This is a genomic window from Microbulbifer thermotolerans (assembly GCF_900112305.1).
GTDB classification, from domain to species: Bacteria; Pseudomonadota; Gammaproteobacteria; order Pseudomonadales; family Cellvibrionaceae; genus Microbulbifer; species Microbulbifer thermotolerans.
The window spans coordinates 1-57671 of record NZ_FOKT01000002.1 but is presented as its reverse complement, the minus strand read 5'-3'; the positions used below and the strand labels follow the sequence as shown (position 1 = coordinate 57671).

Genomic DNA, 57671 nt, shown 5'->3' with positions numbered 1-57671 from the left:
GCTGGCGCTCATCATCAATCAGGTTTTGGAGTTGAGCTGACGGGCCAAACAGTTTCAGTTCAGCCTGGGGGAATTTTTTGAGAAATCTGATACAGGCCGGAACGACAGAGCGGGGACCTAAGTCCCCGCCCATCGCATCCACGGCCAATCGCAATTGGCTGGACAAAGCTTACTCTTCTTCAGAGGCGCCGACTTCGATCACCTTGCGACCGCGATAGAAACCATCTTTAGTCACGTGGTGACGACGATGCTTCTCGCCAGTAGTCGGATCAACAGACAGCGCCGCACCGGCACCCAGAGCGTCGTGAGAACGACGCATACCGCGACGGGAACGAGTCTTTTTGTTTTGCTGAACAGCCATGGCTTGCTCCTAAATCAACAATTTAAGCTGGAACCGGGGCGCCCACCGGCGAGCCCAAACTCACCCAACTTCCTTTATGGCTTGTTGGATGAACCCTTCAACTGTTCCAGCACTTTAAAGGGGTTTTCCCGTTGCCCATCCGCCTCACCAGCCTCCTCGCCACTATGAAAGTGCTCTCGTGCGACACACTCCGCAACGTGGTAGGCCACCATGGGCAGATTGAGCAAAATCTCATCTTCCAAAGCTTGGTGCAGACCCAGCTCATCGCCATCCTGCACCACAGGGTCCAATTCGCGGGGCAATGCCTTACCCTGCTCCTCAGACCAAACTATCCCCCAGAGAAACTCCGCCTCGACCTGTTCCGGCATCGGCTGCAGGCAACGCTGACAAAGAAGCTGCACATCGCAGCTCAGCTTGCCACTTACCGTCAAATGCCCTTGCAGATCCCGCCCGAACAGAAGCTCAACGCGGACATCCCCATCCATCGCCTCCACGGCCGCACCCACGCGCTCAAGTGACTCTCGAGGCAATACACCAGCCAACTGCTGCTCGCGCTGGGCCAATTTACGCGCATCAACGGTTTGGGGAAGCGCGGCATTAAAGGGGGAGATCGACATAAGCGCGCAATTCTATGGACAAGCCCCACCCTTGTCAAAACAAATCAAGCGCCGCAGTATCGCGCTCCGGCAGACAGCTTTATTGATAGCAAAAGGATTGATCCGAAATGGCCCGCCCACTGATTTTAGCCTCCAGCTCCACATACAGGAGAGGGTTACTGGAAAAACTGCAACTCCCATTTACCTGTCATACCCCCCATATAAATGAAGAAGCATTACCTGGGGAGGCAGCGCAGGCGCTCGCTCAAAGACTGGCCGAAGAGAAGGCGCACGCGATTGCAAACAGCCACCCCGAGGCGCTAATCATCGGCTCCGACCAAGCGGCGGAATGTCGCGGTCGCATACTGGGCAAGCCCGGTACCCGCGAGCGCGCCCAGGAGCAGCTGCAATTCTGCAGTGGCCACCCAGTACACTTTTACACAGGCATTTGTCTGCTGGATGCGCACAGCGGAAAACAACGCTCTGCTGTCGAAATTTTTACCGTTTATTTTCGCCAACTGGACGAATCCCAAATTCGGCGCTACGTCGAACTGGAAAAACCTCTCAATTGCGCAGGCTCGTTCAAAGCGGAAGGTTTGGGGATAGCTTTATTCGAAAAAATGGAAGGATCTGATATAAATTCGCTGATTGGGCTTCCATTAATTCGACTAATTGATTTTCTGCGTGAATTTGGGGTAGACCCCCTGGCCGATTAGGGCACCAGGGGAGGCCAATCCAGCAACTCGGAAAAGCGGTCGATAATAGCGCTGGGGCGAAGAGCGGCGAGCCGCTCCGGCTCGTGCACCCCGTAACTGACGCCGATTGACGCGACCCCTGCCGAGGCCGCCATTTCCAGGTCATAAATGGTGTCGCCCACCATTACCGCATCCGCCGCTGCGACTCCAGTTTCGTCAAGCAACTCCCGCAACATCAGCGGATTCGGCTTCGAAGCTGTCTCATCGGCACAGCGACTGGCGGTAAACAGACTGCCGATACCATGCTCCTCAAACTCCCGGTTGAGCCCTCTCCGACTCTTGCCCGTAGCCACCGCCAAGCGGTGACCAGCACCCAATAGCTGATCCAGGGTTTCCATCACACCATCAAACAGCGGCAGCGGCTCCTTACGCGCAGCCATCCACTCCTCGGAGTAGTAATTGCGCAAACTGAGTTGCTGCGCCAAAGGCGCATCGGGAAACAGAGTGGCAACCGCCTCCGGCAACCCCAAACCAATAATATTGCCAATTGCATCCGGAGATCGCTCTGGCAATCCCGCCCGCTCCGCAGCGCGCTGCATACAGGAAACAATGCGCGCCTCCGAGTTGCAAACAGTCCCGTCCCAGTCGAGGATGACTAACATAAGACCCCCTTTAATTCCGACACCGCAACGCGGCCAGCACCGATTGCAGCTCCGCAGGGAGCGGCGCCGACACTTCAACCTTCTCGCCGCTGGGCAAGCTGCAGCGCACTGAAGCAGAATGCAGAAACAGGCGCTTTAGTCCCAACTCACGAAATACCCGGTTCGTTCCATCAGCGGTATATTTGGCGTCACCAGCCAGGGGGCAACCAGCGAACTGCGCATGGACGCGGATTTGATGAGTCCGGCCGGTCACTGGCTCCGCCGACAGCAAGGTCGCACCCGCAAAGCGCTCCAAAACCCGAAATTGAGTCTCAGACGGCTTGCCTTCTGGGTCCACCGATACCATTCGTTCACCGCTCTTGAGAGTATTTTTGCGCAGCGGCGCCTCCACCACGCGCCGGCCACGCGGCCACTTACCCGCGGCCAGCGCCAAATAAGACTTACCCACTCTGCCCGAGCGCAATTCCGCCTGCACATGCTGCAGTACTGATCGCTTACGCGCCACCATAATGGCGCCACTGGTATCCCGATCTAGACGGTGCACCAGCTCAATAAAGGGGCTCTGTGGATACATCTGCCGCAACGCTTCAATCAACCCCAAGCGCACGCCACTGCCACCATGTACGGCCAAGCCGGCCGGCTTGTCGATAACCAGCAAACCATGCGCATCATAGAGCACGGAAGCCTCCAACAAGCGGCGCAACTGATCGCCCGCCACCGGGACCTCCCCTTGCTCACCTGCCCGGACCGGCGGCACCCTAACCACATCACCCGCAGCCAGCCGGTACTCAGCCTTCACTCTTCCTTTATTTACCCGCACTTCGCCCTTGCGCAAAATGCGGTAAATACGCGCCCGGGGCACTCCCTTCATACGCGCCAACAGGAAGTTGTCGATACGCTGCCCTGCCAGCTCACCGGGCACCGTCAAAAACTGCACACCGCCAGAGGGGTTCCAGGTATCGGTTGGGGGGGCCTCGGAGGGCCTTTCAATAGGAGGGTTACTTCGCATGGGGCGCATAATAGCGCCCCCACCCATACAATTGAAGCGCCCATAGAGGCGTGCTATATTCGACCGGCCTGAATTGGGCTGGTTTTCGCCACTGGCGGCTTCTCCTGTAACGGACCCAGAAGTGACAGCCGTGGTTTCTGAGAAAATACCGCCAATCGGCCGGTGCGCGCCTCACTATCGACATTAGGCCGCGTCATTGAAAAAAACTCCGCCGGCAAGGTCCGCCATTAAGTACCTCGCCGGTTACACAGCCCGCCCTAAACGCGGGCAGCAATTATCGCGAAGGTAAGACGGGCTGAAGCCCGCAGCGCTTGAAAGGACAACTCATATTTCTGCGTCCCGCTCTGTAGCAGCAGCCAGCGACCGCACTGGCATCCCCGGCTGGCAATGGCCAGCCCGGCGAGACAACACACAGAATCAAAGGAGGACGGCCACAAGCCGGTCCAACAGAGCCGAATGTCAGGACGCATAACCTCACCGCCCGCAACGACCACAGACTGAGGGCGGTGCCCAGCCTGAACGCGCCTCGAAGCAAATGCACCAGGCGCTCAGCCGAAACTGGGTAGTACTCGACAAACAACGGTGCTAAAGGTACCAACGGATGCAAGTCAATTTACACGCATCCGGAGTTACAGCAGTGTGACACCAGGGTAGTAACTCGCATCGCCCATCCGAACAGGTTTCCGGGCAGCGCTCCCCCAAGTCCCTGCCCGTCCCGCGGCCCCGCCGCGCGGCAGCCTCACAACAAGCCTGCGAACTTCGGTGTCCTACCTTTGCGCAAAGCAAGGATATGAGACACATATGAAGAGAATGCTGATCAACGCAACTCAACCAGAAGAGTTGCGCGTCGCCTTGGTCGATGGCCAATGGCTCTACGATCTGGACATCGAAAACCGCACACGGCAACAGAAAAAAGCCAACATCTACAAGGGTAAAATCACCCGGGTGGAGCCCTCCCTCGAAGCTGCTTTTGTAGACTATGGTGAAGAACGCCACGGCTTCCTGCCTCTGAAAGAAATTTCCCGCGAGTACTTCCTCAAACAGCCCAAGGAGATTGAAGGCCGCATCAAAATCAAAGATGTGGTTAAAGAGGGTATGGAAGTCATTGTCCAGGTGGATAAAGAAGAGCGAGGCAACAAAGGCGCGGCCCTGACCACCTTTATCAGCCTGGCGGGCCGCTACTTGGTATTGATGCCCAACAACCCCCGCGCGGGGGGCATTTCGCGCCGCATCGAGGGTGAGGAACGCGCGGAGCTGCGCGACGCTCTCGCCAATGTCGAAGTTCCTTCCGGTATGGGCATCATCGTGCGCACAGCCGGCGTCGGCCGCAGCGGCGAAGAGCTGCAATGGGATCTGAACTACCTGCTGCAGCTTTGGAGCGCCATCAAAACAGAAGCGGATTCCTCCAAGGCGCCACACTTCCTGTTCCAAGAGAGCAACGTCATCATTCGCGCTATCCGCGACTACATGCGCGACGATATCGGTGAAGTCATTGTCGATGACAAGGGGGCCTACCAGCTGGCCGCGGAATTTGCCCGGCAGGTCATGCCTCAGTATGCCAACAAGGTAAAGTACTACGAAGACGCCATTCCGCTCTTCAACCGTTACCAGATCGAAAGCCAGATAGAAACCGCCTTTGAGCGCGAGGTTAAACTGCCTTCCGGTGGATCCATTGTGATCGACGTCACCGAGGCCCTGATTTCCATCGATATCAACTCCTCTCGAGCCACTAAAGGTGGCGATATCGAGGAAACAGCGCGAAATATCAACCTGGAGGCCGCGGACGAAATTGCCCGCCAGCTCCGCCTGCGCGATATGGGTGGCTTGGTGGTCATCGACTTTATCGACATGCAGAGCAAGTCCAACCAGCGCGAGGTGGAAAAGCGCATGGAGAAGGCGCTCAGCATGGATCGCGCACGTGTGCAGATCGGGCGCATCTCCCGCTTCGGCCTGCTGGAAATGTCTCGCCAGCGCCTGCGCCCATCCCTGGGGGAAACCACCTTCCGAGTCTGCCCCCGCTGCAGTGGACAGGGCACGATTCGCGGCACCAAGTCTCTGGCACTCTCCATATTGCGGCTGGTGGAAGAGGAAGCGAAGAAAGAGCGCAGCGCTGAAATCCGCGCCATCACTCCAGTTAACGTCGCTACCTATCTGCTGAATGAAAAGCGCAAGACCATCTCCCAGATAGAGGCACGCAACGGTACCCGCGTCGTCGTTGTACCCAGCGCGGACCTTGAGACGCCGCACTTCGAAGTGCAACGCTTGCGCGACGACGACACCGGCACCCTGGAGACCTCTTATAAGATTTCCGGCAGCGTGGAGGACACCAGCACCAGGGAAGAAGAGCCTGTGCGCCAGCCGGTACAACCCGCGGTGCAGCAGATTGCGCATACCGCCCCTGCCCCCACCCCGGAAAAGAAACCACAGCCCGGGTTGTTAAGCCGTTTGATCAGTGCGCTTGCGGACCTGTTCTCCACCAAAGAAAAAACCAAGAAACACAAGAAAACCAAAGGGCGCGGCAAGGACTATCAGAAACAGCGCCGCCGCGGCCAACGCGGAAACCGCAACGGCCGGAATCGCCGCAGAGACGAACAAGGCAAAAAAGACGTCAAACGCGAAGAACGTCGCGAGGAACAGCGGGAAGACAAGCGCCCGCTGAAACCCGAGGAGTCCCGTGACGCCACCGAGCGCAGCGAGGGCCAGCGTCGCCGCCGCCGCCGTCGCAGCAACGAAAATCGCCGCCGCCGGGAGGAAAACCAACACCCGGGACTGGAGTCGGAAACAACAACCGAAACTGCTGTAGAGGCCTCAGAGCCCGAACAGGCCAGTGCGGAGGAAGCCGGCGGACAACGCCCGGCCCGCCGTCCCAACAACGTGCGCGGCCGTCCCCAGCCCCGCCGTCGCGGCCGCCGCGATAACGCCGCCGCGGCCGCCGTGGCCCAGCGCCAGGAGGAGCTGGAGCAAGAAGTCAACGAAGCCATTGATGAGGCAGAGGGTGAAGCATCGGTTTCAGCAACCCGGGCCATCGAGTCCCGAGAAGAAGCCCAGGCTGCGCAGATCGAAAAAGTAACGCCCGCGGAATTGGTAGCCCCGACGCCAGAAGAGGAGGCCTACGAGGAGGCTGCTACTGAGGGACAGGTGCCGGAGCAGACATCCGATGTCGGTGGCGAAGAGGCTGCCTCGAAACCATCGGCCGAATCGGAGCCAGCGGCCGAAGAAGCGGCCGCGGAGCCAAAGCAAGCCGAGTCCATCACCGAAGAAGCGGAAGCCAGCGCGGAAGAATCACTGGAAGAAACGCCGGTTTCTGCCGATGCCACCACTGCGCCCGCACCAACGGTCGAGGAAGCAGAGCCGGCAACCGAAGCAATTGAAGCTGTAACCCCGGAGGAAAAGGCACCGCTGCACAAGGAGCCAATTGTGGAACCCGAGGAAGCCACGGCCGCAGATAACGAAGCGTCAGCGGAACCGTCGAGTACCACAGTCCCGGTAGAACCGAGCGCTCCGGTTAAAGCAGCTCCCACCCGCGCTGTGAACGATCCGCGGGTCAACCCGCAGCCGCTGAGAGAATTGGCCATTGTCACCGAGCGCCGTGATATCGGTTCACAGCGCCCACTGGACACAACGCAGCCTGCGGGTGTCGAGCACAAACCACGCCCCCTGCCACGCCCGGCCAATGACCCCCGCGTCGCCCGCCAGGCAAAAAGGGTGGGCGAAAGTGCACGCGATGACTCTGCGGAAGCCAGCTAAGGGGGCAAGTGCACTGGGTTAGCTGGTTAATAAATCAGCTAACCCTTTGAACTACTTAAAAAAATTGATCAGCACCCTTGTGCCTGAGAACACGCCCGGTATAATGCGCCGGACAATTTGGAGGGGTGGCTGAGTGGTCGAAAGCGGCGGTCTTGAAAACCGTTGACTGTAACAGGTCCCAGGGTTCGAATCCCTGCCCCTCCGCCATAAAAAGCCTTGCAACTCAATGAGTTGCTAAGCACAGAAAGGCGCGATCAACTGGTTTGATCGCGCCTTTTTTCGTTCTGGGGCCACCAAAGTATCCACGCAAACGCGGGAACTGGACCTCACTCAAAAAATTTAACCCAAGGGTGAAGTTCCAGCTTCCCAGCCCTCTACCCTGTCAGCTCGCGCGTCAATTGAACAAATCCGCAGTAACTGACTTCGCTGCACATCTAAGCTTGAACAAGCTTTATGACTCACTCGGCTCCCGGTTGCGCGGCATCCATAAAGCCCGGTATGGCTTTTCCATACTGCCATCTGCCTTGCCGGCGTTCCCTTTTCGGCCGGACATGTGCACTTCATCAATAACCGCATATACGCCCAATAAAATCGCTGATCGAGCCGTTCCTGGGTAAATCTGGTAATTCGACACCTTGGGCCAGAAGTGCGATCCGCCCTATTGCAAAGCGGTAACGCTAAAGCCGCTAACGGCACTGGGTATCGGACACTGGAATCATCCCCAAACTTAAATCATGCGCCAGGCGCCCCCTTCGCCATGCCCCCAGGCGTCATAACACACCGCGTTCGATTGACTAGGCTATAAGTTGGCGACTCACAAACTGCGGTGCTACCGAGTAAAACGATGACGGTGAAGTATTTTCCTGTCCTGATTATTGTGGTCTGCGCGTTGGTGGTCGCCGTTGTGATCAGCCTGATGCTCTATTTCGATCTAGACGATCGCATCATCGCCATATTGCAATGGCTGGATGATCAGGGCTGGCAAGCCAGTTTGCTGTTTATCCTTATCGTGGCGGTGGCAATTGTGCTCATGGTCCCCGGGGTCATCTTCACCATGGGGGCCGGATTTGTATTCGGTGTTGTTAAAGGGACATTGTTCGTTGTCACCGGCACAGTACTCGGGGCCACTATGGCCTTCCTGATTTCACGCTACCTGTTCGGTCCCCGTCCATCCCGCTGGCTGATATCTCATATTCAACCGCCGGAACTGGTGTCGACCATCCGCGACGAGGGCTGGCGTCTAATTATGCTGACCCGCTTAGTCCCCCTGTTTCCATTCAAGCTCTCCAACTATTTTTTTGGCCTGACCCCCATACGCCTTGGGGACTTTATGCTGGGTAACGCTATCGGTGTTATTCCCATCACCCTGCACAACGTCTATCTGGGCTCCATCGCAGCCGACCTGACCACGTTAGGGCAGGTAGAAGAGCGAACGCCGCTGCAATGGTTTTTTTACGGCACGGGCTTTCTGCTGGCGGTGGCCGCACTGATTGGGCTGATGCGCATGGCACGCCGCGCACTGGCACAAAAATTAGATAGGAAGGACCTCTGATGCCTTGGATGAAATGGCTCCCCTGGCGCTATCTGGTGCGACGCTTTGCCACCTCACATGGCTTTCTCGATCCATTAGCGGTAATGGCTCGCCTGCAGCGTTTCGCAGAGCCCTCGGAGGTCAACGAACCCATCGAACTCCTGCGCGCAGGTGCGGTATTCCATGCGCGCGCGCTGATCAACAGCAAGGTGATTCAACACAATCTGGACTGGATCTGGCCGCACTGGATTGAACGCCAGTTCAATCCCCGCGATGAGTCCTTTATTCCCCGCGCTTTCTCTATTACTCACTGCAACCTCAGTCACCGCAACTGGACTGCGGTGGGTGTACCCGACTGCGAGGAGATGCCCATCGTCGACCCTCGCGGCCTGGTCACACCGCACTACGACGGCTGGTCCATAGATGCTTGGGTGCTGGGGAAGAACGGCCGCCAGCTGCTCCCTTCCAAGCTGAAACAGTGCAGCCAACGCCTGGAAATGGATGAGAACATTTCCGTAGTCACCGAAAGCAGCCTGGATGACCTTCAGCTCCAAAGCCGGGTCAAAGTAGAGAGAGACAGCAGTGACAGCCACTGCCTGCTAGAGCTGATCGCCGAAAGTGGCGACGGGGGCTGGTTGGTAATAACCCTGCGGCCTTGCAATCCGGAGGGAATAAGCTTTCTACACCAGGTCCGCCTAGACAAAAATCGCCGCTGCTGGCTAATCGAAGACAAAACGGCAGTGATATTTGAACGACCGGTGGAAAAACACCTGGCATCCAACTACCGCCAAGGGGATATCTACCTGCACCTACGCGACGAGACCGAATGTCTGCACGGCGAGTGCGAGGTCGGTATGGCCTCGGCAGCAGCGATGTTCAGTCTGGCGGCGGGTACACCTCTGCGCATCGGCGTCAGGATCCCTCTACACAGCAGTGGCCGCGACGCCTCACACCGCGATCATCCATCCGGAGGCTGGCAGCACAACCTTAAACACCACTGTACCCTGTCGGTACCGGACAGGAAATTTCAGTTTCTATACGATGCCGCCATCCGCACTCTGATACTGCACTCCCCAAAAGAGGTTTACCCAGGCCCCTATACCTACAAACGTTTCTGGTTCCGCGATGCCGTGTTCATCATCCAGTCACTGCTTCAGGCCGGCCTGACAGCCCGGGCGGAGCGGGCCCTGGACCAGTTCCCGAAACGGCAAAAGCACGACGGCTTCTTCCTCTCTCAGGACGGCGAATGGGACTCTAACGGCGAAGCCCTTTGGATCTTCGATCTCTTCTGCCAGATGACCAACCGGCCTCTGAAAAAAGAGTGGCGCGAACCGGTACTGCGCGGTGCCCGCTGGATTGTGAACAAGCGGCTGCATAAAAATGGTGGCCGTTGCGGCGGCCTGCTGCCCGCGGGCTTCAGCGCCGAACATCTGGGTCCCAACGATTGCTACTACTGGGACGACTTCTGGGGTGTGGCCGGCCTGCGTGCGGCAGCCAGAATCTGCAAGCGAGAGGAACTTTTCCGGGAAGCCCGCGCGTTTAGCGCCGAGGCCGACGATTTCCAAAAAACCATTGAAGACAGCCTGGCCGCGGCTGCGAGGCGGCTGGGCCGTGCGGCCATGCCGGCCTCTCCCAACCGGCGCCTGGACGCAGGTGCCATAGGTTCCATCGTCGCCGGTTATCCGCTGCAACTCTACCCGGCGCAAGACCCGCGCCTGACCGATCTGACGGAATTTCTACTGGAAAGGTGTTTCGTCAGCGGCGGCTTTTTCCAGGACATGGTCCACTCAGGCATCAATGCCTATCTGACGCTACATATTGCCCAGGTACTGCTACGCTCCGGCGATTCCCGCTGCTTCGAGCTGATGCGCAATGTCGCGGCACTCGCCTCCCCCACAGGCCAGTGGCCGGAAGCGATACACCCGCACTCCATGGGCGGCTGCATGGGGGATGGCCAACACGCCTGGGCCGCCGCCGAGTGGGTGAGCATGATGCGAAACTGCTTTGTACGCGAAGAGGGCGAGTCGCTGATACTTATCTCCGGGTTGCCGTCAGAATGGCTGACAGGCGAGTCCGCCCAAAAACCCATTCACTTCGGCCCTGCACCAACCCGCTTCGGCACCATTGATCTGGAAGTAATTCCCGGGACCGAACCGCAAGTTTCCTGGACAACCCACTGGCATAGTGATACACCGCGAATAGAGATACGCCCTTTCGGCTTCCGGCCTATAGGCGCATCTCCGGGGGAAAATCGAGTAACCTTGTCTCCTCTGTGAGTTGCCAATGAACATCGTCATGCTCACAAACACCTACCTGCCGCATGTAGGGGGTGTTGCACGTTCGGTGGCTGCTTTCTCTGAAGAATACCGGAAGCGAGGCCATCGGGTTTTGGTAGTAGCACCGGAATTTCCGGAAAAAATCAAAGGCGAGCAGGATGTAATACGCATCCACGCACTACAGAACTTCAACGGCAGTGATTTTTCGGTGGCTCTGCCCTTCTCCGGCCACTTGCGTGAGCGGTTGGAAGCTTTCCGGCCGGACATTGTCCACGCCCACCACCCCTTCCTACTCGGCATGACCGCCCTACGAATCTCCCGCGCCTGGGAGCTGCCACTGGTATTTACCCACCACACACTCTACGAGCGCTACACCCACTATGTGCCCGCGGACTCCCAGGCGCTCAAGCGCTTTGTGATAGAGCTGGCCACCCGCTATGCCAACCTGGCGAGCCTTGTATTTGCACCCAGCGCCAGTATCGCTGCCCTGCTGCGCAGACGCGGTGTCAAAACAGCGATTGCCGAAGTTCCCACCGGTGTGCAAAGACAACACTTTATCGCCGGCAACGGCAATAAAGCGCGGGAAAAATATCAGATTCCGCAATCCGCCTTTGTACTCGGACACCTGGGGCGACTGGCACCGGAAAAAAATCTAACCTTTCTCTCCGCGGTAGTGGCGGAGTTTATGCAAAACAATCCCCATGTACATTTTCTGCTGGTAGGCGACGGCCCTATGGCAAAGGAGATAAAGGATTTATTTGCCAGCAGGGGGCTATCGGCGCGCTTGCACATGCCCGGAACCCTTCAGGGCGCTCTCCAGAGCGACGCCTATGCAGCGATGGATGGTTTCATTTTTACGTCCACCAGTGAGACTCAGGGCATGGTACTCAGCGAGGCCATGGCCTCCGGAGTCCCGGTCATCGCCTTGGATGCAAACGGGACCCGTGAAGTGGTACGCGACGGTATCAACGGCCGTCTTCTGCCTCGAGAGAATCGCGGTGATTTTATCGCCGCGCTGCAATGGCTTTGTGAACAAACGCCACAACAGCGCCATAAACTGAAGCAAGAGGCACTGCGCACCGCGGAAAATTTTTCCATGGAAAACTGCGCAACCCGCGCTCTGGCGCTCTATGAACCCCTGCTGAAACACAATTGGCCACTGGACGACTCCCTCTACGCCCAATGGCACCGACTGCGTAACCTGATAGGTGCCCAGTGGGAAATCCTAGAAGGCGTAACGGGGGCAGCGGGGGCCGCATTTCAACACACACCGCCAAGGTGGCCCTGAAGATGCTCACGCGTATAGAGACGGCGCTGCGCCGCTGGCGCCGGCGATTCAGCCGCAGTGAATGGATGGTGCGCCTCCTCAAGCTCCCCACCAGCAAGTGCCCCCCCAGCGCTCACGGCCTAGTACTCATCCAAATAGATGGTCTCGCTTATCCGCAATTGCAAAAAGCCCTGGCGAAGAATCGCATGCCTTTCCTGCAACGCCTGATCCGCAAGGAGCATTACCATCTGGAGCATATGTTTCCCGGTGTTCCCTCCACCACCCCGGCTGTGCAGGCGGAACTCTTTTACGGCGTGCGAGCCGCCGTACCCGCTTTTGCCTTTATGATGCGCGATACGCAGCAACTGGTACGTATGTATGATCCAGACGCAGCAACACGGGTTGAAGCCCGCTTGCAAAACATCGCTTCCGATCCGCTACTCAAAGGTGGCTCTTCTTATTTAAGCCTGTTTCGCGCCGGCACGGATGAGGGTGAGGCCCATTTTTGTCCAGCCTCCCTTGGCTGGGGACCGGCACTCCGCAACGCCAGCCCGTGGAAGCTATTGGCCCTTCTGGCGAGCAATCTTTGGGGGCTCTTGCGCACAGCCGGCCTGCTGATTGTGGAGACCGTACTGGCACTGGTGGATCTGGTGCGCGGTGTTATCCAAGGGCAGAACTTCCTGCGCGAACTCATGTTCGTACCCACCCGGGTTGCGGTTACTATCCTGATGCGCGAATTGTGCACCTTCGGCGTCAAGATGGATATTGCCCGCGGCATGCCGGTGATCTATATCAACCTGCTCGGTTACGACGAACAATCTCACCGCCGCGGCCCCGACTCCGCCTTCGCCCACTGGACACTCAAAGGCATAGACGACGCCATAGGGCGCATCTGGCGCGCCGCGCACCGGTCCGAGCGGCGACACTATGACGTCTGGATATTCTCCGATCACGGCCAGGAGCATACGGAACCCTACGAAACCCGCTACGGTCGCACTCTGGGAGAAGCCCTGACCGAAGCCCTATCCGAACTGCCCGGCCTTCCCAGGGAGTACCGGTCCGCCGGCCGCCGCGCCGTACAGCTGGAGCCAGCGCGCCTCTTTGGCGCCGAATGGATCGAAAAATTTATTCCGGGCGAAGGCCCGGAACATCCACACAGCCAATCCCCTCTGGCGCTGACAGGGCTGGGGCCCATGGCCATGCTCTACAACCTGCACCTGGGCGGGGTACCGCCAGCTCAGGTGGCGCAGCGGATCGTCGAGCGGGCTGGTGTCCCTCTGGTCCTCTACCGCTCCGGCCCGGAAGATGGGGCGCCGGTGCACGGCTGGTGTAAAGACGGGCCGGTAAAACTGCCTGAGGACGGCCTCCGCCTGATGGGGGAAGATCACCCTTTTGCTGCGGAAACCACCGCAGATCTGGTCCAACTGTGCCGCCACCCGGACGCCGGGGACTTTATTATGTGCGGCTGGTGTGCCGGTGAACGTCCCATGACCTTTGCGGTGGAAAACGGCAGCCACGGCGGGCCCGGCCCCAACGAAACCCACGCCTTCGCCCTACTGCCCGCGGACTTCCTTCCGCCGGAACAAGGCTACTGGCGCGCGGAAGACCTGCGCCGCTGCGCGCAAACATTCCTGCGCGAGATAGAGACACCACCGGCGCCGCGCCCACAGACAGCAAAGACTCTGCGGGTAATGACCTACAACGTGCACAGCTGCCTGGGGTTGGACGGCAAATATTCCCCGCGGCGTGTCGCCCGCATTATCGCCCGCTATCGGCCAGATGTAGTGGCGCTGCAGGAACTGGATGTCACCCGCTCCCGCAGCGGCGGTGTGAATCAGGCCGAGCAGATCGCCAAGTACCTGGCGATGGATTACCACTTCCACCCGGCGATTCACATGGAAAATGAGCGCTACGGCGATGCAATTCTCAGCCGCTTGCCAATGCGCCTGGTCAAAAAAGGCATACTGCCCGGCCCGCCGCCGCGCAGCGGCGTGCGCCTGGTACCCAAGGTGATCGAACCCCGCGGCGCCATATGGATAGAAGTGCAACTGGAAGGAGAAAAGCTACAGATACTCAATACCCATTTGGGACTGGATAAGCTCGAACGGCTGCGGCAGATAGATACGCTGCTAGGCCCCGAATGGCTGGCACACATCGACTGCCAGGGCCCCACAATACTGATGGGAGATTTCAACGCCCTGCCCAACTCGGTGGAATACAAGCGCCTTTGCGGCCGCCTCCACGACGTACAATTGCTCGCGCCGCGCCACAAACCCAAAGGTACCTTCCCCAGCCGCATGAAGCAGGTCCGTATCGATTACATTTTTGTGGAAAGGCACCTCAGGGTGAAGAAAACCCTGGTGCCGCGCAACGAACTGACCAAGTTAGCCTCGGACCATCTGCCTCTGATCGCAGACATTCAACTGCCGTAAAGCAGCTGGTACACAGAACCAAGGGCGAAAGGCAGCGACTCTATTCCTATTTTTTGTGGCCAAATCACTGCGACGCTGGCAGCTGGTCAAGGAAATCGTCAACGAACGGCCTGTTGACTTGATGGTCCAATCTAGCGGCTATATGATTCAATACAATTGTTCACTAGCAGGAGTCGCTAATGCAGCCGCAAATATACACACAGTCCGGAGCGCTGGACCGCCAGGATACGGCCAAGGTTCTGCGCAACACCTACGCCCTATTGGCGATGACCGTACTCTTCAGTGCCGTGACCGCCGGTATCGCGCTGGCGCTGGACATGGGTCGCGGTATGGGCCTTATCTGCTCCATCGCTGCCCTGGTACTCATCTGGTTCGTGCTGCCGCGCACCGCCAACTCCGCCTCGGGTATCGGAGTGGTATTCGCCTTTACCGGTCTGCTGGGCGCTTCTCTCGGCCCGATGCTCAAGCATTATCTCGGCCTCGCCGGGGGCGGCCAGATCGTCATGCAGGCACTGGGAACCACGGCGCTGATTTTCTTCGCCCTGTCCGCCTATGTTCTAACCACCCGCAAGGATTTCAGCTTTATGGGCGGCTTCCTTTTCGTGGGGCTGATCGGTGTGCTGGTGTGCAGCCTGGGCATGGTGATCGCCGGTTTCTTTGGTGTATATATGCCCCTGGCCAGCGTAGTATTAAGTGGTGTAATCGCCCTGCTGTTTTCCGGCTTTATCCTCTTCGATACCAGCCGGATTATCCACGGCGGTGAAACCAACTACCTGATGGCCACCACTGCGCTGTACCTGGATATCCTGAACCTGTTTACCAGCCTGCTGCACATCTTCGGCTTCGCTTCCGACGATTAATCCGCAGCCCTGTTTTCAGGTCCACCCAATGCCCCGCTTGTGCGGGGCATTTTAATTGCCAAGCCTATGAAATTTGCCCTAGCCGTCCACTCAGCCCCGCACACATCCCAGTCCGCGGCCAGCGCACTGCGGTTCGCCCGCGCTCTGCTCGCCCAGGGCCACGAACTCTACCGGGTGTTCTTTTACTGCGACGGTGTGCACAACGGCAGTGTCCTGGCCGCACCGCCACAGGATGAGGCAGACTTGGTCGGCGAATGGCAGGCGCTGCAACAAGCCCACGGTCTGGACCTGGTGGTCTGCATCGCCGCGGCCCAGCGCCGGGGCGTATTAAGCGAATCCGAAGCCGGACGCTTGGAAAAATCAGCAGCAAACCTGGCACCCGGTTTCGAGCTGGCCGGCCTCGGCCAGTTGGCTGACGCAATCGCCAATGCCGACCGGCTGGTAACCTTTGGAGGCTGACACGGTGGAGGGAAAAAGCACACTGGCACTTTGCCGCCAGCCGCCCTACGGCAATGCCCTGGCCCGCGAAGGACTGGAAGCCGTGCTTGCCGCCGCGGCAATGGACTTGGTACCAGACCTGTTATTTCTATCAGACGGTGTTTTTCAGCTGCTCGACAACCAGTCCCCCGCTGAAATACACCAAAAAAGCCTGCAGCGAAACCTACAGGCACTCCCAATGTTTGGCATCGAACAAATCTTCGTCTGTGGGCGCAGCCTCATTGAGCGCGGCATCAGTGCGGATCAAATTACGATCCCTGGCGTGGAAGTGCGCCAAGTACAGGATACCGGTAAGCTAATCGCCGCTTACGATACGGTTTTGAGTTTCTGAAAATGACTCTGCATATCGTCAGTAAATCTCCCTACGGCTGTAACGCCCTGACCGAGTGCCTCGCCACCTTTGCCGAGGGCGATGTACTGCTGTTGATTGAAGATGGTGTCTACGCTCTGACCGACCACAAGTGGGAAGCGGCCCCCGCGGGGTCTGTCTACTGCCTGAGAGCAGATGCGGAAGCCCGCGGAATCGCGATACCGGAAAAGGTCGAGGGCATTGATGACACCCGCTGGGTAGAGCTCTGTACCCGGCACAATCCCATTGTCAGTTGGTACAAGTGATGAACAAGCTCCTGGTGCAAGGGCGCGAAATTGCGCTGGACAAAGAGGGCTACCTGCGCAATCTGGAAGACTGGAGCCCTGCGGTAGCCGAACAACTCGCGGGTGCCGAAAAAATTGAGCTCACAGAAGCACACTGGGAAGTCATCCGGCTGTTGCAAGCCTTCTACAAAGAGTTCGAGCTGTCCCCGGCAATGCGCCCGCTGGTGAAGTACATCGGCCAGCACCTGGGGGCTGAAAAAGGGAAAAGCATCTACCTGATGCAGCTGTTTCCCCCCAGCCCAGCAAAGGTGGCAAGCAAAATCGCCGGACTGCCGAAGCCGACAAACTGCCTGTAGCCCCCCCTCGCCCGTCAGATATGCACAATCACGCGCCGCCTGCCGCGGCAGTGCCTGTGCTCCCACAAATAGATGCCCTGCCAGGTGCCCAACAGCAGGCGCCCGCCTTTCACTGGAATAGAGAGGCTCGTTGCCGTCAACGCCGCTTTGATATGCGCCGGCATATCGTCGGGCCCCTCAAGCGTGTGTGTATAGAGCCTGTCACCTTCGGGTACCAGCCGGTTCAGCCAGTTTTCCAGGTCTGTGCGCGCCGAAGGGTCAGCGTTCTCCTGGATCAGCAAGCTGGCGGAGGTATGCTGGATAAACAAGGTGCACAGCCCTTCATCGACATTCTGCTTCGCCAGCCATTCAGCCACCTGCGCGGTGAATTCGTGCAAACCCTGCCCCCGTACCGGGATGCTAAGCTCCCCTATCGCCATAGAGATTCCTCAATGCTTTTCTTACAATGCGCGCCCGCTTACTGATCCAGCACGGCATTTTAATATGGCTATACATCGCGTTAACACCGGAGACTATGAAAACCAGCTGCGGCAAAAGGCCGAACGGCTGCGCGAGGCCTACAGCGGCTATACGGACCTGGAACCGGAAGTTTTCCCGTCACCGCCGATCCACTACCGCCTGCGGGCCGAGTTCAAGATCTGGCAGGAAGGCGGCCGCGCCCACTACGCCATGTACCGTCAGGGTGAGTACAAAAAGCCATTTGTTATCGAGGAATTCACCGTCGGCTCCGAGCTGATCAATCACCTGATGCCAAGGCTACTAGCCGCAGTCAACGACAGTGAAGTATTGCGTAAAAGGCTGTTCTCAGCGGAATTCCTGACCACCTTGAGCGGTGACGCACTGATCACCCTGATCTACCACAAGAAACTGGATGATGCCTGGGTGGCGGAAGCCCGTGCATTGCAAGAAAAACTCGGCTACCCGGTTCTCGGCCGCTCACGCAGGCAAAAGCTCGTACTGGAGCGGGACTATGTCACCGAAGCGCTGCAAATAGGTAATAAAACCTATCACTACAAGCAGGTAGAAGGCAGTTTTACCCAGCCCAACGGCGAAATCTGCCGCGCCATGATCCAGTGGGCCAAAGATGCCTGCGGCGATAGCGGGGGTGACCTGCTGGAGCTTTATTGCGGCAATGGCAACTTCACCATTCCCCTGGCCGAACATTTCGACAAGGTGCTGGCAACGGAGATTTCGAAGGTTTCGGTCAATGCGGCGCAGGAAAACATCCGCATGAACGGCGTAAGCAATCTAAACATCGTGCGCCTGTCCAGCGAGGAGTTTACCCAAGCCATTGACCGGGTGCGGCCCTTCCGAAGACTACGGGACATCGACCTGGACAGCTACGACTTTTCCACGGTGCTGGTGGACCCGCCGCGGGCCGGCCTGGATGCGGAGACCTGTGCCATGGTCGCGCGTTTTCCGCGTATTCTGTACATCTCCTGCAACCCCCATACACAGCTGGACAATCTAAAGGCTCTGAGCAAGACACACAGAATTGAGCGCTTTGCCTTATTCGATCAGTTTCCCTATACGGAACACACTGAAACGGGATTGTTACTGGTGCGAAAATAGGCGCGGCGCAAAAGCCGCACCGACAGAGCAGCGATCAAGCCTGGGAACCTCTGATCCATGCGCACTGCAACTGTGGCCGCCCCGGTCCGCCAAGGAAGCGCGATTCTTTCACAAAGGGAACCTCTGATTAATTCGAGGGGATACTACGGTGGGTTCCGGGGCACTCAGGCAACAGGATGGGTATTTCGAAAACGCACAAGTACTTCCCTGTAGCTCCGTCGGATACATCCCTGTATCCGACGGTTTCGAAATATCCATCCTATCACCTGAGCTTCTCATCCGCCCACGAAGAATCTCTGCCCCCAGAACGTGAATTAATCAGAGTTTCCAAAGGTCGCGGATACCCCCGGCCCCTGGCACCGTAACACCGCACACCTGTCAGAAGGTGCGGCCCAAAATCCGCCGCGCCGCATCCAGGGCAAAATCCCGGTACTCATCTTCGATTTTTGCCATTTCGCGCTCAAACTGAAACTGCTTTTTGCGCGGCAGTTTTTTCCATTCCTTCAGGATTGGAATATGGCTGGTTTTCTCAGCGACCGTATAAAAAACCACAAATTCCTCGCGGACGCCCTGCTCCACCTGCAGGGCATCCAACAGTACGCGAATACGGATCGACGCCTCCGTCAGCCCTACACCATCATCCAACAATGTGCGCGCAATTATCTGAATACTGTCGTTAACCCGCTGGCGCTGGTCTGCAGCGGCCTGTTCCAACTCCGCCAGCTGCTGCGCCTGCTGTTTTTGTGCAAGATGCAGTTTGCGCAGGTAATAACCAGCCACCACCGCCAAAGCAAATAAGATCAGGGCGGCCACAATCAGTACCCAAACGGGAAAAACATTCATTGGAAAAACACCTCTAACAACGCCAGCCCTAGGCTCGCGGTAATAATGGAAAGGAGTGTACTGAGGGCAACAACATTGGCGGCAAGCTGACTATTGCCACCCATTGCGCGCGCCATAATAAAGGAAACCGTGGCGCTCGGCGTACAGGCAAGCAATAACAACACCCCCATGGACTGTGCCGGCAGCTGAAAAAGCCAACCAGCGGTGAGCATGACTGCGGGTACCAGCACTAATTTGAAGCCGACCGCCCCCAAAGCGGCCAGGGAGCTGCGGCGCAACAGGCTAAAATCCAGACTGGCACCGATGCACAAGAGCGCCACCGGAAGCGTAATCGATGCCAGGTATTCCCCTGTTTGCAGCAATATCTGCGGCAGCGCCAATGCCAGTTGTTTACAGATCAGCGCCAGCACTATGGCAATAATCAGTGGATTCTGGGCAATATCTCTCGCCAGTTTGCGCCAACTGAACTTGATATCCTGGCTGTACACTGAGAACAAAATGACGGCTGCCAGGTTGTAGACGATTGTCACCACCGCCATCAGCAGCGCCGCCTGCGCCAATCCACTATTGCCGTAAGCGTTGGCCGCCCAGGCGAGGCCGATAATTCCCAAATTGCCGCGAAAGGCGCCCTGAATAAATGCACTGCGATCCCCCCGTGTCAGCGGTCGCGCTGCCAGCCATGCGAGAGGAATTGTCACCAGGGTACCGATCAATCCCGCCGCCAGCAGCGGCAGTTCGCGCCGAAGCTCCGCCTCTGCGGTAAAAATATTAATAAACAGCAATATCGGCAGAGTGATCAGAAACACCAGGCGCGACGCGTCGTCGACAAAGGCGCGCCGCAACAAACCGATCTTCGCCAGCCAGTAACCGATAATCAGCGTCAGAAAAATCGGCCCGGTAACAGAGAAAGCAAAGGAAAATGTCTCCATCTGGCTCAGCCGCCGTCCGCTTCCGGCTCTGGCAGAGCTGCCTGTTCCTCCGCCGCCGCGCGCTCGCGCAGCTCCGCGGCAATCTGCTTGCGAGTGCGGGCACCCAGCTTGCGCAGGCTGTCGATACGCTTGACCGCATTGCCGCGGCCGGTGGCCAGGCGCTTATAGGTCTGGTCATAGGCATCCTGCGCCTGGCGCAGGCGCCCTCCCAGTTCATCGAGTGATTCCAGTACCATGGCGAACTGATCGTGCAGTTTGCCCGCTTCCTCGGCAATCTTCTCCGCGTTTTTATTTTGTTTCTCATAACGCCAGATATTCTCCACCGTGCGCAAGGTGGCCATCAGGCTGGTGGGGCTTACCAGCACGATCTGGCGTTCATAGGCAAAGCGGAACAACTCCGGGTCCGCCTGCATTGCCAGCATGTATGCCGCTTCGATGGGAACAAAAATAAAAACGAAGTCCAGTGTGCGCACACCTTCCAACTGCTCGTAGGCTTTTTTATTAAGGCCTGTAATGTGGGCGCGCAGGGAGTTCACATGCTGCTTCAGTGCCCGGGCCCGCTCCTCTTCAGTTTCCGCGGCGCTGTAACGCTCGTAATCCACCAGTGAAACCTTGGCATCGATAATCAGATCCTTGTTCTCCGGCAGGCGCACGATCACGTCCGGCTGGCGGCGGCGGCCATCTTGGGTAATGGTCACCTGGGTCTCGTACTCGCGCCCTTTTTGCAGCCCGGACTCCTCCAGCAACCGCTCCAGCACCACCTCGCCCCAGTTCCCTTGAATCTTGCGATCCCCCTTCAGGGCCGAGGTCAGATTCAACGCCTCCTCGCTGATCCGCTGTGTCTGTTCACGCAGTGCCTTTATCTGCCCCAACAGGCTATTGCGCTCCGCGTTTTCGCGGTCGTAGACATGTTCCACCCGCTTGCGGAACTCTCCCAGCTGGCGCTCCAACGGGTCCAGGCTCTTGCGCAGGCTGTCCTCGCTGCGGCGCACAAACACCTGTTGCTTTTCCTCGAAAATGCGATTGGCCAGATTTTCAAACTGTTCCGCCATGGCCCTGCGGGTCTGCTCGAGCAGCGCCTGCTGCTCTTTCAGGGCCGCCTCATTTTTTTCCACCAGCACCTGACTGCGGGTCAGACGTTGCAATTTGTCCGCAAGATCCTCGCGCAGCCTTTTCACTTCACCCTCGAGCTGAGTCTCGCGCTCGCGGCTGCTGTCCAAGCGCGCTTCCACGATCTTCAGTTCCGCCCCGGCAGCCTGCAACTCCGCCTCTGTCTGTGCAAGCCGGCGCCCCAGCGCCGCTCTCGCCAGCCACGCGGTCAAAACGACGAGTATCGCCACGGCGGCGGCGAGCAAAATAACGAGATCCAGGCTTAACTGCAGCGGAAACAATTCCATATAAAACTCTTGGATTTGAGGTATTCTTTTCTGACCGGATTGAGCAGTCGGGATTAATTTGTGAACAATGACGGAAGCCGCGTATTCTAACAGCTTGCCCCCCAGCGCGCTGATCTTCGATTCCGGAGTGGGCGCCATCAGCATAGCGCGGGAGATACGCCGCCTGCTGCCCGGTCTAACCCTGCATTTTGGTATAGACAACGGCTTTTATCCCTACGGTATTAAAAGCGAAGACGAGTTGCGCCCGCGTATCGTCGATCAAGCCTACAGAATGATGTCCCGCTGTCGAGCCGACATCCTCGTAGTCGGCTGTAATACGGCCAGCACCCTGGCCCTGCCGCAGCTGCGGGAAGTGCTCGCTGAACCAGTGGTTGGTGTCGTACCGGCCATCAAGCCGGCGGCGGCGGCAACCCAGACACGCACCATCGCCCTGATAGCTACCCAGGGAACCGTAAACCGCAACTACACCCGTGAACTGATCGAGCAGTTCGCCAACGGCAACCGCGTTATCAATGTGCCGGCTCCGGAACTGGTACACCTGGCCGAAGCCAAGCTCCGCGGCGAAACGGTAACCGCAGAAGCATTGACGCCCGTACTGGCGCGGATTTTTCACACTGCCGGTGGCGATAAGGTGGACATCGCCGTGCTGGCCTGCACCCACTTTCCACTGCTCCGCGAAGAGCTCGATCGCTTCGCACCGCGCCGCATTCAATGGCTGGATTCCGGAGAGGCAATCGCGCGGCGGGTGCGTTGGTGGCTCGAAGAGCTGAACCTGAAGACCGGCGCACAACCGGAGCAAAGCCTGCTGTTGACCAGTGCCCCCGATCCCGGCGGCCGCATTGCCGGCGCTTTTTCCGAATTTGCCCCCCTGCTGATTTCCAGCGGTTCACCCGCTTGACACCTGCCAGCGAAACCGGGTTAATCCAAGCGACACGTAAAACCGAAATCCTGATTCCATGCTGCAACCGGCATTCCCCGCCCTGGATATCCTTGCCGAGCTTCCCCCGGGAGGCCTGCTCCTAACGCCAAACAACCGCTTGCGCAACCGCTGTCAGCAAGTCTATGCAGCCCAGCAGCCGCCCGGTGGCAGCTGGGTACCACCGCCGGTGGAATCCCTTTCGGGCTGGCTGGATAAACTGTGGGATGACTTGCAGCAACGCGGCTGGAAACCCGCCATGAAACGGCTGCTGAACCGCGAGCAACGGGAACTGCTGTGGCAGCGGGCCCTGGATGAAGCCCTTGAGCGCCCGCTGTTGAACGCGCCGCAGCTTTGTCGGGATGCGGACAACGCCCTGGCACAACTGCTTCAGTGGCAGCTGGTGGACGATATTGAACAACTGGATGCGGCGCTGGACCCGCTGCTGGAACGCTTCGCACTGACTCTGAATAAAGATCAGTATCCGCTCTTTGCAATGATCCGCAGCTTCGCCCGGCAACTTCACAATCACCAGGCGATCACACCGGATCAGCGCGACCAGCTGATTCTGCGCGCCCTGCGCGAGCATGTCCTGCAACCACTGCCGCGCATCGACACCGCGGGGTTCGCGCAGATGCCGCCGCTGGCGGCAGCCATCATTCACAGTGCGGCGGACAAAGTGGTCAAACACCAGTCCAGTCAACGCCGTGCGGAAATCCGCCGCGCCCCCTGCCGCGACCTGGAAGACGAACTCTATCAGGCCGCCCGTTGGGCCGCGCAAAAACTGGCGCACTCTCCCAACGCCAGTGTCGGTATCGTGGTCAACAATCTGGGGCAGTGTCGCGCCCAGGTTGAGGCCGTCTTCGCCCGCGTACTGGAGCCACAGTTCCTAAGTCCTGCCCAGCACCGCTACACCCTGCCGTTTAACTTCTCCGCCGGCACACCACTGGCCCAGACACCGGTCGGGAGTGCAGCCCTGCAACTGTTGGAACTGCTGCGGGACGACTGGGACTGCACCCAGCTCAGAAACCTGCTCTTCAACCCTTTCTGGCATACCCCCGATGAAGCGGAAACGGATGGCTTCTGGCTCAGAAGTGCCGTTTTCCGCCGCCTGCAACAACTCGAGCTGCGACGTATCGATGGCGCCACGCTCCGCTACTGGGTCGAGCGCACAGCGGAAAAGCTGGGGCTGGAAACCGCACAGCTGCCGCGCCAACTGGAACAGATCGGTGACCGGCAGCGCCGCTGGCAGCGTGCTCCGGCGGAAATTTGGGCGGTGCGATTTTCCGAGGTGCTCGCAATCCTCGGCTGGCCCGGCTGCCGCAACCCGGACAGCCAGGAATATCAGCAGCTGCAACAGTGGGAAAGCGCGCTCGAAGACTTGGCCGCCCTGTCCGAGTTTGCTGGCAGCCTCAGTCTGGCCCAAGCCCTGCAGCAACTGCGCCAGATCGCCAGCCGGACCCCCTTTCAGGCAGAGACCCGCGACGGGCCACTGCAGATTCTCGGCGTGCTCGAAGCCGGCGGTCTCGCCTTCGATCACCTGCGCCTGGTGGGATTCGGCCAACAGCAATGGCCGCCGGTACCCAATCCCAACCCACTGTTGCCCATCCAGTGGCAGAAACACTGGAAAATGCCCCGCGCCACCGCCGAGCGGGAGCTAGAGCTGGCCACTGAGCTGACCGCCGACCTGCTCAACGCCAGCCCGGAAATCGTCGTCAGCTATGCCTGCGAAGAAGATGGCGTCGCACAGGAACTCAGCCCCCTGTTCGGCAAGCTGGAAACAGCAGGTCCAGTGGATGGCGACCCTCTGAGCACGCACTGCGAACAACTTGCCGCCGCAGTGGCGCTGGAGAAAATCACCGACGACCGCCTTCCGCCTCTAACCCCGGCAGACTGCCGGCGCGTGCGGGGCGGCGCCTCGGTACTCCAGGCCCAAGCCCGCTGCCCTCTCAACGCGCAGCTGCGCCACCGCCTTGGCGCCGTGGAATTCCAGCTGCCGGATATAGGTCCCAGTCCCGCCGAGCGCGGCAATATCGTGCATCAGGTACTGGCGGAGTTCTGGCAACAGTGCGGCGATTCCGTGCGGCTCCAGTCCGTGGACAACGAAGCGCGCCAAGGGATCATAGATGCGGCCATAGACCGCTCACTGCGCGGCGCACGCAAAAAGCACGGACAACTACCCGCGGGCTTCTGGGACATGGAGAAACAGCGGCTACAGCGCCTGCTCCAGCAATGGCTACAACTAGAAGCCGCGCGCCCTGCCTTTGCGGTGGAAAACATCGAATGGGAACAGCAGGTGGAAATCGGCGGACTCAAATTCAGCCTGCGCCTAGACCGCCTCGACCAGCTCGCCAGCGGCGAGCAGCTGGTTATCGATTACAAGACCGGCCAACCAAATATCAACGACTGGCTCAGCGAGCGTATTCGCGAACCCCAGTTACCCCTCTATGCCCTGACCCAACCCAAAGCCCGTGCCATCGCCTTTGCTCAAGTGCGTACCAACGATTGTAAATGGAATGGCTGCGGCGACCTGCAAGACCCCATCGACGGGATCAAGGCTGTTGTCGATACCCAGAAAGACGCCCCCTACAGCACTTGGCAGGAGTTGAACGACCGCTGGCGGCAGAGCCTGCAAATGCTGGCCGAGGAATACCGAAGCGGGACCGCCACCCTGATCTTTGATCGCCCCGCGGACAACGATCCGCAACTCTGGCCCCTCAACCGCTGGCCGGAACGGGAACAGGACCGCTAACTGAAAACTGCGCATATGAATGAAGTGCTCACCACATCCCGGCCCATCGACGCCGAAGTCCGCGACCGCGCCCTGGACATCACCCAGAGTTTTGCCGTATCCGCTCCCGCCGGCTCGGGGAAAACCGGCCTGCTCACTCAGCGGGTGTTAAAACTGCTCGCCACCTGCCAGCAACCGGAGGAAGTGCTGGCGATCACATTTACCCGCAAGGCCGCCGGAGAAATGCGCCAGCGCCTGATCGAAGCGCTGCACATGGCCCGCGACACAACACAGCCACAAAATCCCCACGACGCTACTACCTGGGAACTGGCCAAAAAACTGCTGGCCCGCGACGCGGAACTGAACTGGCAACTGCTGCAAATGCCGCAGCGACTGCGCATTCAAACCATCGACGGCCTCTGCCGCAGCCTCGCCAGCCAGCTGCCGATCGAAAGCGGCCTGGGCGCGCCGGGAGAGCCACTGGAGCAAACCCAGATTGCCTTCGAAATGGCCGTGGTCAACCTGCTCAAACACCTGCAGGGAGACACACCCGATCCCCACCTGCAGGACCTATTACTGCATCTGGACAACGACCTCGGACAACTCAACAAGCTGCTGCAGACACTACTGGAAAAGCGCGAGCAATGGCTGGGTCCGCTGCTCAGCGTCAGCCAGGCGGGCGCACAGGACTATTTCCATTTCGTGATCGATGAACTGGTGGCGGAACGCCTTACCCAGCTGGCGGAGCGTCTCGTTCTCTATCGGGGTGAGCTGCTGGAGTTGGCGGATTTTGCCGGCGCCTACCTGCGCGAAAACGACAGCGGCCATCCGCTTGCCGCCTGCGCGGGCATCGACGAACTTCCCGGCGCCGATGCCAGCGCCCTGCCCCGTTGGCTGGCTCTGATCAATATGCTGGTCACCGACAAAAACACACCGCGCAAGCGGGTGGATAAACGCCACGGATTTCCGGCGGAAAAAGAAGTCCCGGGTGCCAATGGCTACAAAAGCCGCCTCTATGCACTGTCCCAGGAAATCTGTGAAAACTCGGCCCTGACGGAGGCCTTCGATGAGGTCCGCGCCCTGCCGACGGGGCTTCAGCAAAACCAGTGGCAACTGCTGCAATCACTCGCGCAGGTGCTGCCGAAACTGGTGGCGGAATTAAAGCTCGTCTTTCAACAGCTCGGCGCCACCGACTATACCGAAGTGGCCCAGGCCGCACTGGCGGCACTGGGCAGCAGCGAAGAGCCCACCGACCTGGCACTGAAAATGGACTTGCAGACCCGGCATATCCTTGTCGACGAATTCCAGGACACTTCGCAACTACAGCTGCAGCTGCTAGAAAAGCTCACCACCGGCTGGGAGCCGGGCGACGGACGTACCCTGTTTATCGTCGGCGACGGCATGCAGTCCTGTTATGGGTTCCGCAATGCCAACGTGGGCATTTTTCTCGAAGCCCGCGCACACGGCATCGGCCAAGTACCGCTCACACCACTGGACCTTCAAGTCAATTTCCGCTCCGAGAGCGCGGTGGTGGAATGGGTGAACGAAACCTTCCAGCACGCCTTCCCGGCCGAAGACAATATCGGCCGCGGCGCAGTGCGCTACCTGCACTCCCATGCCTTCAAAAAGACCCATTGGCCGGGGCCGGCGGTGAATTTCTACGGCTGTATCGACGACGATGAACGCATCCGGGAGGCCCGACAAGCGGTCGAGCTTGTGAAAACGCTGCAGGCAAATGATCCGGAAGCCCGCATCGCCATACTGGTACGCAAGAAAAAACACCTGGGCCGCATACTGCCCGCACTCGCCGCCGCCGGTATTCCCTACCAGGCGCCGGACCTGGCGCCGCTGGCGAGCAAAATGGTGGTACTGGACCTGCTCAGCCTGACCCGCGCCCTGCTCGACCCCAGCGATCGCATCAGCTGGTTGGCCGTGCTGCGCGCTCCCTGGTGCGGTCTGCAACTGGCGGATCTTTACCATTTGGCCAACTGGGGCAATGGCGAGACACCCGCAACCGACACCGCCGCGCGGCCTTTGCTGATGGCACTGAGGGAAATCGATACGATCCAACCGCTCAGCGAAGATGGGCGCGCGCGCCTGCGCCGCACTGCTGCACCAATTCTCGATGCCTGGGAAGAGCGCGGGCGCAAACCCCTGCGCCTCTGGATCGAGGGCCTTTGGCTGGCACTCGGCGGACCCGCCGCTGTCGCGGACAAAAGCGAGCTCGACAACGCACAAGACTTTTTTCAGTTGCTGGAGCGACACGACAGCGGCGGCACCATCGGCGACTGGCAAGCGTTCTACAATGCTCTGGAAAAACTCTTCGCCCGCCCCGGCCAGGATGCCGGAGTACAAGTGATGACAATTCACAAATCCAAGGGGCTGGAATTCGAACACGTTCTGATTCCCGGCCTGGACCAGGGCGGCAAACCCGGTGGCGACCAGCTGCTGCGCTGGGCCGAATGGTTGAACCGGGAGGGCGATCCCCGCTTTCTGCTGGCTCCGAAAAGTGCCCGCGGCGAATCCGACCCGCTGTTCGACTATCTCAAGCATGACAACAGAGAGCGCGAGCGCCTGGAAGGCACGCGCCTCCTCTACGTCGGCTGCACCCGCGCTATCCGCTCCCTGCACCTCCTCGCCTGCCTGAAACGCGACGAAAAAAAAGGCGAACTAAAGGCTCCCGGCCCCGCCGCCCTGCTCGCCGGGATCTGGCCATCGATCGAACGCGATCAAGCGAACAACTGGTGCCACTGGCTGGAAGCTGAGGCTGCGGCTGAAGCACAAGCAAAAGGCGCCGGCGAGCTCGACTACCTGCTGCGCCTGCCCCGCGACTGGAAGACCCCGGAGCTGCCCGAACAAAACTGGCTGGCCCGCTACCGCATGCCGGACTATCAGCCTCGGGAAAGCGAAGCGCCGAACTACCCCGAAATGGGCCAGGTGGCTCTGCGCTGGCTGCGGCACGCTGGCACAGTGGCCCACCAGACACTGGCCGCTATTGCCGAATCTGACCTGAACGAATGGAATTCGGAGCGCATTCAGAACCAGCGCCCCCTTTGGCAACTGCGCCTGGGACAACTGGGGCTCTACGGCGGCAACCTGGAAAAAGCCAGAGAAAAAGTCGAGCAGGCTGTCGTGAACACCCTGAACTGCGAAACCGGACGCTGGCTACTCGACTGCAATCACAAATCCTCCGCCTGTGAACTCGAACTTCACAGCGGCGGCCGCCAACTGCGCCGCGCCATTGTCGACCGCACCTTTATCGACGAAAACAATGTGCGCTGGATTGTGGATTACAAAACTGCAGAGCCGGGCGCTGGCGAAAACGAAAACGAATTTGTCCACTTGCAATTGGAGCAATATCGCGGCCAACTGGAAAATTACCGCAAACTCTTTTACGCCAGAGGAGAGCGCAATATCCGCTGCGCACTCTACTTTCCCCTGTTAAAGAAACTGGCTGAACTCAACTAGGAAAGCTCGGATACGTTCACTCCCAGCACTTAAGGAACCTCTGATTAATTCGCGTGAACGCTTTGGTTAGTTTCGTGGCGCTAAGGCAATAGGATGACCATTTCGAAAACGCACGAGTACTTCCTTGTAGCTCCGACGGATACATCCCTGTATCCGACGGTTTCGAAATGGCCATCCTATCACCTGAGCTTCTCATCTAGCTCCAAAGAATTTTTACCGTCAGGAAGCGAATTAATCAGAGGTTCCTTAAAAAACTTCCCGGTCAGGTAATTGGTTTCGATGAACACTGGCAATGAGCCCCAACACAGAAGACAACAATCCGATCCCTCCATGTCGCCAAAAGATAGGAGCTTGTTTGCAATAATGTGCGCGCTTGAAAACCGGCATTTGGTTTCAAATGAAACCCTCGCCCTCCCCCAACCCAGCAAGTAGCATAGGCGCTCCCTCTGCGCGCCAGCCAGAGTATTGGAAAGGACCAGACTGATAGCGAGCCCCATGACCACACAGCAGTTCGACGACCTGAACGTCGTCTCCCAGGAAATCCTGATCAGCCCCGAGGAGCTCAAGGCCGAGTTGCCGGTAACTGATGCCTCCGAAGCCACAGTGGCCGCCGGCCGGGCCGCCGTGCGCGATATTCTCGACCGCAAAGACCACCGTCTAATGGTAGTAATCGGCCCCTGCTCCGTTCACGATGTGGACGCAGCCATCGACTATGCCAAGCGACTGAAAAAAGTGGCGGACCAGGTATCCGACACGCTGCTGATTGTTATGCGCGTCTATTTTGAAAAGCCGCGTACCACCGTCGGCTGGAAAGGCCTGATCAACGATCCTTTCCTAAACGACACCTTCAAGATTCAGGACGGCCTGCATATCGGCCGCAAACTGTTGCTGGATATCGCCGAGCTGGGGTTGCCCACCGCCACCGAGGCTCTGGACCCCATCTCACCCCAGTATCTGCAAGACCTGATCTCCTGGTCCGCGATCGGTGCGCGCACCACAGAATCCCAAACCCACCGCGAAATGGCCAGTGGTCTCTCCTCCGCCGTGGGCTTCAAAAACGGCACCGACGGCAGTTTGGACGTGGCCATCAACGCCCTCCAGTCCACTGCCAACCCGCACCGCTTCCTGGGTATCAACAAACAGGGGCAGGTTGCCATCATTCACACCACCGGCAATAAATACGGCCACGTAGTGCTGCGCGGTGGTAACAACAAGCCCAATTACGACTCCGTCAGCGTCGCCGTGTGCGAGCAGGAGTTGCGCAAAGCAGGCCTGTGTCCGAACATCATGATCGACTGCAGCCATGCCAACTCCAACAAAAATCACGAGCTACAGCCACTGGTTGTTGAAAACGTGATCCACCAGATTCTGGATGGCAACCAATCCATTATCGGAATCATGGTGGAAAGCAATCTCAAAGCCGGCAACCAAAAAATCCCAGAAGATCTGAGCCAGCTGGAATACGGCGTATCGGTAACCGACAAGTGTATCGACTGGGAAACTACCGAGACCCTTCTATTGAAGATGGCTGAACAGTTAAAGGAACCCCTGAAGGCCCGCAACTCTTAAAAATGGATTCGGGTCAAGTGGCCGTGAGGTCCGGCATTCCGGTGCCGGGCCTACCGCCACCACACGGAAATCCCTCCCCCTACCCCTACCCCTGCACCACCCCGCCTCATCACGTTGAATTTTGCGTCACGACGCCAGTGTGGTAAAAATCGCACTTTCCAGTGGAAAACGCATGAAAAACAAGTAGTTACCTGCGTTTACAGGTGAAATGCAGTTCGGAATTTAGCGGCCAACCGCCCGTAACACACCGGGATCCGCCGCAGCTTTATGCACCCAACAGCAAATCCCCGCCGGAAAATTATCCACCCAACGTATACCCATGCATCAATTGATATGAGGAAATCCAGATGTATACCATGTTCACTTTGATAATCACTCTGCTCCTCGGAACATTCGCCGCTCTGATCCCGGCAGCATGGCTTGCACATCGTGTTCACCCCCTTGCGGGCATCATAGGGTGGATTGCTGTTTTCCTGATGATTTCCGGCCCCACGGTGATCCGTTGGCTGCGATGGCGCAAGCTGCCCACCTTGGCAGACTATAAGTCACAGAACCCCGACGCCAATACAAAGCGCGGTATTCAGTGTATTCACTGTGGTGGAAAGCGAATCCGCAACTGGGGAGTCTGGAACGCCCAAGACACCAAGCGGACCCATATCTGCGAAACCTGTAACAGCGCACTGTACCGGAGCTATGGGAAGCGCTGATTCTGTTTCAGCGGGCTATCTGGCCCAATTCGCCGATGGATTCCCTTCCCTACGCTACATTCCACGGTATCACCTACCGCGCAGTGGTTATTGAAGGAAAAATTCACAACGATGACCCGAATGCCGCTCCAATGTGAATGCCGAGCGGCTCTTTCTGGACACAACCCAAAGGAGAGGTGTAGGGTACGGCGGCACAAGGCCCCACCACTGTCACACTGGTAGAGATTAACAAGGCCCCTATCTCTTACACCCGCCCAAAGACGCATTTGATAGGGGCGAAAGGTCCGTCAATATTGCTGTGGCAAATATTGTATGGACCGTCCCTCCCGAGCATACTTACTCTAAGCTAGGCCCCCAAATCGCCTGTCTATGGAGTAAACTACAGCCATGTCAAGTCTGCGGGTCCTTTGTCAAACTCCCGAGGATTCAAAAGGTGAAATACAGGCCCATGTTGACACCTCCCGCGCCGTAGTGATTAAAGACAGTCAAGTAATCAAAGAACAACTAGCCATAGCCCAACTAATACTGCAAGCGAAAACCAGGGAATCGGAAACGGGAAAACAAAATGAAATCAATTGGAAGATTGGTAATTCTGGTAAAGGACTATGACGAAGCCATTGAATTCTACAGGGATAAGCTGGGATTCGAAGTTTTCGTTGATATAAACTCAGAACCTCACAGGTTTGTACACCTTCGCCTGCCGGGGCAACCCGATGTTGGAATCTGGCTACTAAAAGCCTCTTCTGAACATCAAAAATCCCAAGTTGGTCAACAGACTGCAGGCCAGCCCTGTGCAGTGCTATATACGGATAACCTTCAAGAGGACTACAGAGAACTTAGCGAGCGCGGGGTTATCTTCAATAGCAAACCCAAAGTAGAATCAAATGCGGAATATGCGCATTTTTTAGATTTGTACGGCAATGAATTTGTTCTGGTCGAGCTAAAACAATAACTCTGATTACAAATTACAGCATCTAATGCATAAAATTATTATCATTTTAAAAATCCCAACTTAATCTCTTTTATCTGAAAACTCTTCACCCTCTTAACCGAAAAAATGAACATCGAATACAAAATAAATGCTGACCTTAGCCCAGAGCAGTTTATCGACCTGCTAAAGAGGTCAACCCTCTCTGAACGGAGACCAATCGACGACAAAAACTGCATAGAAGGAATGCTAAAAAACAGCAATCTTTCCGTCACCGCATGGAACTCAGGAACACTAATTGGCATAGCGAGAAGCGTTACGGATTTCAGCTACGCATGCTACTTATCCGACCTTGCTGTAAGCAAGTGCCATCAGAAAAAAGGTGTCGGGAAGCAACTGTTGTCAATCACGCAAAAGCAATTGGGCCCAAAGTGCAAACTTATCCTTGTTGCCGCTCCAGCAGCAAACGCATACTATGAAAAAATTGGATTTCAACGCAATGAGCGCTGCTGGATCCTCGAACGCAGCCACCGCATCGGACAACGATAATCAGCTGAAGAAGTTCAGGCAATTTGACTTCTGGCGGTAAAGAATATTCAAAGTCAGGTGAGGATTTCAGAGGATGGGACGGCTACTTCAAATAGCATTTAAGAAGCTGTCTGGGCCAAGCTCAGCTTCTTGACTTCTTGAAATTTCCATCCACCTTTTGAAAATTTAAGGAACCTCTGATTAAGTCACTTTCTGGTGGCAGAGGCGCTTCGGGGGCGGATGTGAAGCTCAGGTGATAGGACGGGAATTTCGAAACCGCCGGATACAAGGATGTATCCGTCGGAGCTACAGGGAAGCGCTCGTGCGTTTTCGAAATGCCCGTCCTATTGCCTGAGCGCCCCGGAAGCTACCATAGTGTTCACGCGAATTAATCAGAGGTTCCTTAAATGTTAATTATATAGCATCCGTATCGATCACAGTCTCTAGGAGAAAATCACATCATCCCCGTATGAAGCCCCCACAGGCAACATATCAACAAACGATGTCCAAAGAGTGCTGCGACAGAAAAGGCAATCTATTTTGTTAAAGTGATAACCATTCTCAGCAAGCGCATTCAACACCCACTCCAGATTGATATCCGCGCGCAAGCAGCGATTACGAATCGTTAAAATACTGGCAGGCCGCAACTTCATACTATTCATGGCGGACTTGCGTAAACTTTCCCGCATTCCTGCCGGAACTTTATCTCCCATATCTATCACCGCAGACAAATCGTCCATTCCTTTTTTAATGTAATCCGTTGCCATTATCTCCTGAATCTTATCGTAGCTCTCATACTCCCCATTATGCCGCGAATTATTAGAGCTATTTGTATACTTGGCAAGAATATAATTGAAACATTGATCCCCCTTGCGCAGCGTCTCAACAGGAACGGTTTTACCCTCATAAAAACGCTTGATTCCAGGATCTCTTACACTGTTCCTATCATGCGAATAGAAGTTGATAACAGCATCTCCCCTCAACACAAAGGAAGCCGTCGTTCTACGAATTCCATGCGCGCTAATAATCAACCTGTCCGGACTCTTTCCTTTGGGCGTCCAAAGATACATACGTCCTGAGACATCCACGCAGTCAAATCCACCATTTAGAATTTGGCTTTTTGACGCAAACATGTTCCTCTCCTTTAGATTTTATGCCAGAAACCTCTGATTAACTAAAATAACAGCTGCAACAAGCATTCACCCTGAATGCAAAACTCAATAAATGGATAGGCATTTCACAATTACAGGATCAGGGACGCAAGAAGGAAGACCAAATGGCGAGCTAAAATGTTCAAAACCACCTCATGCAAGGAAGTGGGCGACGGAGCCATGGGGGAAATAGCCTACATTAGGCAAACACTTCTCCTATTATTTAATCAACCCCGATTCACCCGCAGCTCACGTGCACATCGACCAATGTCGACAAAAAATATTGCAATGCAAAATACTTCTCGCAGGGAGTGGGATTTGACAGAGGTATATGAAGGGAATCACAGGAATAACAGCAAAACAGGAACTACATCTCATTTCAATCAACACCAAAGGCAATAGAGCCAAATTGACATCTAATTCACCATTAAACGTCTCATACTGGCGCCCTGCAATCCAACAATTCGATATACCATCCCATCACCTGTGAGACTCCTACCTGCCTTTCAAGTATCTTTGCCGTTAGAAGCAGTTTAACTACAGCCCTCTAGAATTGTTCCCATACCCTCTGCAACACCAGAAACAGAAAAGCCGTGGAACATCCAAACATTAATAAGCCATTGATGGCGACCAAGGGCCCAAGCACTCTCCAGGGATGCCGCAAAACCAAATCTCCATAGCCCAATGCGGTAATCGAGCTTGCTGCGAAATAAATTCCATCACTCAAGCAGACCACCATTTTTTTGCGCCACAGAAAACTCCCCCAAAATACAGCTTCGATAATGTGGGTCAAAAAGAGGATAAAGAAGCAGATACAAACCAAAATCCTGCCGGCATTTGCGGCGCCGTAATTACCCGTCAACCAGCGGTGCAACCACGCCAGATTGCGAGCCACTTCCAGTAATACAGCTGTGTGAAACAGGAAGATGCAGGCAGCCAGTAGTAGGGCTGCGGCCAAAGTCCTACGCCAATGACGCCGCTCTGCCCGCGCCTTCATTTGCTGAGCCCCCCTGGCGCGGCCAGTCCTCCGCCAAAACTACCACCTAGGGCGAGGTGCAGGCGGATGCGGTTGGCAATCCGAGCATTGCGCAACTGAATCACTTTCGCTTCCGCGGCGATTTGTCCCGCCTGCAACTCCTCTACCCAAAGTAGATCTCTCCGCCCAGCGCGATACTGCACTCTGGCAATCTCCACCGCCCTGGTGCGATCTGCCAATGCCCGCTGAGCATATTCGAGTTGGCGTGCCAACAAAGCTTCACTGGCGATTGCATTTTCCACTTCACGGAATGCATTGAGCACCACGCTGCCGTAGTGGGCCACCGCCTGTGCCTGTTCCGCAGTGGCGATATTGAGATAGGCACAGAGGGCGCCGCCTTCATAAATAGGAACAGTCGCGCCCATCTCCACCGACGCGCGGTACGGACTGAGATGCAGAACCTCCAACAGGTGATCACCCAAACGTTCCGCGGTCAGCGAAAGAGAAAAATCCGGCAGCAGAGCGAGCCGCACGGCTTCTCGCTTGCGAAAAGCCGCAAGCACCCGGTATTCGGCGGCGAGAATATCCGGGCGCCGCTCCAACAGGGTGGCCGGCAAACCGGTCGCGACCGGAGGCGGCAACGGCGGATAGTGCGGTGCTGCCTGTATTTCTGCCGCCGGGTACCTGCCGAGGAGCACTTCCAGAGTCCGTCGCGCGCGATCAAAATCGATACGTGCGGACTGCAATTCACTCATGGCGGTTTCCATTCGCGCCCGAGCATCTACCACATCCAGATCGGTGCTCTTGCCACTATCTCTTCGGATTTCGGCCAGCTGCAACAGGCCAGCATAGATTTCCACCGCACGTTCAGCCAACTGGAGTAGCTGGTAAGTCTCTGTGGTCAAATACCAGTTCAAAGCCACCGTCGCCGCCAGGGACTGCTGCGCGTAGGCGTATTCAAAAACACCGGCATCGTATTCAGCTTCCGCCGCGGCGCGCTGGCTGCGCAACCGTCCCCACACATCCATTTCCCAAGCAATATTAAGTGCTGCAACTGTGTGGCTGTGCGTATGCTTTATATAATCTTCGTCGCCGAAATCATGCGTGCGCTTGCCGGCAATCTTGCCTCCGATCTGCGGCAACAGCTTGGCGCCAACCACTGTCACCATCTGCCGCGCAACTTCCACCTTATCCGCCGCCTGGAGCAGATCCAGATTGTTGGCGAGCGCCTCCGCCAGAATGGCGTCCAGTACCGGATCATTGAAAGCGCTCAGCCAGTCGTTCGTCACCGCCCCAGGGTAACGGTCTGCAATCCATTCATGGGGAATAACCGTTTCCGCCGGGAGCGCGCTTGCGAGGATTTCCGGCTGTGATGGCGGCGGCCGCAGCGCGCATCCGGCGAGTGCCAGAACCAAGGTGAGAGCCGCTCGTGATATGCGCATTATCCGGCAAAGGGGTAGAGCCAGTTGGCCCAGGAGTATGCGCGGATTCCAATCTTGCGCAACACTACGAAGCCACTGGAAGTATCAGTGTAAATAGCCGCACGCCCCTGTGTGCCGATGGGAAACTTGGACTGGTCTTCCTCGTCGAGACGGATGGCGACTACAAACTGGCCCTGGGGTAACTCGGTGGGCCTGAAGAAAAAATCTGGCAATTTGCCGCTAGGCAACATTTGTCCGTGGCCACTTCCGCGCCAAATGGCCTCTACCCTGCCGGTAAATATTTGGCCGGGGTAGAGGTCCAAGGCCACCTCCGCCTCTTGCCCTTCCTTCACATGCTTTAGGTTCTCCAAAAAATAATTAGCCAGCAAATAGCGGTCAGAGTCGCATATAAATGTGGCGATGGCACCAATACGCAAAGCCCCTGCCACCATTCCAGGGCGCACTTGTAAATTGATGATATACCCATCCTCTGGCGCCACCATCAGGGTGTTGTCAAGATAGTAACGGGCAAGATCCAGCTTGGCCTGAATAGCGGCCACCGTAGTGTTCACACCATCAATTTGCGATTGATAATTAAGCTCCGCTCGCTTGAGTTCCGCCTGCGCCTCGCGGATAGCCGCTTCATTGGCTGCTACTCGCGCCGCCCACTTTTGCACATCCTCTTCCGGACCTGCACCGCGACTGGCCAGATTTTGTGAAAGCTTCTGCTCATAGCGGGCATACACCAGTTCGCTTTGCAGCTGAATGACCTTTTGCCTGGCGACCTCGATATCCGCCTCCAGGACATGCACATTTTGCTTCGCTTTGGCGAGTTCCGCCTCTAGCTCCCGCACCTTGTACTCGTATGGCCTGCGATCAAACTGAAACAACGGTTGCCCCTTTTTAACCGGGACATTGGGCTCTACCAGTACGTCCGTGACTAAAGTGGGCTCGGTAAGGCGCGGTGTCAGTTGAATGGTGTGTTGAATAATCCGCGCATTAGTGGAGTAAGGTGTGATAAAACGCAGGCCAATCAAAAAAATAATCAAAAGGTGCAGTCCAACTGATACGGAAACTATGCCCCAGGTAATGTTGAACTTCATCCATTTGAATTTGAAAAAGGTCAGCCACACCACAATGATGTAGGCAAACAGGATGACAAATCCCAGGAGCACGGGATCCTCCTCAGCCGCTGTTATCGCTATCCGAATCTCGCCCGTCCTTGTCTGGTGAGCGGGATTCCCCTTGCAGGCGACCAATCTCTTTCTCCATTGCCCGCGCCTCCTCTTCCGGGAAGCGCCGGATATCAACGGTATCGGTCGGTTTAAAGGCCCAGATAAACGCGTTGATCCAGGGCACCACGGCAAGAAATCCCGCATACCCCATAATCTTTACCGCCTCTGCGTCGGGATGCCTCCGCGACAAAGCAATTTTGCCCGGTAATCCCGCAATCCAAAGCAGAATCAAAAGGATAGATATCCCCGCGGCAATGATGACCAGGAAGGTCAGATAGTCCCAGTGGTCGAGTTTAAACCCCATCGCGTTCTCCGTTATCTGTGGCCTCCAGGCAGATAATGACAGGCGCCAAGACTAATACGGTCGTACCAAACTACATAGGCACCGCGCAGCTCAGCCATGTCACACCTTGCAGCAGCCTAAGGTTTAGTTCAGCGGTCAGCCTACTGTAAAGGCGCTCCGCGGCAGGTGGCGCACCACTCGTTACCTGGACATCCAAATACAAAAGGCCCGCATCATCTTCGTCTCAATAAACCAACGCAGTATCTCAGCCGGGGATAGGCAATCTTTACAGCGGCTTTTGGCGACAATATTCTGTTCCGGTTGATCATGTGCGATCTCAATTTCGCAGCAATCAGTTCCCAAAGGTTAATTCATAATGAGTACAAAGTTTCAACAGCTGGCGATTGCGGCATTGGCCGTTGCGGCCACGCCCGCGGTTTGGGCTGAGAAAGACCCCTATTTGTGGCTAGAGAACGTCGACGGCGATCGCGCCATCGAGTGGGTAAAAGAGCAGAACGCCGAAACCCAATCCACTTTGGCGGAAAGTGACTTGTACAAATCCCTCTATGCCGACGCACTGGCGGCTTTGAGCTCAAAAGACCGCCTGCCGGAGATCACCCAGAAAGGAGATTGGCTGTACGAAAACCATCACAGCGAAAAAAACCCGCGCGGACTGTACCGCCGCATCCAGGCAGACAAGTTCGATCGCGGCAACGACCAGTGGGAAACGGTGCTTGATATCGACGCCCTATCCCGCACGGAAGACAAAAAATGGGTGTTTAAGGGCATGGACTGCCAAGATAAGGCCCAGACCCGCTGTCTGGTGGCACTTTCTGAAGGCGGTGGCGACGCAGTGGAATTGCGCGAATTTAACGCCCGAGACAAAAAATTCGTGAAAGACGGTTTCTTCTCGCCGATGGCCAAGCAGTCCGCGGTGTGGATCGATGCAGACCACCTGCTGATCGCCAGCGCCCGGGGCGAGGATGCGGCGACCGACTCCGGCTATGCCCGCAAGGCCAAGATTTGGCGCCGGGGCGAGCCTCTGGCGAAAGCGGAAGTGCTCCTGGAAGTGCCGAAATTGTCCGCATGGCTTTCTCCCGACGCAGTCGGCAGCGGCGATCAGCGCACCATTATTCTCAACGAGGGACTGGATTTTTGGCATTCCCGCACCTTTGCCTACCGCGATAACAAAACCCTACCACTGGCCCTACCACAAACAGCAGTCATCAAGGGTGCCCTGGGCGATTCTCTGGTAGTGATGCTGAACGAGGACTGGAAAGTGGGCGGCAAGCAATGGCCACTAGGTAGTCTGGTACTGGTATCCCTGGATGCACTGATCGAGGGTTCCCCCCGAGTTTCCGCGCTGGTCACCCCAAACGAGCACGAAGTAGTGGAATCCGTGGCAGTTTCTGAAGCCGGTGTACTGGTGACCATGCTGGACGACGTCAAAGGCCGCGCCTACTTTTATCGCCGTGACGACAAAGGCTTTAAAAAGATTCCTGTCACTTTCCCCGACAACGGCAAGTTGGTTATCGCCACCTACAATGATGAAAGCGGTAACGCCTACCTGACCTGGGAAAACTTTGTCACGCCACCGAGCCTCTATCACTACCGTGCCGACAGCGACAAACTCGACCGTATAATGGTGCAGTCGCCAACCTTCGACGGAAGCAAGTTTAAAATTGAGCAGTACTTTGCCAAGTCTGCTGACGGCACCCGGGTACCCTACTTCGCGGTAATGGCAAAGGACATTGAACTGGACAGTGACAATCCCACCCACATCTTCTCTTACGGCGGCTTCCGCAATGCCCTGTTGCCTTCCTACTCCGGTTCCTACGAGCCACTAAACGGCGCCTACGGCAAACTCTGGCTGGAGCGCGGCGGTGTCTTCGTGCTGGCCAATATCCGCGGCGGCGGCGAGTACGGGCCCAGCTGGCATGCAGCGGCTCTGCGCGAGAATCGGATCAAATCCTATGAGGACTTCGAAGCGGTCGCGGAAGATTTAATCGCGCGCCGTATTACCCGCCCACAGCGCTTGAGCATCGAAGGCCGCAGCAACGGCGGGCTGCTTGTGGGAGCGAGCATGGTTCGACGTCCGGACCTTTTCAACGCGGTCATTTGCGGTGTTCCCCTGCTGGACATGAAGCGCTACCACAAGCTTTTGGCCGGTGCCTCCTGGATGGGGGAATACGGCAATCCGGACACCGACGACTGGAAGTTCATCAAGGAATATTCCCCCTATCAAAACCTGAAGCCCGGGGTCGAATACCCGTCGATATTCTTCTTCACCTCCACTCGCGACGACCGGGTGCACCCGGGCCACGCGCGTAAAATGGCTGCCCGCATGAAGGCAATGGGCCAGCATGTGGAATACTTCGAGAATCTCGAAGGCGGCCACAAGGGAAGCGCGACCAACGAGCAGCTGGCGCACCGGGTTGCACTGATGTACACCCACCTCTGGAAAGCGTTGGAGCGGAATGATCAGAGCGAAGCACTGAGTGCCGGGCATTAAAACCTGTGAGTAAACCGCTTCATAGCGGTAAAGATGACTTTAGGCCAGATGCCAACTCAGGCGATGGAGTGGACATTTCGAAACCGCCGGATACAGGGAAGTATCCAGCGGAACTACAAGGGTGAACTCGTGCGTTTGCGACATGCCGACTCCGTTACCTGAGCGCTTCGCTATCAACTACAGCGCTCATTCAAATTTCATCGAAAGTCCCTGAGCGTGTCCGGCTGATACGCCCACAATCCGTCATAAGCCGGAGTCTCCCTCCGCATCCTCCCGCTTCACCAGTTTGTGTTGATCCTCGCTGAGTCCCTTTTTCCAATAGCTGGAAATATAGCGGTGGCTGTTTGGTACACCACGCTGGCGAAAATAGCGGCGCAACTGCTGCATTTCGCTGAACTCACAGGCAGCCCATACCGAGGCTTGACCTTGCAGCCAATCGAGCTTCTCGATTTGCGCCAAGATGGTGAAATCATTCTCCCCCTCTTGATGATCAATCACCCACTGAATATCCACACCAGCCGGGTGGTGTAACGGCTGTATATCCGCCTCATCAAGTACTGAGATAACTGCATACCCGCGGGCCGATGCCGGCAAACTTTCCAGGTTCACGCTGATCGCCGGCAGCGCGGTCATATCGCCGGCAAGCAGGAACCAATCCGCCTCCGGATTAATCAGCTTTCTGGCGCCGGGGCCGCCAATCGTTATCCGATCACCCGGCCGTGCACGCCTGGCCCAGGATGACGCCGGGCCCGTATGCTCATGCATCACGAAGTCGATATCAATTTCCCCCTCGCGCTGCTGACGGATGGTATAGGTGCGCATCAACGGGCGGGCCTGTCCAGGCTGGGGAAACAGCAGTTTGACATAGGCACTTTCCTGATCCGGTGGAAAGCCATCCATTTCCTCTCCGCCCAAAGTAAGGCGTAACATATGGGGGGTGACATAGGCGCTGCGCAGCACCTGCAATTCTCTCATCATAGGTTTGGCCATAGCGTGCTTTCCTCCGGTTCAGCGCTGTGGGGACTCTGGATCGCCGCCGAGGTTTTTGGCCATGGCAGCGGCGAGGCGGACAAATTGCGCCACCTCTTCCCGATCGAGATTCTTTGTCATGGCGGCAGCGGTTTGCCGCTCTATGTTCTGCAGCTGCCCCATGAGTGCCTCTCCTTTTGGAGTGGGAAGTAACAGCTGGCTGCGGCGGTCCGCAGGGTTGTCCCGCTTTTCAATCAAACCCTCTCCCAGCAGGTCATTGAGTACCCGGGTGATTTGCGCCTTGTCCCGTTGCATCCATTGCGCCACTGACTGGGCGGTGCACTCCGGATGTCTGCATATACCCTTGAGAGCCCGGATATGAGTAATGGGCACCCCCAACTGCTCGTCCTGTAGTGCCCGGCGCATACGAGACTTGTACGCGTGCATCAACCTGAGCAGCGCTTCACTAATGGATGGAGATGACATTTCGCCTCCGACAAATATGTTGACAATGTCAACCATACCGCCAACTGGTTGACATTGTCAACCACTGTATCCGCGGCATATGTCAATCCCCTATAATCGCCGCCATGTCAGAATTACCAATTAACTCCGTACTGCCCCAGCTAATGGCGGCAATGAGCCACAACAATAACCTTGTCCTCCAGGCCCCACCCGGTGCGGGCAAGACCACCGCAGTGCCCTTGGCATTACTGCAATGCGACTGGCTGGGCGACAGGAACATCATCATGCTTGAACCGCGGCGGCTGGCGGCGCGCAGTGCGGCCACGAGAATGGCGGAATTACTAGGGGAATCCGTTGGGCAAACCGTGGGCTATCAGATCCGGGCCGAGCGCAAAGCGAGCGACAAAACTCGTATCTTGGTTGTCACCGAGGGCATACTGACACGGCTGCTGCAATCGGACCCGGAACTGGCACAGACGGCCCTGGTGATCTTCGACGAATTTCACGAGCGAAGCCTGCAAGCAGACTTGGCTCTGGCACTCTGCCTGCAGTCACAGGAATACCTGCGCGAGGACCTGAAGCTTCTGGTAATGTCCGCCACCCTGGAGACAGAAGCGGTCGCCGAGCTGCTCGGCCAGGCACCAGTGATAACCAGCGAGGGCCGCAGCTATCCGGTGCACCTGCACTATTTGCCACAGGAGCAGATACCGGACGATACAAAGCAGCTGCCGCCGCTGATGGCGCGCAAAATCGCTCAGTGGATGGATGAACAAGATGGCAGCCTACTCGCCTTCCTACCCGGCATTGGCGAAATCAAACAACTGGATACGCTACTCAAGGAGCAGCTGGGAGACCGGCCTGAAATCACCATAGCCCCGCTGTACGGTGATCTTAACCGGGAGCAGCAGGACGCAGCGATTGCCCCCGCCCCGCCCGGCCGGCGCAAAGTGGTGCTCGCCACCAATGTGGCCGAGACGAGCCTGACCATCGAGGGTATCCGCATGGTGGTGGATTCGGGGTTAATGCGGGAATCCCGCTTTGATCCTAACACCGGGATGAACCGACTGGTAACCACCGCCATTTCCCGCGCGTCCGCCGCCCAGCGCTGCGGGCGCGCGGGCCGCCTGAGCGAAGGGCACTGCCTGCGCCTTTGGAGCGAAGCCCACCACCGTCAGCTGGCGCCAAAAAATACACCGGAAATACTGCTCAGCGACCTGGCGCCCCTGGTACTGGAGTTGGCCAAGTGGGGCGTGCGCGATGTGAACGAGCTCCGCTGGCTGGACCCGCCACCGCCGGGACCGGTGGCACAGGCCCGGTCGCTGCTGCAACAGCTGGGCGCGTTGGATGAAGAGATACGCATAACCCCTCACGGCAGTGCCATGCTGGCCTTTGGCACCCATCCGCGCCTGGCCCATATGATGATCCGCAGCCAGGACCTCGGACTAACAGAAGAAGCCTGTCTACTGGCTGCTCTGCTGTCGGAACGGGATATTTTCCGCGGTGAGGCGCGCTGGGACAGAGATATCGGTAAGCGCATCGACGTGCTGACCGGCAAAAGCAAACATCACGGCGCAGACCGCGCTGCCGTGCAGCGGATCCGCAAACAAGCAAAGATCTGGCAGAAACAACTGGAGAAAAGTCCACAGCAGTGCGCCGTACACATAGACGATGAAGACCGCATCGGCATTCTCCTCGGTCTCGCCTACCCGGATCGCATTGCACAAAATCGCCGCGACCGGGAGCGACGCTTCCGCCTTTCCGCTGGCCGCGGCGCACGCTTTTCCCACGACGATGCGCTGGCGCTGGCAGACTACCTGGTAATCGCAGAGTTGGATGGCCAGGGGCGCGATGCACGTATCCACCTGGCCGCGCGCATTTCGGAAAGCGCACTGCGGGAACACTTCACCGACCTGATTGTACAAAGCGAGTCTGTACGCTGGGACGACGAGGCCGGGCGCGCCGTTGCCAGCCTTCGCACCCAGCTTGGATGTCTGATACTGGACGAACAACCGGCCCCCACCCCTTCTGTGGAACAACTGAGCCGCGCCCTGCTCGACGCAGTGCGTCAGAAAGGGCTGCACCTACTGCCCTGGAGCAAGCAGGCAAGTGCCCTGCGCGCCAGAGTGGAATTCCTGCGCCGCAACGCGGACCAATTTCCGCAAATGCTCTCGGATCTGCCACTACCAGATTGGAGCGACGCTGCGCTTTTACATTCACTGGAGGAGTGGCTACTGCCACACCTGCAAGGCGCCAGCAAACTGGACCATCTCAAGCAACTGAATCTGCACACTATTCTGCTCAGCCAGCTCGACTGGCCGAGCCAGCAAAAAATCGATGAGCTTGCGCCGGACCTCTTTAAAGTCCCCAGCGGCTCCCGAATCCACATCGACTACGGCGAAGAAGTTCCCGTTCTGGCAGTGCGGTTACAGGAGATGTTTGGCCAGAAACAAACACCCGCGATATTGAATGGCTGCTATCCACTGATGATCCACCTGCTCTCCCCCGCCGGCCGACCGGTGCAAGTGACGCGGGACCTGGCCAGTTTCTGGGTCAATACTTACAATGAGGTGCGTAAAGAACTGCGCATTAAGTACCAAAAGCATTTCTGGCCGGAGGACCCACTGACGGCGCCCGCCACATCCACAACCAAAAAAAGAATGAAGATTTCGTGAACCCCTGACACCGCATCGAAGTCCAGTGCCGAGGCAGGGGTTCAATACCTTTGGAGATAATTGATGAAACGGATTGTATTCACTTTTCTATTCCCCCTGGCTCTTTCGGGTTGCGATTTCGATGATGTTCCGCGTTTCGTACCCGAACAGGGGCATACCGATTACCGGCAAGAAATGCGGGATTTGGTGCAGGATATCAGCCGCTACGCGAAGAGTGTGGACTCTAGCTTTATCATCATTCCCAACGGTGGCGTCGAACTGATCACCACCAATGGCAAAACAAATGGCACTCCCGACAGCGCGTATCTGAATGCCATTGATGGCATCAATCAGAATGGCGTTTTTTACGGATATTCCATTATCGACCAACCGACGCCGGAAGCTGAACAGGAACGTCTGCTCGATTTCCTCGATATCGCACAGGACGACGATGTCAGTATACTGGTTACCGACTTCGCACTAAGTGAGGTCAATATCGATGACGCATACGAATTGGCCGAGGGAGCCGGTTACAACGCTTTTGTTACCGACAGCCGGACACTGGACGATATCCCGATCTACCCCCCGGAACCCAATGAAGAAAACCGCAACGATATCGAGCAACTGCTGGAAGCCAGAAACTTCTTAAGCCTGACAAATACACGGCTTTACTCCACACCTCAGGAACTGGTGGACGCAATCAACGATACCAATTATGACTTGATCATCATCGATTTCTTCTTTAACGGCGCCGCCTACACCGAAGACCAGATTGAATCATTAAAAGTCAAGAGCGACGGCGGTAGTCGCCTGCTGTTGACCACCATGAATATCGGCCAGGCGGAGAATGACCGTTTCTACTGGGAAAGTCACTGGTATTCGAGCCCCCCATCCTGGCTAAAAGAGGAAGACCTCAGTGACAGAGGTCACTATTATGTTAATTACTGGCAAGAGGCTTGGCGCGATCTGTTGTTCGGAGAAACCTCTGATTATCTGGACAAGATATTGGACGCGGGATTTGACGGCGTACTCCTGGAAGGCATTGAGGTTTACGAGCACCTCGAAGAAAAAAAGGAATCTGACCAGTAACGAGAAATGTCATTTCCGGTTGGCCAGAAACGAAATCTATGCACAGCGTGCATTTTTCGTGACAGAAGTCAAAGTCCGGAAATGACCCACTCTAAATTCAAAAAATTTCTAACTAACTCCTGCCGACGGCAAACCCCAACGTCTCCCGGTGCACCTCTCTTTATTCGGCACGACGATTAAACACACAAAAAACGCAATGGATGAGCTGGGAAATCCATTAACGTCAACTACAGGAGTTAATACGACAGTAAATTACCCGCGGTGTTTAACGTGATTATGCCATTTTCCGGCCCGCCCAAATCAAGCACACCCCTCCTGTAAATGATTCCAAAGCCTTTCAGCCATCATCCCGAAATGGCGCGAGTTTAAACCAATAAAAATAGATTTTATTTCCAATAGAAAAATTTCCGCACAAAACCAAGTTCACTCATGTGCCACTTTGCGATTTTTGTACTTTGTGGGTCGCTACCGCCCCAACAAAACCCAATAATTCCGCGCGCAGCGTGACGCTGCAAAAGCACCAATTAATATGTCCAACAAGTGGACCACTCATGCATTATGCAGACGGTGCGGTCCATAAAAAAATCAACATAGGCTGACAACTATGACTAGTTTCAGAGTCTTGAAAAAAACCCAGCTATTGATTATGGGCGCCGGCCTACTAGCCGGTGCTTCCATTGCCAACGCTCAAACCACAGTGTTTCAGGCGGAGGATTATGACAACGCCTACGACACCACCCCCGGCAACAGCGGCGGGGCCTACCGCAATGAAGACGTGGATATTGAGGTAACCACGGATACAGGTGGCGGATACAACGTCGGCTGGATTGACGCCGGTGAGTGGCTCGCATACTACAACTTGAATATTCCGACCAGCGGCAAGTACACAGTGCGCTTCCGCGTCGCCAGCGAAGTCGGCGGAACCCTTTCCAATGATCTGAATGGCGGCTCCATCGTGCTCGGCAGTCTGACAGTGCCCAATACCGGCGGCTGGCAGAACTGGCAGACCATTTCCCACACCGTGCATATCGACGCCGGTACCTACTCCCTCGGCGTCTACGCCGTGACCGGCAATTGGAATCTGAACTGGATAGAGGTGGTCCCGGAAAACAGTCAGGGCGGCGTCGCCACTGTCCACGAGCATTGTGACTATAATGGCTGGTCTGCCAGCCTGGATGTGGGTTCGTACAATCTGAGCGCCCTTCAGGCACTAGGATTCGTCAACGACGCCGCCTCTTCCATCAAGGTCTCTCCCGGTTACCAGGTAACCCTCTATGAGCACGATAACTTCACCGGCGCTTCCGTCACCGTCACCGGCGATAACAGCTGCCTGACGGACGAAGGCTTTAACGATAATGTGTCCTCCATCGTCGTCAGCCCGACACAGAGCAATGGCTTGGTTTGGAGCGATGAATTCGACACTATTGACATGAACAACTGGTCGTTCGAAACCGGCGGCGGTGGCTGGGGCAACAACGAACTGCAGTACTACACCAACGGACAGAATGCCTTCATCGAGTATGATCCCCAGGCGGGCAGCAATGTGCTGGTTATAGAGGCCCGCCGCGAAGGCGGCAACAGCTGCTGGTACGGTGCTTGCGAGTACACCTCATCGCGCATGATTACAGCCGGTAAGAAGGACTTCCAATACGGTCGGATCGAAGCGCGCATCAAACTGCCCCAAACTCAGGGCATCTGGCCGGCCTTCTGGATGCTCGGCAGTGACATCTACAGCACTGGCTGGCCCAATTCCGGGGAAATCGACATTATGGAACATGTCGGCTATGAACCCACCCTGTCTCACGGCGCACTGCACGGACCCGGCTATTACGGCAACACACCATTCGCCGGCACTTACTACCACAGCGCCAGTGTCGATACCGACTACCACGTATACGCCGTGGAGTGGGACAGCGACTCTATCCACTGGTTTGTAGACGGCAACAACTTCTACAGTGTCTCCCGCGCTCAGGTGGAACAGTATGGCAACTGGGTCTTTGACCACCCCTTCTATATCCTATTGAACGTTGCCGTGGGCGGTAACTGGCCGGGCAGTCCGGATGGAACGAGTGTTTTCCCTCAGCGGATGTATGTGGATTACGTTCGGGTCTACCAGTAACATCGACCTTAGAAGCCAACAAAAAAGGGCGAACCAAATGGTTCGCCCTCGCATCAACGGCTTCGCACTGGCCGATCAATAATAGGCTTGGGATTTATCGCTGTGATCGGTAATGTCCCTGACCCCAGCGAGTTCCGGAATCTTTTCCTTCAGTGTTTTCTCCACACCTTCTTTCAGGGTCATATCCACCATACCGCACCCCTGACAACCGCCGCCAAATCGCAAGACCGCGAACATGTCCTCGGTGACTTCCACCAGGCTCACCTGTCCGCCGTGGGCCGCGAGCCCAGGATTTACATCGTTGTACAGTACGTAATTGATACGGTCTTCTATAGGGCTGTCATCCGTAATCTTGGGCATACGGGAATTGGGGGCGCGGATCGTCAGTTGCCCTCCCATCTTGTCTGCTGAGTAGTCTACCCGCGCCTCGTCCAGGTAAGGGACGCTACGCGCTTCGAAGTAGGCCTTGAAGCCATTCATCTCCATCACCACATCATCCTCCTGCTCTTCACCAGGGCGGCAGTAGGCAATACAGGTCTCGGCATTCGGCGTGCCGGGGTTGGACACAAACATGCGCACAGCAATGCCCTCGCAGTCCTGTTTCTCCAGCAACTCGCGCAGATATTCCTGGGCGGATTCAGTGATGGTGACATTCAGTTCTGACATAAGACTTCTCAAATAACCGAGCTTCTTTGTCGGGTATTCTACTCCCAGTTGCAGGCAAGTTAAACTGGCACGAATGGCCCCAGCTCGCAGGGAGCTCAAGGAGCCATCAGGGACAGTAATGACTCGGCAGCCGCCGCTGAAGAGGCGGGATTCTGACCGGTGACCAGCTTGCCGTCTACCACCACATGACACTGCCAGTCATCCGCCCTTGAATAGTTTCCCCCATTTTCTTTCAACATCTCCTCCACCAGAAAGGGCACCACATCCGTCAGCTGGACAGCCTCTTCTTCCGAATTGCTGAACCCGGTAACTTCCCGTCCGGCAACCAGGGGCGTGCCGTCTGATCGCCTGGCGTGGCGAAAGATCGCGGGCGCGTGGCATACGGCACCGATCGGTTTACCGGCCGCATCGAAGGCTTCAATTAGTGCGATTGAATAGCGGTCTTCTGCGAGATCCCACAAAGGGCCATGACCACCGGGATAGAAAACGGCGTCGTAATCTGCGGGAGCTATTCGTGCCAGCGGGACAGTAGTCCCCAACGCTGCCTGCGCATCCGAATCCTGGTGAAAACGCTGCGTGGCCGCGGTCTGCGCGTCGGCATCGTCGCTCTTGGGGTCCAGCGGCGGCTGACCGCCCTTCGGCGACGCCAGTGCCACCTCGGCACCGGCATCTTTAAAGACATAATATGGTGCGGCAAACTCCTCCAGCCAGAAACCGGTCTTGTGCCCGGTATCACCGAGCTGGTCATGGGAAGTCAGCACCATCAGAATTTTCATTGCACATTTTCTCCTCTAGGGGAACCTGACATACACGCATATCTAACCGTTGCTCCAGGGGCATCAGGTCGTATCCATCCCATCACCAGGCCCTTCTCAAGTGACCGCGAAGTCCCTTTATCGCCGGGCAGTGAACGGCCCAGAAATCGCCCGGAGAAAGCCAACACCCTCACAGTGTAGGAGTGATTGCCGTAGGTCTGGTATCCCGGGAGCCCCTCAACCTACGCGAAACTTCAGCCAATTAAACCTCCTGCAAGATCTCTGTCACTGCCGCTTCCCAACTCAGCGGGCCAAGCCCATGTTAATATGGCCGCCCCCTCAATTCCGCGAATAAGGAAGCATCCATGTCCCAACAACCCCGCAGTCAACGCCTCGAACAGATCTACGCGGCCCTCGGCCAGCGTATCCTGATTCTGGACGGGGCCATGGGCACCATGATTCAGCGGGAGAAGTTGACTGAAGCTGACTACCGCGGTCAGCGCTTCGCGGATTTCCATAGGGAATTGAAAGGCAATAACGATCTTCTGAGCCTGACCCAACCGGAACTGATCGAGCGTATCCACCGGGACTATCTCCAGGCCGGTGCGGATATCATCGAGACCAACACCTTCAACGCCACCCGCCTGTCGCAATCGGATTACGGTATGGAGGCGCTGGTGCCGGAGCTGAACCGGGCATCGGCGCAAATTGCGCGCCGCGCCGCGGACGCCATTTCCACCCCGGACAAGCCCCGCTTCGTAGCAGGCGTAATCGGCCCCACCTCGCGCACCGCCAGCATCTCTCCGGATGTTAACGACCCGGGCGCACGCAATGTCACCTTCGCAGAGTTGGTGGAAAACTATATCGAGGCCGGCCGCGCTCTGATTGAGGGCGGCAGCGATCTGATACTGATCGAAACTATTTTTGACACACTCAATGCCAAGGCGGCCATCTACGCGCTGCAACAGCTGTTCGAAGAGCAGGGCTTCGAGCTGCCGATTATGATATCCGGCACTATCACCGACGCCTCCGGACGCACCCTGTCGGGGCAGACCACCGAGGCCTTTTACTATTCCGTAGCCCACGCCAAGCCGCTGTCCGTCGGTCTCAACTGCGCTCTCGGCGCCAGCGAATTGCGGCCTTATGTTGAGGCACTCTCAAACGTATGCGCCGACTATGTGTCTGCGCATCCCAATGCCGGCCTGCCCAACGAATTCGGCGAATACGACGAGACACCGGAACAGACGGCAGCCGTCGTGGCCGAATTCGCCCGCAGCGGCTTCGTCAATATTCTCGGCGGCTGCTGCGGCACCACGCCGGATCATATCCGCGCTATCGCGGAAGCAGTAGCGGACCTGGCGCCGCGCCAACGGCCGGAAATCAAGCCGGCGCTGCGCCTCTCTGGCCTTGAGCCTTATGTCGCCGACGAAAACGCACTGTTTATTAATGTCGGCGAACGCTGCAACGTGACCGGCTCCGCCCGCTTCAAGCGGTTGATTATGGAAGAGGACTACGACACCGCCCTGCAGATCGCCGCCACCCAGGTGGAAGACGGCGCTCAGGTAATCGATGTCAATATGGATGAGGCGATGCTCGACTCCGTCGCCGCCATGCGCCGCTTTCTCAACCTCGCCGCCACTGAGCCGGACATCGCCAAGGTGCCCTTTATGGTGGATTCCTCCAAATGGGAGGTCATCGAGGCTGGGCTGCAATGTATCCAGGGCAAGCCGATCGTCAACTCGATCAGTCTGAAGGAAGGGGAAAAAGACTTTATCGATAAGGCGCGCCTATGCCTGCGCTACGGCGCCGCGGTAGTTGTCATGGCTTTCGATGAAGACGGCCAGGCGGACACTTTCGAGCGCAAGGTAGAAATCTGCAAACGCAGCTACGAGATACTGGTGGAGCAAGTCGGTTTCACACCGAGCGACATTATCTTCGATCCCAATATTTTCGCCGTCGCCACTGGCATTGAGGAACACAATAACTATGCAGTGGACTTTATCCAGGCCACCCGCTGGATTCGCGAAAACCTGCCCGGCGCCAATGTGTCCGGCGGTGTGTCCAATGTTTCCTTTTCCTTCCGTGGCAACAATCCGGTGCGCGAGGCCATCCACTCGGTATTCCTGTTCCACGCCATTAAAGCGGGCCTCAATATGGGAATCGTCAACGCCGGCCAGCTGGCCGTGTACGACGAACTCCCGGCGGAGCTGCGCGAAAAAGTTGAAGATGTGATCCTAAACCGCCACCCCGGCGCCACCGAGGAATTGCTGGAAATCGCGGAAAAGTACCGCGGCGAAGGTGGAGGCCAGGCGCGCAAGGAAGATCTGAGCTGGCGCCAGCTGCCGGTAAACAAACGCCTGGAACATGCGCTGGTCAAGGGAATTAACAACTTTATCGAAGAGGACACAGAAGAAGCCCGCCTCGCCGCCGAGCGCCCTCTGGATGTTATCGAAGGTCCGTTAATGGACGGCATGAACGTGGTTGGAGACCTCTTCGGCGCCGGCAAGATGTTCCTGCCCCAAGTGGTGAAGTCTGCCCGGGTGATGAAGCAGGCAGTGGCTTATTTGCAACCCTTTATCGAAGCGGAAAAAACAGCCGATGCCAAGCCCAATGGCCGTATCCTGATGGCCACAGTTAAAGGTGACGTGCACGATATCGGCAAGAATATCGTCGGCGTGGTACTGGCCTGCAACAACTACGAGGTCGTCGATCTGGGTGTGATGGTGCCCTGTGAAACCATATTGCAGACGGCACGGGAAAAGCAGTGCGACATTATTGGTCTGTCCGGCCTGATTACTCCCTCCCTGGATGAAATGGTCCACGTGGCGGCAGAGATGGAACGCCAGGGCTTCGATATACCACTGCTGATCGGCGGCGCCACCACCTCCAAGGCACACACCGCAGTAAAAATCGATCCCCAATACCGCCGCAGCCAGGCAGTCTATGTCGCCGACGCATCCCGTGCAGTGGGTGTGGCCAGCCAACTTATCTCCGATGAACTGCGCCCCGCCTTTGTGGAGAAGGTGCGCGATGAATACGAAAAAGTGCGCACCCGCACCGCCAACCGCAGGCCAAACGGCACCCGCCTCAGCTATGAGGAAGCAGTAGCGGCGGCACCCAAGTTCGATTGGCACAGCTACACGCCGGCGGTGCCGCGTAGATTGGGCGTTACCGTGATCGATGATTTCCCGCTGGAAAAGCTTGTCGACACCATCGACTGGACCCCTTTCTTTATCTCTTGGGATCTTGCGGGCAAATTCCCAGCAATACTGAAAGACAAAGTCGTCGGCGAGGCCGCCACCGACCTGTTCAACAACGCACAGCGCATGCTGCAGCAAATCATCGACCAAAAACTGCTTAAAGCCCGCGCCGTTTTCGGACTCTGGCCCGCCAACAGCATCGGAGACGACATCATCGTCTTCAAAGACGAAAGTCGTACCGAGGAACTGGCGCGCCTCCACCATATGCGCCAACAAGTGCAGAAACGCGGCGGCGATGGCTTCTGCCGCTCCCTGGCGGATTTTGTCGCCCCCGTGGACTCCGGAGTAGGTGACTATGTGGGGGGCTTTGCGGTAACCACGGGCCATGGCGCAGACGAACTGGCGGCGGACTACCAGGCCAAACACGACGACTACAATGCGATCATGGTAAAAGCACTGGCGGACCGCCTTGCAGAATCCTTCGCCGAGTATCTGCACAGGCTGGTGCGCAAAGAGTACTGGGGCTACGCACCGGAAGAACAACTCAGCAACGAAGAGCTGATCAAGGAAGCCTACCGGGGCATCCGCCCTGCCCCCGGCTATCCGGCCTGCCCGGATCACACGGAGAAGACCACATTGTTTAAACTGCTCGACGCCGAGCAGAATACCGGGGTCAACCTGACCGAGCACTTCGCCATGCTGCCTGCCGCCTCGGTCAGCGGCTGGTACTTCGCCCACCCGGAGGCTAAATATTTCAATGTTGGCAAAATAGGCCGCGACCAACTCGCAAATCTGGCTAACCGCAAAGGCATGGATGAGCGGGAACTGGAACGCTGGCTACGGCCTAACCTGGAGGATCAATCAGGATGAGAGATGAAGATAACAATCAGAAAAAGCCCTCTGCCGGTCAGGTTTTGCTCAGCACCCTGGCCGCCGCCATCGGCGTGCAGAGCAATAAGAATCGGGAGCGCGACTTCAAAGGCGGCAGCATCAAGACCTATATTGCCGCGGGTATCATCTTTACCACACTGTTCGTCGTCACCTTGGTACTGGTGGTAAAAACCGTACTAAGCAATATGGGCTAGCGGCAAAGCCCAAACTGGATCCTTGCGCCTCGGGGGCACCTGGTAGAAACGTCAATAGGAGAGGTCCCGCCCGGCACCACCCTGCTCCGGGCCAGGAGTGGAATCTACTGGGAGGCCACCCAGTAGACGCAGGTCACAACGAAAATAACCACAAGCGCTACAGCGGCAAAAGCATCTGCGACGTTATCGCTTTCACTGGATACAACTACTTTTTCTTCCATCGAATAGACTCCGATTGTGCATTATTGTTATTCAAAGTAGCAGGGCCGTCGGGAACGGCCAGTCAAGTACAGCAAATCCCCGTCCGCCGCGCAAGCAAACCACACCCAATCTGCCTCAACTCCTTATAACATTTAGTTAGAGACCTAGCGAAAAATATTGTTATTTTTCGCATAAGCGCGCTGGTATGTTATGCGCCTCCGGGACTTGTGCCGGGGCCACCGTACGCACAAGAATCCTTTTGAATGCGCAAAAACGCAATGGAATCAAGCAGTTATGTACCGATATGACGAACGCGACCGCGCAATCATCCGCGACCGTGTGACCCAGTTTCGCAGCCAGACCGAACGCTACCTGGCTGGTGAATTGACGGAAGAAGAATTTTTGCCGCTGCGCCTGCAAAACGGCCTCTACATCCAGCGACTCGCTCCTATGTTGCGCATCGCCGTACCCTACGGCCTACTGAACAGCACTCAGCTCAGGCGCTTGGCACGCATCACTCGCGATTACGACAAGGGCTACGCCCACTTCACTACCCGGCATAATGTCCAGCTCAACTGGCCACAACTGGAAGATGTACCCAGCATCCTCGCCGAGCTGGCAGAGGTGGACATGCATTCGGTACAAACCAGCGGCAACTGCATCCGCAACACCACTTCCGACCCCTACGCCGGCGTGGCCCGGGACGAGATTGCCGACCCCCGCCCCTACTGCGAGTTGATCCGTCAGTGGTCCACCTTCCACCCGGAATTCGCCTTTCTGCCGCGCAAATTCAAAATTGCCGTCAGCGGCTCCGAACAGGACCGGGCGGCCATCCGCGTACACGATATCGGCGTACAGATCGTCAAACGCGGCGGTGAAATCGGCTTCCAAATACTGGTCGGCGGAGGCCTCGGGCGCACACCGATACTCGCCGAAGAAATCCGCGATTTCCTGCCGGAAGAGGACCTGCTCTCCTACCTGGAAGCCATAGTGCGTATCTACAACCAGCTCGGTCGGCGCGACAACAAGTTCAAAGCCCGCATCAAAATCCTGGTAAAGGCACTTGGAGTTGAAGAATTCGCCCGCCGTGTGGAAGACGAATGGGCGCGAATCAAAGATGGCGCAGAGAAGCTTACCCCCGAGGCCCTGGCCTGGGCAAAGTCCTTCTTTACTGCACCGAAGTACGAAACCTTCGATGGCGCCAGCAGCGATGCCGACCTTCAAACACAGGCAGATGGGGACAAGGCCTTCAGCCGCTGGCTCGAGCGCAACACCTTCCCCCACCGCGTCCCCGGATACCGGGCCGTGCGGTTATCCACCAAGCCCACCGGCGTCCCCCCTGGCGACGTCACCGACCGGCAACTGGAAGCCATTGCCGACCTGGCCGACAGTTTCAGCTTCGGCGAGGCCCGCGTCACCCACGACCAAAATGTCGTATTAGCAGATGTGCCGCAAAACCGCCTCTACGAACTCTGGCAGGAAGCCCGTAAATACGGTTTCGCCACACCCAACATCGGCACACTGACCGATATGATCTGCTGCCCCGGCGGCGACTACTGTTCCCTGGCCAATGCCAAGTCCATTCCAGTAGCCGAGGCGATTCAGCGCAAATTCGATGACCTCGACTACCTCTACGACCTGGGCGACCTGAACCTGAATATCTCCGGCTGCATGAACGCCTGCGGCCACCACCATGTGGGGCACATCGGCATTCTCGGCGTAGATAAGAAAGGGGAAGAGTTCTATCAGGTGCAACTAGGCGGCAGTTCATCGGAAAATGCCAGCCTGGCCAAAGTCCTGGGTCCCAGCTTCTCCCGCGCCGAAGTGCCGGATGTGATTGGCAAGATACTCGATCTCTATATAGAGCAGCGCCAACCGGAAGAGCACTTTCTCGATACCTACCAGCGCATCGGCCTGCAACCGTTCAAGGAGAGCGTCTATGCCAACGCCAAATAAACAGCCGGCCAATCCAGCCGAACTGATCATCGACGAAGCCATAGCCGAGAACCAATGGCGCCTACTGCCGCAGAGCGAGGAAGGAAGCGAGATCAGCGCCGAAACTCTGGCGCCGGGCAAGGTGATTCTCCCCTTCTCCATCTGGAGTGCCCTGAAAGGCAGCCTTACCGAACGCGCGAGTGAAATCGGAGTTTGGCTGGACAGCGATGAAAGTGCAGACTTGATCGGCACAGACGCCACCACCCTGCCCTTGATCGCCGTCAACTTCCCAGCCTTTACCGACGGTCGTGGATTCACAACCGGGCGCCTGCTGCGCGAGCGTTACGGGTTCCAGGGAGAACTGCGGGCAGTAGGTGCCTTTATCCGCGACCAGCTTACCTACCTGCGCCGCTGCGGCTTCAACGCCTTTGCCTACGAGGGCGAGCAGCCACTGAAAAAACTGCTGGATTCAATGTACGACTTTAGCGAGAGCTACCAGACCAGCGTGGACCAGCCGCTGCCGATGTTCCGGCGTCGCTCACTGTAAGCGCACCCCCCCCTGATCCAGATGGATCGGGGGGATCACCTGCTTAAATTCGCACTGAAAGAGACGAGCGACCGAAAAGTTTGTCTGCAAAAAACAGCTGCATTTCCTCTGCTTCGGGAAAGCTAGCCTCTGATAACCCCAGGGTAATTCAAGCTGTCTATGCTTTGATCATTGAGTTTCGGACAAAAAACGATCAACCACTTCAAACGCTAATCTTTCACGAACACTCCATTCACTCCCGCCAATAACCATATAAGGTAGCTTTAAATTTTCCAATTGCGTTTTCAGAAAGTTAAACATATCCAGCCTAAACTGCTCGCCATACCGAGTGCCATCATCAATCCAAGGCACCTCAGGTGACATTAGCAAATATAGGTCAGAAAAATCTTGTAAGGGATAGCTGTCGCAATTCACATCCCCCAACAACGTCCTCTCCCAGGCCATAGTTTGTATAACATCCGTGTCTTCTATTAATATGTGGCCCGCGTGCTGGGCTAAGGCTTTACGCATAGCGATGTGCGTATTAGCAATGACCTGGAAATCTTCCCTACACCAAGACCTACCTTTTTTCATGGTTACATCATAAGTACGCCCATACTCATTCATCAAATTACTTAACTCGCCGGTAAAATTGAAACGTTTTGCCAGCGCAGCTGCAAGTGTCGACTTGCCACTGCTTTCAGGACCTAAAAGTGTTACTCGACGTTGAAAATAAGGCCTAACAGCAGGCGGAACATACGGCCATGAAGCACTGGGATTTTCTCGGATCATAGTGGCTGAAATATTTATTGTATCTCTACCTAATGGGATGGGCGTAGCACCAATCTCTTCTGCCAGCCTCACAACATATTCTTCACCGCCAAAAACTTTTTCAAAGCTACCATACTGATTAATAGCCTTTCTCCAGATTGACCAAAAATTTACATCATCTTCTGGCAACTGAGGCATCTCTTCATGAAGCTCTTGCACCACGACACCTTGAGGGACACTTGCCCTAACCCATTCTGCACGCAACCTCCCATCAATTGGCTCACTTTCTACCGAGCAAACAAGTACCGTAAGTTCGTCAACCATCTGAGATGCCACCTCTATGACATAAAGATGGCCTCTATGTATAGGCATAAATTTGCCAAGGTATAACCCTCTAATCACGAGGCGCCACTCTCCATTGTAATAAACCAATAATCGCCAATATAAGAAACACAGCATACAAAACTGCTGTTGGTGTTAAATCTTTCACAATAAATAACCCTATAGCCAACAAATCCACCATAATCCACAAATACCAACTTTCTATATGTCTGCGCATAAGAAGTATTTGTGCAGTTACACTCAGTGCCGCAATAGCACTATCCCAATTCGGATGTGTAGCATCAGTATATAGACGCATCAGAACACTAATCAAAAGCCACAACACCGTGGTTGATAACATTCCTAATACAAAAGACTTTTTCCCCAAATCAGCAATAAGCACTTTTCCATCAGGCGCCTTATGATTTACCCAATAGAAAAAACCATAGACCTGAGTAAAAAAGAAAAACACCTGAAGCAAGGAATCACTGTACAGCCTGTAGTCATAGAATATCTTCGCGTAAAGAATAACCATGACAAAGCCAAAAAGATAATTCCATATTGACCTTTTAATAATAAAATAAACATTTAGGAGGCCACATGTCACGGCGACATACTCAATAAGAGTACTCCCAACCATTTGTTCGATAAAATTCACTAAGACTCCCTATGTATAACGCAGAAGAAAGTTGCGACTATGCAGCAAATTGTTTTTGGTGGCCGCATAGCGGACGCCACCAAAAACAAGAGAAAGAATACGAACCATGGACACCGAGGGTGTTCAAAATTCTGTGTCAGCCAAATAGTCATAGACTGATGTATTTCTCCAAGCGTTCCGGGAAGTGGATCGCCAGCTGTGACAGCGTCA

The 57671-nt window shown here is 56.6% G+C and carries 47 protein-coding genes, 1 tRNA gene and 1 pseudogene (1 of these 49 running past the window's edge); 29 read left to right on the top strand and 20 right to left on the bottom strand.

The window, feature by feature from the left end:
* The 3 genes from plsX to BM155_RS02790 form a co-directional block, all read right to left on the bottom strand.
* Window positions 1–166 carry the start of a phosphate acyltransferase PlsX gene (gene plsX, locus BM155_RS02800; protein WP_067153170.1) on the bottom strand. 875 nt of this gene lie to the left of the window's left edge, so only the first 166 of its 1041 coding nucleotides appear in the window; it begins with the start codon at window positions 164–166; its stop codon lies beyond the left edge, outside the window.
* A 3-nt stretch (window positions 167–169) separates the two neighbouring features.
* On the bottom strand, window positions 170–361 hold the full coding sequence (rpmF, locus tag BM155_RS02795; protein WP_067153168.1) for a 50S ribosomal protein L32: 192 nt from the start codon (window positions 359–361) through the stop codon (window positions 170–172).
* A gap of 74 nt (window positions 362–435) precedes the next feature.
* Complete coding sequence (locus BM155_RS02790) at window positions 436–978, bottom strand: YceD family protein (RefSeq protein ID WP_067153166.1); 543 nt, start codon at window positions 976–978, stop codon at window positions 436–438.
* Window positions 979–1085: 107 nt separating this feature from the next.
* Between BM155_RS02790 and BM155_RS02785 the strand changes: the two genes are divergently transcribed.
* Window positions 1086–1673, top strand: a complete 588-nt coding sequence (locus BM155_RS02785) for a Maf family protein (protein ID WP_067153164.1) — start codon at window positions 1086–1088, stop codon at window positions 1671–1673.
* Here the strand turns inward: BM155_RS02785 and BM155_RS02780 are convergent.
* Window positions 1670–2314 (bottom strand): HAD-IA family hydrolase, encoded by a 645-nt coding sequence (locus BM155_RS02780; protein WP_074901003.1) that lies wholly within the window; start codon window positions 2312–2314, stop codon window positions 1670–1672. The genes BM155_RS02785 and BM155_RS02780 overlap by 4 nt on opposite strands.
* 10 nt (window positions 2315–2324) lie before the next feature.
* The gene (gene rluC, locus BM155_RS02775; RefSeq protein ID WP_254773113.1) at window positions 2325–3335 is read right to left on the bottom strand and encodes a 23S rRNA pseudouridine(955/2504/2580) synthase RluC; all 1011 of its coding nucleotides are present in this window, start codon (window positions 3333–3335) and stop codon (window positions 2325–2327) included.
* Between the two features lie 789 nt (window positions 3336–4124).
* Between rluC and rne the strand changes: the two genes are divergently transcribed.
* From rne to BM155_RS02720, 11 genes are all read left to right on the top strand, one after another.
* On the top strand, window positions 4125–7070 hold the full coding sequence (rne, locus tag BM155_RS02770; RefSeq protein WP_074901000.1) for a ribonuclease E: 2946 nt from the start codon (window positions 4125–4127) through the stop codon (window positions 7068–7070).
* Between the two features lie 119 nt (window positions 7071–7189).
* Window positions 7190–7277: transfer RNA gene (locus BM155_RS02765), tRNA-Ser, on the top strand.
* A gap of 637 nt (window positions 7278–7914) precedes the next feature.
* Window positions 7915–8622 (top strand): TVP38/TMEM64 family protein, encoded by a 708-nt coding sequence (locus BM155_RS02760; protein ID WP_074900998.1) that lies wholly within the window; start codon window positions 7915–7917, stop codon window positions 8620–8622.
* On the top strand, window positions 8622–10877 hold the full coding sequence (locus BM155_RS02755) for a hypothetical protein (RefSeq protein ID WP_074900996.1): 2256 nt from the start codon (window positions 8622–8624) through the stop codon (window positions 10875–10877). Before BM155_RS02760 ends, BM155_RS02755 begins: the two co-directional genes overlap by 1 nt.
* A 7-nt stretch (window positions 10878–10884) precedes the next feature.
* Window positions 10885–12165, top strand: coding sequence for a glycosyltransferase (locus tag BM155_RS02750; protein ID WP_067153154.1), 1281 nt, complete (start codon window positions 10885–10887; stop codon window positions 12163–12165).
* Window positions 12166–12167: 2 nt separating this feature from the next.
* Entirely contained in the window at window positions 12168–14576 is a 2409-nt protein-coding gene (locus tag BM155_RS02745) for an endonuclease/exonuclease/phosphatase family protein (RefSeq protein WP_074901380.1), read from the top strand.
* Window positions 14577–14755: 179 nt separating this feature from the next.
* Entirely contained in the window at window positions 14756–15436 is a 681-nt protein-coding gene (locus BM155_RS02740; protein WP_067153152.1) for a Bax inhibitor-1/YccA family protein, read from the top strand.
* A 66-nt stretch (window positions 15437–15502) separates the two neighbouring features.
* Complete coding sequence (tusD, locus tag BM155_RS02735) at window positions 15503–15895, top strand: sulfurtransferase complex subunit TusD (protein WP_067153150.1); 393 nt, start codon at window positions 15503–15505, stop codon at window positions 15893–15895.
* A gap of 4 nt (window positions 15896–15899) precedes the next feature.
* Entirely contained in the window at window positions 15900–16265 is a 366-nt protein-coding gene (gene tusC, locus BM155_RS02730) for a sulfurtransferase complex subunit TusC (RefSeq protein ID WP_067157663.1), read from the top strand.
* 2 nt (window positions 16266–16267) lie between these two features.
* Complete coding sequence (gene tusB, locus BM155_RS02725) at window positions 16268–16549, top strand: sulfurtransferase complex subunit TusB (protein WP_067153148.1); 282 nt, start codon at window positions 16268–16270, stop codon at window positions 16547–16549.
* Window positions 16549–16884, top strand: coding sequence for a TusE/DsrC/DsvC family sulfur relay protein (locus BM155_RS02720; RefSeq protein WP_067153146.1), 336 nt, complete (start codon window positions 16549–16551; stop codon window positions 16882–16884). The genes tusB and BM155_RS02720 overlap by 1 nt, the downstream gene beginning before the upstream one ends.
* 14 nt (window positions 16885–16898) lie before the next feature.
* Here the strand turns inward: BM155_RS02720 and BM155_RS02715 are convergent, their stop codons facing one another.
* Window positions 16899–17303: a secondary thiamine-phosphate synthase enzyme YjbQ gene (locus tag BM155_RS02715; RefSeq protein ID WP_067153144.1), complete on the bottom strand. Its 405-nt coding sequence runs from the start codon at window positions 17301–17303 to the stop codon at window positions 16899–16901.
* A 64-nt stretch (window positions 17304–17367) separates the two neighbouring features.
* Here BM155_RS02715 and trmA point away from each other — a divergent pair, with 64 nt between their 5' ends.
* Window positions 17368–18456, top strand: coding sequence for a tRNA (uridine(54)-C5)-methyltransferase TrmA (trmA, locus tag BM155_RS02710; RefSeq protein WP_074900994.1), 1089 nt, complete (start codon window positions 17368–17370; stop codon window positions 18454–18456).
* Between the two features lie 378 nt (window positions 18457–18834).
* Here trmA and BM155_RS02705 read toward each other — a convergent pair whose 3' ends face one another.
* From BM155_RS02705 to BM155_RS02695, 3 genes are read right to left on the bottom strand one after another with little or no spacing between them, the layout of a single operon-like run.
* A complete protein-coding gene (locus tag BM155_RS02705) occupies window positions 18835–19299 on the bottom strand; it encodes a DUF2489 domain-containing protein (RefSeq protein WP_074900992.1) in 465 nt (154 codons plus the stop codon).
* Entirely contained in the window at window positions 19296–20228 is a 933-nt protein-coding gene (locus BM155_RS02700) for an AEC family transporter (RefSeq protein ID WP_074900989.1), read from the bottom strand. The genes BM155_RS02705 and BM155_RS02700 overlap by 4 nt, the downstream gene beginning before the upstream one ends.
* A gap of 5 nt (window positions 20229–20233) precedes the next feature.
* Entirely contained in the window at window positions 20234–21625 is a 1392-nt protein-coding gene (locus BM155_RS02695) for a DNA recombination protein RmuC (protein ID WP_067153136.1), read from the bottom strand.
* 67 nt (window positions 21626–21692) lie between these two features.
* Here BM155_RS02695 and murI point away from each other — a divergent pair, with 67 nt between their 5' ends.
* The 8 genes and pseudogenes from murI to BM155_RS02650 all read left to right on the top strand — a co-directional run bounded on the left by murI (window position 21693) and on the right by BM155_RS02650 (window position 32493).
* The gene (gene murI / locus BM155_RS02690) at window positions 21693–22523 is read left to right on the top strand and encodes a glutamate racemase (RefSeq protein WP_074900986.1); all 831 of its coding nucleotides are present in this window, start codon (window positions 21693–21695) and stop codon (window positions 22521–22523) included.
* A gap of 58 nt (window positions 22524–22581) precedes the next feature.
* Entirely contained in the window at window positions 22582–25293 is a 2712-nt protein-coding gene (locus BM155_RS02685; protein ID WP_074900984.1) for a PD-(D/E)XK nuclease family protein, read from the top strand.
* Window positions 25294–25308: 15 nt separating this feature from the next.
* The gene (locus tag BM155_RS02680) at window positions 25309–28740 is read left to right on the top strand and encodes a UvrD-helicase domain-containing protein (protein WP_074900982.1); all 3432 of its coding nucleotides are present in this window, start codon (window positions 25309–25311) and stop codon (window positions 28738–28740) included.
* A 495-nt stretch (window positions 28741–29235) separates the two neighbouring features.
* Entirely contained in the window at window positions 29236–30309 is a 1074-nt protein-coding gene (locus BM155_RS02670; RefSeq protein WP_067153124.1) for a 3-deoxy-7-phosphoheptulonate synthase, read from the top strand.
* Between the two features lie 347 nt (window positions 30310–30656).
* Entirely contained in the window at window positions 30657–31016 is a 360-nt protein-coding gene (locus BM155_RS02665) for a hypothetical protein (protein ID WP_067153122.1), read from the top strand.
* A 241-nt stretch (window positions 31017–31257) separates the two neighbouring features.
* Window positions 31258–31488: pseudogene (locus BM155_RS17755) on the top strand (hypothetical protein); the annotation flags it as partial.
* Window positions 31489–31581: 93 nt separating this feature from the next.
* Entirely contained in the window at window positions 31582–31968 is a 387-nt protein-coding gene (locus BM155_RS02655) for a VOC family protein (protein ID WP_067153120.1), read from the top strand.
* Between the two features lie 105 nt (window positions 31969–32073).
* Window positions 32074–32493, top strand: coding sequence for a GNAT family N-acetyltransferase (locus tag BM155_RS02650; protein WP_074900980.1), 420 nt, complete (start codon window positions 32074–32076; stop codon window positions 32491–32493).
* 422 nt (window positions 32494–32915) lie between these two features.
* On the opposite strand, the gene BM155_RS02645 is transcribed toward BM155_RS02650, so the two are convergent.
* The 5 genes from BM155_RS02645 to BM155_RS02625 form a co-directional block, all read right to left on the bottom strand.
* The gene (locus BM155_RS02645; RefSeq protein WP_074900977.1) at window positions 32916–33605 is read right to left on the bottom strand and encodes a putative adhesin; all 690 of its coding nucleotides are present in this window, start codon (window positions 33603–33605) and stop codon (window positions 32916–32918) included.
* Window positions 33606–34170: 565 nt separating this feature from the next.
* On the bottom strand, window positions 34171–34620 hold the full coding sequence (locus tag BM155_RS02640; protein WP_067153113.1) for a potassium channel family protein: 450 nt from the start codon (window positions 34618–34620) through the stop codon (window positions 34171–34173).
* Window positions 34617–36041, bottom strand: a complete 1425-nt coding sequence (locus BM155_RS02635; protein WP_074900975.1) for an efflux transporter outer membrane subunit — start codon at window positions 36039–36041, stop codon at window positions 34617–34619. Before BM155_RS02635 ends, BM155_RS02640 begins: the two co-directional genes overlap by 4 nt.
* On the bottom strand, window positions 36041–37195 hold the full coding sequence (locus BM155_RS02630; protein WP_067153109.1) for an HlyD family secretion protein: 1155 nt from the start codon (window positions 37193–37195) through the stop codon (window positions 36041–36043). The genes BM155_RS02635 and BM155_RS02630 overlap by 1 nt, the downstream gene beginning before the upstream one ends.
* 10 nt (window positions 37196–37205) lie before the next feature.
* Complete coding sequence (locus BM155_RS02625; protein ID WP_067153107.1) at window positions 37206–37559, bottom strand: DUF3302 domain-containing protein; 354 nt, start codon at window positions 37557–37559, stop codon at window positions 37206–37208.
* 355 nt (window positions 37560–37914) lie between these two features.
* On the opposite strand from BM155_RS02625, the gene BM155_RS02620 reads away from it, so the two are divergent.
* Window positions 37915–40050 carry a prolyl oligopeptidase family serine peptidase gene (locus BM155_RS02620; RefSeq protein WP_067153105.1) on the top strand — a complete coding sequence of 712 codons (2136 nt, stop codon included), beginning with the start codon at window positions 37915–37917 and terminating at the stop codon, window positions 40048–40050.
* A 243-nt stretch (window positions 40051–40293) separates the two neighbouring features.
* On the opposite strand, the gene BM155_RS02615 is transcribed toward BM155_RS02620, so the two are convergent.
* Both BM155_RS02615 and BM155_RS02610 read right to left on the bottom strand, forming a co-directional pair.
* Window positions 40294–41040 (bottom strand): siderophore-interacting protein, encoded by a 747-nt coding sequence (locus tag BM155_RS02615; protein ID WP_074900973.1) that lies wholly within the window; start codon window positions 41038–41040, stop codon window positions 40294–40296.
* An 18-nt stretch (window positions 41041–41058) separates the two neighbouring features.
* Window positions 41059–41505, bottom strand: a complete 447-nt coding sequence (locus tag BM155_RS02610) for a MarR family winged helix-turn-helix transcriptional regulator (protein WP_074901378.1) — start codon at window positions 41503–41505, stop codon at window positions 41059–41061.
* A 104-nt stretch (window positions 41506–41609) separates the two neighbouring features.
* Between BM155_RS02610 and hrpB the strand changes: the two genes are divergently transcribed.
* The 3 genes from hrpB to BM155_RS02595 all read left to right on the top strand — a co-directional run bounded on the left by hrpB (window position 41610) and on the right by BM155_RS02595 (window position 47343).
* The gene (hrpB, locus tag BM155_RS02605; RefSeq protein ID WP_074900970.1) at window positions 41610–44156 is read left to right on the top strand and encodes an ATP-dependent helicase HrpB; all 2547 of its coding nucleotides are present in this window, start codon (window positions 41610–41612) and stop codon (window positions 44154–44156) included.
* A gap of 63 nt (window positions 44157–44219) precedes the next feature.
* Window positions 44220–45224 carry an endo alpha-1,4 polygalactosaminidase gene (locus BM155_RS02600; protein ID WP_083421061.1) on the top strand — a complete coding sequence of 335 codons (1005 nt, stop codon included), beginning with the start codon at window positions 44220–44222 and terminating at the stop codon, window positions 45222–45224.
* A 604-nt stretch (window positions 45225–45828) separates the two neighbouring features.
* Window positions 45829–47343 carry a family 16 glycosylhydrolase gene (locus tag BM155_RS02595; RefSeq protein ID WP_067153095.1) on the top strand — a complete coding sequence of 505 codons (1515 nt, stop codon included), beginning with the start codon at window positions 45829–45831 and terminating at the stop codon, window positions 47341–47343.
* Between the two features lie 75 nt (window positions 47344–47418).
* On the opposite strand, the gene nfuA is transcribed toward BM155_RS02595, so the two are convergent.
* Entirely contained in the window at window positions 47419–48009 is a 591-nt protein-coding gene (gene nfuA / locus BM155_RS02590) for a Fe-S biogenesis protein NfuA (RefSeq protein WP_067153093.1), read from the bottom strand.
* Window positions 48010–48104: 95 nt separating this feature from the next.
* A complete protein-coding gene (locus BM155_RS02585) occupies window positions 48105–48785 on the bottom strand; it encodes a type 1 glutamine amidotransferase domain-containing protein (protein ID WP_067153091.1) in 681 nt (226 codons plus the stop codon).
* Between the two features lie 344 nt (window positions 48786–49129).
* Here BM155_RS02585 and metH point away from each other — a divergent pair, with 344 nt between their 5' ends.
* From metH to BM155_RS02565, 4 genes are all read left to right on the top strand, one after another.
* Window positions 49130–52834 (top strand): methionine synthase, encoded by a 3705-nt coding sequence (metH, locus tag BM155_RS02580; RefSeq protein ID WP_074900967.1) that lies wholly within the window; start codon window positions 49130–49132, stop codon window positions 52832–52834.
* A complete protein-coding gene (locus BM155_RS02575) occupies window positions 52831–53049 on the top strand; it encodes a DUF2970 domain-containing protein (protein ID WP_067153087.1) in 219 nt (72 codons plus the stop codon). The genes metH and BM155_RS02575 overlap by 4 nt, the downstream gene beginning before the upstream one ends.
* Window positions 53050–53544: 495 nt before the next feature.
* Complete coding sequence (locus BM155_RS02570; protein WP_074900964.1) at window positions 53545–55206, top strand: nitrite/sulfite reductase; 1662 nt, start codon at window positions 53545–53547, stop codon at window positions 55204–55206.
* Window positions 55190–55732: a DUF934 domain-containing protein gene (locus BM155_RS02565; protein WP_067153083.1), complete on the top strand. Its 543-nt coding sequence runs from the start codon at window positions 55190–55192 to the stop codon at window positions 55730–55732. Before BM155_RS02570 ends, BM155_RS02565 begins: the two co-directional genes overlap by 17 nt.
* 168 nt (window positions 55733–55900) lie before the next feature.
* On the opposite strand, the gene BM155_RS02560 is transcribed toward BM155_RS02565, so the two are convergent.
* On the bottom strand, window positions 55901–56941 hold the full coding sequence (locus tag BM155_RS02560; RefSeq protein WP_083421060.1) for an AAA family ATPase: 1041 nt from the start codon (window positions 56939–56941) through the stop codon (window positions 55901–55903).
* Entirely contained in the window at window positions 56877–57461 is a 585-nt protein-coding gene (gene pnuC, locus BM155_RS02555) for a nicotinamide riboside transporter PnuC (protein WP_139223126.1), read from the bottom strand. The genes BM155_RS02560 and pnuC overlap by 65 nt, the downstream gene beginning before the upstream one ends.
* Window positions 57462–57671 lie beyond the last annotated feature (210 nt).

Excerpts from the sequence above, each read along its gene's own strand:
- rpmF (WP_067153168.1), bottom strand. The coding sequence starts at position 361 with ATGGCTGTTCAGCAAAACAAAAAGACTCGTTCCCGTCGCGGTATGCGT.
- BM155_RS02790 (WP_067153166.1), bottom strand. The coding sequence starts at position 978 with ATGTCGATCTCCCCCTTTAATGCCGCGCTTCCCCAAACCGTTGATGCG.
- BM155_RS02785 (WP_067153164.1), top strand. The coding sequence starts at position 1,086 with ATGGCCCGCCCACTGATTTTAGCCTCCAGCTCCACATACAGGAGAGGG.
- BM155_RS02780 (WP_074901003.1), bottom strand. The coding sequence starts at position 2,314 with ATGTTAGTCATCCTCGACTGGGACGGGACTGTTTGCAACTCGGAGGCG.
- rne (WP_074901000.1), top strand. The coding sequence starts at position 4,125 with ATGAAGAGAATGCTGATCAACGCAACTCAACCAGAAGAGTTGCGCGTC.
- BM155_RS02760 (WP_074900998.1), top strand. The coding sequence starts at position 7,915 with ATGACGGTGAAGTATTTTCCTGTCCTGATTATTGTGGTCTGCGCGTTG.
- BM155_RS02755 (WP_074900996.1), top strand. The coding sequence starts at position 8,622 with ATGCCTTGGATGAAATGGCTCCCCTGGCGCTATCTGGTGCGACGCTTT.
- BM155_RS02750 (WP_067153154.1), top strand. The coding sequence starts at position 10,885 with ATGAACATCGTCATGCTCACAAACACCTACCTGCCGCATGTAGGGGGT.
- BM155_RS02745 (WP_074901380.1), top strand. The coding sequence starts at position 12,168 with ATGCTCACGCGTATAGAGACGGCGCTGCGCCGCTGGCGCCGGCGATTC.
- BM155_RS02740 (WP_067153152.1), top strand. The coding sequence starts at position 14,756 with ATGCAGCCGCAAATATACACACAGTCCGGAGCGCTGGACCGCCAGGAT.
- tusD (WP_067153150.1), top strand. The coding sequence starts at position 15,503 with ATGAAATTTGCCCTAGCCGTCCACTCAGCCCCGCACACATCCCAGTCC.
- tusB (WP_067153148.1), top strand. The coding sequence starts at position 16,268 with ATGACTCTGCATATCGTCAGTAAATCTCCCTACGGCTGTAACGCCCTG.
- BM155_RS02720 (WP_067153146.1), top strand. The coding sequence starts at position 16,549 with ATGAACAAGCTCCTGGTGCAAGGGCGCGAAATTGCGCTGGACAAAGAG.
- BM155_RS02715 (WP_067153144.1), bottom strand. The coding sequence starts at position 17,303 with ATGGCGATAGGGGAGCTTAGCATCCCGGTACGGGGGCAGGGTTTGCAC.
- trmA (WP_074900994.1), top strand. The coding sequence starts at position 17,368 with ATGGCTATACATCGCGTTAACACCGGAGACTATGAAAACCAGCTGCGG.
- BM155_RS02705 (WP_074900992.1), bottom strand. The coding sequence starts at position 19,299 with ATGAATGTTTTTCCCGTTTGGGTACTGATTGTGGCCGCCCTGATCTTA.
- BM155_RS02700 (WP_074900989.1), bottom strand. The coding sequence starts at position 20,228 with ATGGAGACATTTTCCTTTGCTTTCTCTGTTACCGGGCCGATTTTTCTG.
- BM155_RS02695 (WP_067153136.1), bottom strand. The coding sequence starts at position 21,625 with ATGGAATTGTTTCCGCTGCAGTTAAGCCTGGATCTCGTTATTTTGCTC.
- murI (WP_074900986.1), top strand. The coding sequence starts at position 21,693 with ATGACGGAAGCCGCGTATTCTAACAGCTTGCCCCCCAGCGCGCTGATC.
- BM155_RS02685 (WP_074900984.1), top strand. The coding sequence starts at position 22,582 with ATGCTGCAACCGGCATTCCCCGCCCTGGATATCCTTGCCGAGCTTCCC.
- BM155_RS02680 (WP_074900982.1), top strand. The coding sequence starts at position 25,309 with ATGAATGAAGTGCTCACCACATCCCGGCCCATCGACGCCGAAGTCCGC.
- BM155_RS02670 (WP_067153124.1), top strand. The coding sequence starts at position 29,236 with ATGACCACACAGCAGTTCGACGACCTGAACGTCGTCTCCCAGGAAATC.
- BM155_RS02665 (WP_067153122.1), top strand. The coding sequence starts at position 30,657 with ATGTATACCATGTTCACTTTGATAATCACTCTGCTCCTCGGAACATTC.
- BM155_RS02655 (WP_067153120.1), top strand. The coding sequence starts at position 31,582 with ATGAAATCAATTGGAAGATTGGTAATTCTGGTAAAGGACTATGACGAA.
- BM155_RS02650 (WP_074900980.1), top strand. The coding sequence starts at position 32,074 with ATGAACATCGAATACAAAATAAATGCTGACCTTAGCCCAGAGCAGTTT.
- BM155_RS02645 (WP_074900977.1), bottom strand. The coding sequence starts at position 33,605 with ATGTTTGCGTCAAAAAGCCAAATTCTAAATGGTGGATTTGACTGCGTG.
- BM155_RS02640 (WP_067153113.1), bottom strand. The coding sequence starts at position 34,620 with ATGAAGGCGCGGGCAGAGCGGCGTCATTGGCGTAGGACTTTGGCCGCA.
- BM155_RS02635 (WP_074900975.1), bottom strand. The coding sequence starts at position 36,041 with ATGCGCATATCACGAGCGGCTCTCACCTTGGTTCTGGCACTCGCCGGA.
- BM155_RS02625 (WP_067153107.1), bottom strand. The coding sequence starts at position 37,559 with ATGGGGTTTAAACTCGACCACTGGGACTATCTGACCTTCCTGGTCATC.
- BM155_RS02620 (WP_067153105.1), top strand. The coding sequence starts at position 37,915 with ATGAGTACAAAGTTTCAACAGCTGGCGATTGCGGCATTGGCCGTTGCG.
- BM155_RS02615 (WP_074900973.1), bottom strand. The coding sequence starts at position 41,040 with ATGGCCAAACCTATGATGAGAGAATTGCAGGTGCTGCGCAGCGCCTAT.
- BM155_RS02610 (WP_074901378.1), bottom strand. The coding sequence starts at position 41,505 with ATGTCATCTCCATCCATTAGTGAAGCGCTGCTCAGGTTGATGCACGCG.
- hrpB (WP_074900970.1), top strand. The coding sequence starts at position 41,610 with ATGTCAGAATTACCAATTAACTCCGTACTGCCCCAGCTAATGGCGGCA.
- BM155_RS02600 (WP_083421061.1), top strand. The coding sequence starts at position 44,220 with ATGAAACGGATTGTATTCACTTTTCTATTCCCCCTGGCTCTTTCGGGT.
- BM155_RS02595 (WP_067153095.1), top strand. The coding sequence starts at position 45,829 with ATGACTAGTTTCAGAGTCTTGAAAAAAACCCAGCTATTGATTATGGGC.
- nfuA (WP_067153093.1), bottom strand. The coding sequence starts at position 48,009 with ATGTCAGAACTGAATGTCACCATCACTGAATCCGCCCAGGAATATCTG.
- BM155_RS02585 (WP_067153091.1), bottom strand. The coding sequence starts at position 48,785 with ATGAAAATTCTGATGGTGCTGACTTCCCATGACCAGCTCGGTGATACC.
- metH (WP_074900967.1), top strand. The coding sequence starts at position 49,130 with ATGTCCCAACAACCCCGCAGTCAACGCCTCGAACAGATCTACGCGGCC.
- BM155_RS02575 (WP_067153087.1), top strand. The coding sequence starts at position 52,831 with ATGAGAGATGAAGATAACAATCAGAAAAAGCCCTCTGCCGGTCAGGTT.
- BM155_RS02570 (WP_074900964.1), top strand. The coding sequence starts at position 53,545 with ATGTACCGATATGACGAACGCGACCGCGCAATCATCCGCGACCGTGTG.
- BM155_RS02565 (WP_067153083.1), top strand. The coding sequence starts at position 55,190 with ATGCCAACGCCAAATAAACAGCCGGCCAATCCAGCCGAACTGATCATC.
- BM155_RS02560 (WP_083421060.1), bottom strand. The coding sequence starts at position 56,941 with ATGCTGTGTTTCTTATATTGGCGATTATTGGTTTATTACAATGGAGAG.